Source organism: Rhizorhabdus sp. P4_G6 (assembly GCF_056401045.1).
Window position 1 is genome coordinate 111051 of record NZ_JBFUKC010000004.1, and the last position, 56383, is coordinate 167433.

Consider the following 56383-nt stretch of genomic DNA (forward strand, 5'->3'; position numbering starts at 1 on the left):
GCACGCGGTATGCCGGTAAGAATCTCGAGCCGATAGCTCGCCGACAGTTGGGCATCCTCGCCGCCCAGCACTGGCGCGCCGACGACGATCAGCAGGCCCGCCATCGCCACCAGCCCGGCCAACCAATAACGGCCCCGCAATATCTGGAAGGTCATGATGCCGATGCCGAGCGCGACCAGCCCCGAGCGCGACAGCGTCGCCGCCAGCCCCAGCAGGACCAGCCCGCCGAGCGCCAGCAGCGGAAGCGAGCGACCCCGCATCACCAGCAGCGCCCCGGCCCCGATCGCCGAGAGCCCCAGCATCGCGCCGCCGGTGAGCGGATGTGCGAACGGCCCATAGGCCCGTGGTACGCCGCCGCGCTCGAGCCAGACGCGCGGCGCGTCGATCGTCCACAGATCTCGCTTGATGGCCCAGGTGCCGGCATAAAGCGGCCAGTGGCGGGCCGATTCGAACAGGCATAGCAGCCCTGCCGCGGCTGCAGCGAACAGGAGCAACCGCAATACAAGTTCGGGCCGCTCGATGCGGATCCGCGACAGCAGATGATAGCTCAGCAGATAGGGCAGCACGTAGGTCGCGACGTTGCGGGCGATGCCGGTGGGCGTGTTCCGGAGCGAGACGCAGGTGCAATAGATCAGCAGGAAGGCGAGCATGGCGGCGTCGCTCATCATGAAACGGCGGCGCAGATGATGTTCGGGATGGAGCAGGTATCCGACGAGCAATGCGCCCGCGAAGGACATGAAGGGCGTGATCGGGGCGATATAGGCGCCGGCGACCGCCAGCAGCGAACCGGCTGCCGGTGTCCACAGCAGGAAGAACAGATAGGTCGCCGCCATCGGCACGCGCTTGTCGAAACAGCAGATCAGCAGCAGCCCGAAACCGATCTGGGTGGCGAGCATCGGTACGAAGCTGACCGCCAGGCAGACGACCAGCGCGCCGCAGATCATCAGCCGCGCGATATAGCGCTTCTCCCACCCGGCGCGGCTAAGCATCGTCGCGGGCAGCGTGGCAACGCCCAGCAGCCCGATCAGAACGATCGCGTTCTTCCAGAGAAACATCGGCCCCCGATCGCCTGACTAGCCCGCCTTTAATCAAGCTCTACACTGCCAAGGTAAAGAAGGAATGGCTTGATCCGCCTGCCATCTCCCCCCACATGGCGTTCATGCTGATAGAAACCGAACTCACGCCAAATCCGGCGACGCAGAAATTTCTCCCCGGCCGTACAGTCATGACGGCCGGGACGCGCGACTTTGCCGATCCGGAGGAGGCCGCGAGCTCGCCACTGGCGGAGGCGCTGTTCTCGCTCGGCGACGTCACCGGCGTTTTCTTCGGCCAGGACTTCGTATCGGTCACGGCCGCCGAAGGCACCGATTGGCGCGACCTCAAGCCGCAGGTGCTCGGCGTCCTGCTCGATCACTTCTCGTCCGAAGCGCCGCTGTTCCGCGCCGGCAGTGCCGCCGAAATCGCGATCGACGACAGCGACATCGCGGATGATCCCGCCGATGCGGACATCGTCGCGCAGATCAAGGATCTGATCGAGACGCGGGTGCGCCCGGCCGTCGCGAGGGACGGCGGCGACATCATCTACCGCGGCTTCCAGCGCGGCACCGTCTATCTTGCGATGCAGGGCGCCTGCTCGGGCTGCCCCTCGTCGAGCGCTACGCTGAAGCAGGGGATCGAAACCCTGCTCAAGCATTATGTGCCCGAGGTCACCGAAGTCCGCGCCGCCTGAATCCTGTAAGATCGCGCGGACGGATGCCCCGGACACTTGTGATCGACACCGCCACCGCGGCCTGTTCGGTCGCGCTGATGGAAGACGGGGCCGTCATCGCCCAGCAGCATGACGTGGTTGGCCGCGGCCATGCCGAACGGCTGATGCCAATGATCGCGGCGCTGCCGGGCGGCGGCCGCGCCGACGCGATCCTCGTCGATTGCGGGCCGGGCAGCTTCACCGGTGTCAGGGTAGGGCTGGCCGCCGGCCGCGCGCTTGCGCTCGGCTGGCGCATCGGCGTCCATGGCTATTCCTCGATGGCGATCATAGCGGCGGCGGCCGAGTGCGGCGAGACCGCGATCGGCGTGGCGCTGATCGGCGGCCATGGCGAGTTGTTCGTGCAGCGCTATCGCCTTCATCCGACGATAGCCCTGTCCCCGCTCGAGTCGCTAACGCCCCAGGCTGCTGCCGCCTGTTGCTCCGAGGCGCATGTCTTTGGATCCGGCGCGGCGCAGCTCGTAGCCGCGCGCGGGACCGGTACCGCGCACGATCGCCTGCCCTGCGCAGCCGATGCCCTGTTGCTGCCCGACGTCCTGACAGGGCTGGCGCCGACGCCGATCTACGGCCGCGCCGCGGATGCGAAACCTGCCGCATGACCGAGCTGAGCATAGAGGAAGTCGGGATCGACCAGCTCGACGTCGTCATGGAGGTCATGAACGAGGCGTTCGATCGGGACTATGGCGAGGCCTGGAACGAGCCGCAGACCGTGTCGATGATGGCTCTCCCAGGCGTCTGGCTGTCGCTTGCGCGTGTCGGAGACAGAGCAGCGGGTTTCGCGCTGAACCGGATCATCGCCGACGAGGCCGAGCTGTTGCTGCTGGCGGTTTCCCCGCATAGTCGCCGCCAGGGTGTGGGAATGGCGCTGATCGAACGCTCGCGCCAATTGGCCCGGTACCGTAATGGAATCCGGCTTCATCTCGAAGTGCGGCATAATAATCCTGCCATCACACTGTATAACAAGGCTGGCTTCGATCTCGTAGGCCGAAGGCCCAGCTATTATAAAGGAGTCGATGGCGCGCTTCACGACGCTTTGACACTGTCTTGTAGACTTTGACCGCATTGATCCTTCTGTTATTGGAAAATGATCGTTGCATTTCCATCCGGATTGGCGCAGAGCCCGCCGATCGCGGCCACGCCGACAGTTCTTCGACTTAATCTATTTAAATCAATCCATAAAGGCCAATAACATGACGGACAATTCCGACCTCACCGAGACTCTGATTGCTTTGACCGCGGACATCGTGTCGGCGCATGTCAGCAACAATAGTGTCGCCGTTTCGGACCTGCCGTTGCTGATCCAGAATGTACACAATGCTTTGTCGTCGCTCGGTGACGAGTTGGTCGAGCCAGAGGTAAAGCAGGAGCCCGCGGTATCGGTCCGCGCCTCGATCAAGCCCGACTACATCGTGTGCCTTGAGGATGGCAAGAAGCTGAAGATGCTCAAGCGTCACCTGATGACCCATTATCAGATGACCCCGGAGCAATATCGGACAAAGTGGAATCTTCCCGCCGATTACCCGATGGTCGCGCCGAACTATGCAGAGCAGCGCCGCTCGCTCGCCAAGAAGATCGGCCTCGGCACCAAGCGCCGCACCCGCTGATCCGAATATGGGGGCGGAGAAATTCGCCCCCAATATTTCTGCCCCTTGTGTTTTCAAGGGCACGTCCGATCTTGTGCTCGCGGATGCGATACGGCTAACGAGGTGGTTATGTCCGGCAAGATCGACATCGAACAACTCTGCGCCGAAAAAGGCCTCCGCATAACGGAGCAGCGCCGAGTCATAGCGCGCGTGCTGTCCGATGCCGAAGACCATCCCGACGTCGAGTTGCTCCATCACCGCGCGGCGGCGATAGACCCCGGCATCTCGATCGCAACGGTTTATCGGACGGTGCGACTGTTCGAAGAAGCCGGCATCCTGGAACGCCATGATTTCGGCGATGGCCGTGCCCGCTACGAAGCGGCGCCAGATACGCATCACGATCATCTGATCAATGTCGAAACCGGCGAAGTGATCGAGTTCGTCGATCGCGAGCTCGAAGAGTTGCAGCGCCGGATCGCCGAGAGACTGGGCTTCCGCCTCGTCGATCACCGGCTCGAACTCTACGGCGTCCTGGCCAGCCGCTCGAAATAGATTCTGTGGCGCGATATCGGAGCATAGCGCGCCTCACCCTGGCTATCTGCGTGCTGCTGTTCTGCCTGGCAGGCTACGCACTCACCTGGCCGCTGCGGCGGTCGATCGGGTGGCCACGCTTCTTTCTGCAATGGTTCGGCGAGGCGCTCGGCCTCGACGTCAGGATCGAAGGCGTGCCGTCGACCCGGGACGTGCTCTATGTCGCCAATCACGTCAGTTGGCTCGACATATTGGCGATAGGCGGCGCGACATCCACTTTCTTCATATCCAAGGATGATGTTGAAGGCTGGCCGCTCGTCGGGATGCTCGCCCGCATCGGCGGGACCATCTTCATCCAGCGCGAGAGCCGTCGGGCTGCGCGCGGGCAGGTCGATCAGCTCGGACAGGCCCTGCTCGGCCACGTCCCGATCACGCTTTTTCCCGAAGGGACGACGGGCGACGGCGCAACATTGTTTCCCTTCCGCCCCGCGCTGTTCGCCTCGGTCGCGCCGCCACCGCCCGGCATCACCGTTCAGCCGGTTGCGATCGATTATGGTAGCGCGGCTACCGACATCGCCTGGACCGGCGACGAGGATCTCGGCCCCAACGCGAAGAAGGTCCTCGCCCGCCCCGGCCCGCTTCGCTGCATCATCAAGTTCCTGCCGCCGCTCGCCGCATCCGACGATCGCAAGCTCCTGGCGGTCCAGGCGCAGGCAGCGATCGAGGCAGCCCTGGGCCTTTCACCGGATGTGAGGGCATAGGCGCGAACGCTTTTCGTTTGTCGCCGCTTCGCCTATAGGCGCGAACGCTTTTCGTTTGTCGCCGCTTCGCCTATAGGCGCGGCGATGTCGCGTCCCGCCCCCAAGAGCTTCCACGTCAAATCGTTCGGCTGCCAGATGAACGCCTATGACGGCACGCGCATGGCCGAGCTTCTCGAAGCCCAGGGCATGCAGGCCGCCGACAGCGCCGAACAGGCCGAGCTGATCGTGCTCAATACCTGCCACATCCGCGAAAAGGCGGCCGAGAAAGTCTATTCGGATATCGGCCGGATCATCAAGCGGTCCCGGGGGCGGCAACAGCCGATGATAGCGGTCGCCGGCTGCGTCGCCCAGGCCGAAGGCGCCGAGATCCCGCGCCGCGCGCCTGCGGTCGATATCGTCGTCGGCCCGCAGGCCTATCATAACCTGCCCCAGCTGGTAGCCGACGCCGCGCAGGGCAAGCGTGCGCTCGATACCGACATGCCGGCCGCCTCGAAGTTCGACGCGCTGCCCGGCCGCCGCCGCCCCGGGCCCAGCGCCTTCCTGACGGTCCAGGAAGGCTGCGATAAATTCTGCACCTATTGCGTGGTGCCCTATACGCGCGGTGCGGAAATCTCGCGGCCATGGGGGGCAATCGTCGACGAGGCCAAGGCGCTCGTCGATGCCGGCGCGCGCGAGATCACCCTGCTCGGCCAGAATGTGAACGCCTGGAGCGGCGAGGACGAGCGCGGACGAGCGCAGGGACTCGACGGCCTGATCCGCGAGCTTGACGCGCTGCCCGGCCTCGCCCGCATCCGCTACACCACCAGCCATCCCAACGACATGAGCGATCGCCTGATCGCCGCGCATGGCGATGTCGCCAAGCTCATGCCGTTCCTCCATTTGCCGGTGCAGGCCGGATCGGACCGCATCCTCAAGGCGATGAACCGCAGCCACGACGTCGCCAGCTATCTGAAGCTGATCGAACGGGTCCGCGCGGTACGCCCCGACATCGCCATATCCGGCGACTTCATCGTCGGGTTCCCCGGCGAGACCGAAGCCGATTTCGCCGCCACACTCGACATCGTCGGCGCGGTCAACCACGCTCTGGCCTTCAGCTTCAAATATAGCCCGCGGCCCGGCACGCCCGCCGCTACGATGGCCGACCAGGTCGACGCCGAGGTGATGGACGAGCGGCTGCAGCGCCTGCAGGCGCTGCTCAACGAGCAGCAGCATGGCTTCAACCTCGCCACCGTCGGCAAGCGCTGCGAGGTGCTGATCGAGCGCGACGGCAAGCGCCCCGGCCAGCGGATCGGCAAGTCGCCATGGCTCCAGTCGGTGATTGTCGAGGACGGCCCCGCGATCGGCGAACTGATGACGGTGGACATTGTCGCCGCGGGGCCGAACAGCATGACGGGCTTGGTGGTCACCTCGCCAACGCTCATGGCACCCGCACCATCGACGACGCCTCGATCATCAGCGATTTCCTCCATCAACGGTGGATAAGTGCAACGCGCTACCGCTTTTCCCCTTCGCACGGGTCGAAATGCGCGTAGGATCGTTGTGAGCCGGAAGACACCCGTCCTCGGGTTCCCAAGGAAAGGAAGCTGCCGCACCTTATGTCGCGCAAGCCAGTTCCCGCGCAGGCCGGAGATCGCGCCCGGCTAGAGATCATGTTCGACAAACCCCAGCTGCTCGGCCGCCTGTTCGGCGAATTCGACCAGATCCTGGTAGCGATAGAGAACCGGCTAGGGGTCTATATCGCGGCACGCGGCAACAAGCTGCAGATCGAAGGTGAGGCGGAGGCCGCAGGCCGTGCGCGCGAGGTGCTCACCGGCCTTTATAACCGCATCGTCCAGGGCCAGGATCTCGACAGCGGCGCCGTCGAAGCGGTGATCGCGATGTCGGCCGAACCGACACTCGACGGCATCATCCGCAGCGACGTTTCCGATCTTCCCAAGGTGATGATCCGCACCCGCAAGAAGACGATCGTGCCGCGCTCGGCCACCCAGATCAGATATATGGAGGCGCTCAACCGCTCCGACATCATCTTCGCGCTCGGGCCGGCGGGCACGGGCAAGACCTATCTCGCCGTCGCACAGGCCGTGCAGCAGCTGATCCAGGGCACGGTCGACCGGCTGATCCTGTCGCGGCCCGCTGTCGAGGCAGGCGAGCGGCTGGGCTTCCTGCCCGGCGACATGAAGGAGAAGGTCGATCCCTATCTCCGTCCGCTCTACGACGCGCTTTACGACATGCTGCCGACCGAGCAGGTCGAACGGCGAATCGCCTCGGGCGAGATCGAGATCGCACCGATCGCCTTCATGCGCGGCCGCACGCTGGGCGACGCTTTCGTCATCCTCGACGAGGCGCAGAACACCACGCCTGCGCAGATGAAGATGTTCCTCACCCGCTTCGGCCAGAACAGCCGGATGGTCGTCTGCGGCGATCCGCGGCAGATCGATCTTCCCGATATCGGCAAGTCGGGCCTGGCCGATGCGGTGGCCAAGTTGGAGGGTATCGAAGGCATCGCGACTGTCCGCTTCGGCGCCGCCGATGTCGTCCGTCATCCGATCGTCGGCCGTATCGTCGAAGCCTATGAAGGACCGGACGACGCGTGATCGAGGTTGCAGTTCAGGGTGAACCCGCCTGGGATGACGGCACGGATTGGGAAACCCTCGCCACCGAGGCGGTGATGGCCGCGCTCGGCACGACGCCCCATGCCGAGATCCTGACCGCGTCCTACACCGCCGAAGTCTCGATCCGGCTGACCGACGACGACGAGGTCCAGGCGCTCAACCGCCAGTATCGGCACAAGGACAAGCCGACCAATGTGCTCAGCTTCCCGATGGTGCAGGACGACCTGCTCGAGACGCTCGCCAATGGCGACGATGGCGAAGTGCTGCTCGGCGACATCATCCTGGCCCGCGGCGTCTGCGAGCGCGAGGCCGGAGAGAAAGGCGTCGCGACGGCCGAGCACGCCACCCACCTGATCGTCCACGGCACGCTCCATCTGCTCGGCTACGACCATATCGCCGACGACGAGGCGGAGGCGATGGAGGACCTGGAACGCGCCGCACTCGCAAGCCTGGGCATCGACGATCCCTATGTGGTGACAGAGGAGTGAAGCTGAGGGCCGCTCCTCTTTTCGCGCTGGTCGCGATAGCCTTATCAATGACAGCAGCCAGCGCTCGCTCCCTCGGTCAGCCCATCCTGTTCCTGGCTATCCCCGCAGGAACCTCATCGGTCGTGACCCTCGCGACAAAGGGCAAAAAGGGCTTCACTCTCAAGGCGACGGACACGGTGCCGATGCAGCCGCAGACCACGTTGGAGCGCGACGCGATGTTGTCGATGAGCGGGAAGGCGGACGTGGGGAATGGCGCCATTGTTTCTATCGTACCACATGAAGCGTCGGGCGAGTTGCCAACGCCGATGCCCCCGCGGGCATATCTGGTGAGGATCACGTTGAAGCGGATAGAAGGTCGGCCCGACATGATCCTGTTCGTGGAAAATGGCTATGGGCAGGCGATAAGCTATCATGCCGCTTTTTCGGACTCGCTGCTTGGCGCCAGCGTAGCGACGAGCATCTGCCCGGTGCCGCCTGGAAAAGTCGGGGTCGAGCACTGGCCGCACAGCTTCCGCTACCTGCGCATTTCCGATCTCACTATGGTGCGTGACGGTGATCCCGTAGATCCCTCATGCATTGCACCAGTGCAGGTTGAGCCGGTGCCCGGCCTGGCATAAAGCACCATTTCAGCGAGGCAGAATGCCATTGCCCCCCGCCCCTCATTTCGGATAGCGAATCACCGCATGAGAACGGCACACTAGAAAGACGATGCCCGACGACAGCAGTAGCAGCGCCGCGGATAGCGGCGGACGATGGTGGCGCGGGCTGCGCTCGCTGTTCGCGCGCGAGCATGAGCCCAGTCTGCGCGACCAGATCGAAGAGGTCATCGAGGAGCATGACAGCGAAGGCGATCAGGGAGACGACCTCTCCTCCGCCGAACGGGAAATGCTTCGCAACATCCTCCACTTCGGCGAACGTAATGTCGGCGACATAGGCGTACCGCGAGGCGACATCATCGCCGTGCCCGAGACGATCGGCTTCGACGAACTCGTCGCGCGCTTCGCCGAGGCCGAGCATAGCCGGCTGCCGGTCTACAACGAGGATCTCGATCATGTCACCGGCATGGTCCATGTGAAGGACGTATTCCGCATCATCGCCACCGGCGCGGCGCGGCCGGCGACGATCGAGGGGCTGATCCGCCAGCCGCGCTACGTGCCTTCGTCGATGCGGATCATCGACCTGCTGGCGGAGATGCGCGAGACGCGCACCCACCTCGCCATCGTGCTCAACGAATATAGCGGCACCGACGGGCTGGTGACGATCGAGGATCTGGTCGAGGAGATCGTCGGCGACATCGAGGACGAGCATGACGAGGAGGAGGAAGACCTGCTCGTGGCGCTCGGCGACTCGATCTGGTCCGCCGATGCCCGCGCCGAACTCGAGGACGTCGCCCGGCTGATCGATCCGCGGCTCGCCGATATCGAGGACGATGTCGAGACGCTGGGCGGACTCGCCTCGGCGCTGGCCGGCCAGGTTCCGCACATCGGCCAGATCGTCGAGCATCCGAGCGGCTGGCGGCTGGAAATCTCCGACGCCGACGAACGCCGGGTCAAGCGGCTGCTGCTTCACCCGCCAGTGTCGCGGGAGCAGACCGAGCAATGATATGCTGGTACAAGACAGGCTCAGCCCGATCCTACGCCCCTTCGCTGGCATGACGTGCTAAGGCGCTATCATTACCGAGCGCACGCCCCGGAGACGCCCCTGATGTCGACCAAGAAGAAGCTGCTCATCGCCATTCCGGTCTTGATCGTGCTGGCGGTGGTCGTCGCGATCTATGTGCTTGCCACGCGGGAACGTGCGACGGTCGATTTCGCGGAGACGGTTGGTCCCGGGCCCAAGATCATCGCTCCGAACGACACGCTGATTCCAACGCTGCACGTGGCCAAGGCAGTCGGCTGGAAGCCCGGTGAGACGCCGACCGCCGCGGCAGGGCTTGCGGTGAAGGCCTTCGCCGAGGGGCTCGACCATCCCCGCTGGCTTTATGTGCTGCCCAATGGCGACATTCTGGTCAGCGAGAGCAACTCGCCACCCCGCGACGAAAAAAATGGCGGCGACGGGATCGACGGCTTCGTCATGAAGAAGATGATGGAACGCGCCGGCGCAGCTGCGCCCTCGCCCAATCGCATCATCCTGCTGCGCGACGCCGATGGCGACGGCAGGGCCGAACTACAGACGGTGCTGATCTCGGGCCTCAATTCGCCCAGCGGCATGGCCTGGGCCAATGGCCAGCTCTATATCGGCAACACCGACGCGCTCGTCCGGGTGCCTTTCACACCGGGCCAGACCAGGATCGACGCGAAGCCGGTGGTGATCGCCAAGCTGCCCGGCGGCTTCAATCATTGGGCGCGCAACCTGCTGCTCGCCAAGGATGGCAAGTCGATCTTCGTTGCGGTCGGATCCGCGTCGAACATTGCCGAAAACGGCCTGGACCGTGAAGCGAAGCGGGCGGCGATCTGGCAGATCGAGCTGCCCTCCGGTCGTGAACGCATCTATGCCTATGGCCTGCGCAATCCGAACGGCCTCGCCTTCGAGCCCACCACCGGCGACCTCTGGACGACCGTCAACGAGCGCGACATGATCGGTTCGGACATCGTCCCCGACTATCTCACCGAAGTGCAGTTCGGCGGCTTCTACGGCTGGCCCTGGTATTATTGGGGCGGTGTCGTCGACAAGCGGGTGCCGGAGCCGGATGAGGATCTGCAATCCTATGTCATCCGCCCCGACTATTCGCTCGGTCCGCATGTCGCGGCGCTGGGCCTTACCTTCGCCGAGGGTGCGATCCTGGGGCCGAAATACGCCCACGGCGCATTCATTGCACAGCATGGATCGTGGAACCGGCGGCCCTTTTCGGGCTACGATGTGGTGTTCGTGCCCTTTGCCCAGGGCAAGCCGATGGGCAAGCCGGTCGAGATCCTGAGCGGCTTCCTGTCCAGGAACGAGCAGGCGCGCGGCCGGCCGGTGGCGGTCGCGATCGGCAAGCGCGGCGGCCTGCTGGTCAGCGACGATGTCGGCGGCAAGATCTGGCGCGTGACGGGGAACGGGCAGTAAGCTTGGCCGCCTCGACCTTGATCGGATAAGGCCGAATCAGCCTGATCCGTGAATCGAGGTCCAAACCATCGACAGAGCATGATTCACGTTTCCGGCGAGAGCGCCACGCGCTTCCACCTCAAACGATCATGGTCTAGCCGGTTGGTTCAGATCATCTGGCCGAGCTTGGACGGTGCGGGAAAGGGGCTGCCCTTGCCCTCGCTGCTCGTCGGCGCCGGCACCTCCAGGCGATGCCAGCCGCCAGCCGACAGCCGCTCGAGTGGCTGGAAGCGGGTCTTGTACTGCATGCGGGGCGACCCCTCGACCCAATAGCCGAGATAGACATAGGCCAGGCCGGCCTCGGCCGCACGGCGGATATGGTCGAGGATGATGAAGGTGCCGAGGCCGGGCCGTGCGACATCCTCAGTCTCGAAGAAACTGTAGACCATCGACACGCCATCCGACTGGCTGTCGGTCAGGCACGCGCCGATCAGCTTGCCTGGCCGGCCGTCCACCGAAGGCTCGCGATATTCGATGATGTGAGTCTTCACCGGGGTCTGCTCGACCATGTCGGCGAAATCGAGCTCGTCCATCTGCGCCATGCCGCCGCCCGGGTGGCGCGACTTGAGGTAGCGGCGCAGCAGCGCGAACTGCTCCTCGGTCGTCCACGGCTTGCAGACATTGACCTCGATATCCGCGTGGCGGCGCAGCAGCTTGCGCTGGCTGGCGTTCGGCTTGAACTCGGCTGATACGACCCGCACCGACACGCAGGCCTGGCAATCGGCGCATGTCGGGCGATAGGCCACGCCCTGGCTGCGGCGGAAACCGATCCGGCCGAGCGCGTCGTTGAGCTCTCCGGCGTTGGGGCCGGACAATTCGGTAAAGACCTTCCGCTCGGTACGGCCCGGAAGATACGGGCACGGACCGGGCGTCGTCACGAAGAAGCGCGGAAAGCGAAACTGCGCCGTCATCCGAAAGCCTGCCCCATAAACAAGAGGTCGCTCATCGACCTATATTAATTATGCCTACGCACGAACCTCATGAAAAGAGCATTAACCTTGATTCTTTTGTATGCCCTCAAACGCCGGGCGGCCACATTCGTGGCCTTGGCTTCGCGCCCATAAGGCGCGGCGGCCGTTCGGCCTTGCGGGACACTGGCGTGTCCCGATGCCGGGCTTCGCGCCGCGCAAAACGGGTCCGAAGAGACAAGCGCGTACAGCGCGTCCGACCCCGGACTTGATCCGGGGGGGAGGAAGCCCAGCGGCACGGATGTGCTGCGCCCGGCGTCTGAGGGCCAACAACTACGCCGCTTCGATGGTTTCGACCTCGTAGCCCTCGTGGCGAAGCGCCTTGAGTAGGCGCTCGAGATGCGCCGCGTCGCGGGTCTCGCATTCGATTTCGGCGATCAGGCCCTTGGCCGGCAGGGTCGTGAATACGCGCTGGTGATAGACCTCGACGATGTTCACCTGCTGCTCGTTGAACACGCGCGCGACATGGTACAGCGCGCCGGCGCGATCCCGGAGCCGGATGCTGAGTCGCGCGAGGCGGCCCGAGCGGGCCAGATCGCGCAACAGGACGTTGGCGAGCAGGCGGGTGTCGATATTGCCGCCGCACAGGATGATGCCGATATTCTTGCCGCGGAACGCCTTGCCATGTGCCAGCAGCGCGGCAAGCCCGGCCGCTCCCGCCCCCTCGACCACCGTCTTTTCGATCTGCAGCAGCATCGACACCGCGGTTTCGAGATCGCGCTCGGTCACCAGCACGATATCGTCCACCAGCGCTCGCACGATTTCGGAGGTTATCGCCCCGGGCTGCTTGACGGCGATGCCCTCGGCCAGGGTATCACCGTCGCAGGGCAGCATCAGCCCCTTCATCTTGGCGTACATCGACGGATAGAGTTCGGCCTGGACGCCGATCACCTGCATCGGTCGAGCCGCCGCGCGGGCCACGACCGCCGATCCGGAGATCAGTCCGCCACCACCGATCGGCACCACCAACATGTCCAGCTCGGGCGCGTCCTCGATCATTTCGAGCGCAACCGTGCCCTGCCCGGCGATCACGTCGACATCGTCGAACGGATGGACGAAGGTCAGCCCCTCCCGCGCTTCGAGTTCGCGCGCCGCGGCATAGGCATCGTCATACCCCTCGCCGGTCAGGATCACGCGCGCGCCATGGCCTTCGGTCTGCTGCACCTTCACGGTCGGCGTCGACTTGGGCATCACGATGGTGACCGGAATGCCCAGTCGCTTGCCATGATAGGCGAGGCCCTGCGCGTGATTGCCCGCCGAGGCGGCGATCACGCCGCGGGCGCGCTGCTCCTCCGACAGCTGGCACAGCTTGTTGAGCGCGCCGCGCTCCTTGTAGGCGGCCGTGAACTGGAGATTCTCGAACTTCAGCCAGACATTGGCGCCGATGATCTCGCTGAGCGTGCGGCTCTTCAGGATCGGGGTACGCACGATCGAGGGAGCGATCCGCGCATGCGCTGCGCGAACGTCGTCGATGGTCACGGGGACGCCCTCGGCGCCGGTCTGCTTGTGCACGCTTGCCATAGTGGCCGCGCCATAGCCGATTAGGCAGCAGAGTCCTAGCGCACCCGGAAAATCCATCTTATGCGGGGCCCATGGCAAAAGTGACATTCCTGGGACTGGGCGCGATGGGTGCGCCGATCGCTCGACATCTCGCCGCCGCCGGCCATGACGTCACCGTGTACAATCGCACCCGGCAGAAGGCCGAGGCGTGGGTGGAGAAACATGGCGGCCGCTGGGCGCCTACCCCCGCCTCCGCGGCCGAAGACGCCGATGCCGTGCTGTCCTGTGTCGGCGCCGACGGCGACCTGGAGGCCGTGACCCTGCGCAGCGATGGCTGCTTCCGCGCCATGAAGAAAGGCGCCCTCTTTATCGATCACACCACGGCCTCGGCCAAGATCGCCCGCCAGCTCGCGGTGGAAGGCCGCGATCGCGGGCTGCTCGTCGTCGATGCGCCAGTGTCGGGCGGTCAGTCGGGTGCCGAAGCGGGCGCCCTTGCAATCATGTGCGGCGGGTCGGACAAGGCGATGGCCGCGGCGGCTCCGCTGATGGAGGCCTATTCGTCGCGGATCGTACATGTCGGCGGGCCGGGCGCCGGCCAGACCACCAAGATGGTGAACCAGATCTGCATCGTCGGTGCGATGCAGAGCGCCGCCGAAGCGCTGCGCTTCGCCCAGAATGCCGATCTCGATCTCGACAAGGTGTTCGAGGCGGTGTCGGGCGGCGCCGGCGCGAGCTGGTACATGGTCAACCGCTGGAAGACGATGGCTGAGGACAGCTTCGACTTCGGTTTCGCGGTCGACTGGATGCGCAAGGATCTCAGCATCGCGATCGAGGAAGCCCGCGCCAATGGCGCCGCCCTCCCCTTCACCGCGCTCGCAGACCAGTTTTATGCCGATGCCCAGGCACTCGGCTGCGGGCGGCAGGATATCTCGTCGGTGGTCAAGCGATTGCCGAAGATATGAGCCTGTCGTTCCGTCGGCATGGCGGACCGGTCGGCTTTGCCCAATCCGTCGCCCCGGCGGAGGCCGGGGTCCCAGGAGCTGAGGGTGCGCGCAATTCTCCTGAGATCCCGGCCTCCGCCGGGATGACGAACTCCCGCAAACCCCTCCTCGCCGCCCTCCTCGCCCTCCTCGCCTCCCCCGCCCTCGCCGATGGCCTCATCGACAACGCCAACGGCTACAGCTTCGACAAGAAGGGCCAGCTCGTCCGCTTCACCGGGCTGCTCATCGACGATCAGGGCAAGGTTGCCCGACTACTCGACCGCAGCGACAAGCGCCCCGACAGGCTCGACTTCAGGCTCGACGCCGGGGGCCGGACGGTCATTCCCGGCATGATCGACGCCCATGGCCACGTCATGGGCCTCGGGCAGGTGGCGCTGTCGCTCGACCTATCCAGCACCAACAGCCTGCCCGAGGCGCAATCGGCGCTGCGCAGATATTCCGCCGATCGGCCGACCCCGCCCTGGATCCGGGGCGGCGGCTGGAACCAGGACCGTTGGGGCCTCGGTCGCTTCCCCGCCGCAGCCGACATCGATGCCATCACGCCCGGCCGTCCGGTGGTGCTCGATCGGGTCGATGGCCATGCCGTGCTCGCCAATTCGGCGGCAATGGCGGCAGCGGGCATCACCGCGAGAACCAAGGACCCGGCCGGCGGACGGATCGAGCGTGACGCGAAGGGCAACCCGACCGGCGTGTTCGTCGATGCAGCGCAGAAGCTGATCCTCGACGCGGTGCCGGCGATGCTGCCGCGCGATCGCGACGCGGCGCTCGCCAAGGCGCAGGATATATTGCTCGGCTATGGCATTACCGCCACCTGCGACATGGGCACCAGTGCAGAGGACTGGCAGGTGATGCGCCGCGCCGGCGATACCGGGCGGCTGCGGGTGCGCGTCATTTCCTACGCCCATGGCATCGAGCCGTTGCTGTCGGTCGCCGGCACCGGCCCGACACCGTGGCTCTATGACGGCAAGCTGCGCATGATCGGCGTCAAACTCTATGCCGACGGCGCGCTGGGATCGCGCGGTGCCTGGCTCAAGGCTCCCTATGCCGATGCGCCGGGACAGCGCGGACTGCAGTTCCTCGACGACGCAAAGCTGCGCAACCTGATGAGCCGCGCCGCGATGGATGGCTTCCAGGTCGCGGTCCATGCCATCGGCGACGCCGCCAATGCGCAGGTGCTCGGCGCGATCGAGGAGCTTGGCGAAACCTATAAGGGGGACCGCCGCTGGCGGATCGAGCATGCCCAGATCGTCGATCCTGCCGACCTGCCGCGCTTCGCGAAGAACGGCATCGTCGCTTCGATGCAGCCGTTCCACCAAATCTCCGACCGAACCATGGCCGAAGCCAGGCTGGGGCCCGCGCGGCTTGGCGGCGCCTATGCCTGGAAGACGATGCTGGACAACAAGGTGCCGCTCGCCTTCGGGTCGGATTACCCGGTGGAGAGCCCCAATCCTTTTCCGGCCCTGGCCGCGGCGATCAGCCGGCAAGGGCCCGACGGCCAGCCTGCGGGCGGCTGGCAGCCGCAGCAGATCATCAGCCTCACCGAGGCATTCCGCGCCTTCACCGCCACCGCCGCCTTCGCCGGTTTCGCCGAGGACCGCCTCGGCACCCTGGCGCCCGGTCACATGGCCGACTTCCTGATCCTCGACCGCGACATCTTCACCGCGACCGCGACGGACATCCGCGCGGCGCGGCCGCTGGAAACCTGGGTGGGTGGCAAACGCGTCTGGGTGGCGAAATAGTTCACCGAAGTGACATGCTCCAGACCTATATCCGTCAGCTCATCGGTACCCGCCAGTGGCTAAGGAGTGATCATGCGACGCAAGATGCTGGCCATCGCTCTCGCCGCCCTTCCCCTTGCCGCCCAGGCCGCACCTCCGCCCAAACCGAGGCTGATCCTCACCATCGCGGTCGATCAATTCTCGAGCGAAGTCTTCAAGCGCTATCGGGAAAGCTATGTCGACGGGTTGAAGACGTTGTCAGGCGGCGTCGCCTATCCGACTGGTTACCAAAGCCACGCCGCAACCGAGACCTGTCCCGGCCATTCAACGATCCTGACCGGGCGGCATCCATCGGGCACCGGCATCGTGTCGAACAGCTGGCTCGACCTGAAGACCGGCTCGAACATCTATTGCGCCGGACCACCGGGAGAGGCCGATCCCGATGCGCGAGGGCCGCAGAACATGCGGGTGACGACGCTGGGCGACTGGATCAAGGCAGCCGAGCCCGGCGCGCGCTCCTTTGCGGTTTCCGGCAAGGACCGCGCCGCGATCATGATGGCCGGCAAGCATGCCGACGGCGTCTACTGGTGGGTCGACGGCAAGGGCTTCCAGACCTCGCGCTTCGCCGGCGCGGCCGACCCGGAAGGAATCAGGCGCGCTGAAAAGTTCGACCGCAAGCTGATGCACCGATGGAAGGTTGCGCCGCCCGCGCTCTGGCAGAACCCTTCGAGCGCCTGTGCTGCGCTCCAGCGGCCGCGTCGCTTCGGGCAGATGGATATCTCCGGCCGCGTACCACCCGAAATGGCTCAGGGGGTCACCGGCGGCGACAGGTTCCTTGAGTCCAAGGCCTTCCACGATGCGCTCCGTGCGTCGCCGCTCCTTGACGAAGCCACTGTCGACTTCGCCATCCAGTTGATCCGACGCGAGAAACTGGGTCGCGGCCCGGCTACCGACATATTGTCGGTGAGCCTTTCCGCCACCGACTATGTCGGCCATCGTTTCGGGAATGGCGGCGCGGAAATGTGCGTCCAGCAGGCCGCATTGGATACCGCGATCGGCCGGCTGATCGCGAAAGCTAGGGCAGGCGGCGTACCGATCATGGTGGTGCTGACCGCCGATCATGGCGCAACCGACGCCGCCGAGCGCGAGCATGAGCACGACAACAGGGCAGCCCGGCTGGATTCCAGAGCTTTTATCGGGAGGCTCAACACGACGCTGAAGGAAGATTTCGCGCTCGCCTCCGCACCGATCATCGGCGACGATCCGCAACAGCTGGTGATCGATCCTCGCCTTGATCCGGCGCTTGCCGCGAAAGTGCAGCGGGCGGCGATCGACTGGTTGAAGCGGCAATCCGAAGTGAGGGCGGCCTATAGCCGCGCCGAGATCGAAGCCGCCACGGTGCCGGCTGGAACGCCGCCCGACAGGCTGACGATGCAGCAGCGGTTCAACGAAAGCTATGACCGGGATCGCTCCGGCGACATTGCGGTGGCTTATGTGGAACACACCAGCTTCGGCGTGCCGCGCCGCATGGGCGACGCCGTGGCTGGTCATGGCTCCCCATGGGATCATGATCGGCAGGTGCCGATATTATTCTGGTGGCCGCAGGTTACCGCGGAAACCCGTGATCAGCCGATCGAGACCGTCGATATCGCGCCAACCTTGGCGGCTGTGGCGGGGATAGAGCCACCAGTACCGGTCGATGGCCGCTGCCTTGATCTCGGCGGGGCGTGCCCACGCTAGACAGCGGTCATGCGCCCCCGGCGGCCTCCACGAGGGCGGCCGGTCCGGGAGATGTGCTTAGTGGACGAGAACGACCGCGACTGCGAGCGCTTGCACCGCAACAGCGAAGAAAGCCGTAGCTGCACCTTCAAAATACGTCATGTTCTTGCTCCTTCTAGGGATTATTCGTTGCCGAACATCCGTTGTGCGATGCAGCACAAATAAGAAGGGGCTCCTTCCAACGCAATTTCAAAACAGGTCGCCACGAATGCAATTTATGCAACTGCATGCATCTTTTGCATTCGTGATCAGCCGATCAGGCGATCACGAACCCGCCCGGCATAATAGCGCAGCCGCGCCCGCACCTTGTCCGCGAAGGTGGGGTTGTCCGGCAGGACGCGCATCAGCACCTGCAGTTGCGGGCTTGTTCCATTTCGTTCGACCCGCTTGGCCGATCCGCTCCAGTCGGCAATCAGCGCACTCGGCCATGCGGCCCCGCGCACCTGATTCGCCACATTGTCGGCGATCAGCAGATTCGCCGAGCTGTTGCGCTGCGCCTCTGCCGCGATTGCGATGAAGGCCGCATGGTTTTCCTTGTCGGCGCCCTGGACGAAGAAATTGCGCTCGATGCGCCCGGTCGCTCCCTCGGGCAGGTCGATCATGTAATTGGTGGCACGGCCAGCGCTGTCGTCAAAGCTGCAGTCGCTAACCAGGATGCGGCCGGCGCGACTCTTCACATAATGGCCCCCCCGGCCCTTTTCGAATCGGCTCCGCCGTACCGTCACCGAGCGAAAGGCGCTGGCGTAGATCGAATGCGCACAGGCGAGCCCCCGGTCGCAGCGGCCGAGGCCGGAAAAGGTCGACCGATCGACGCTGATGTCCGACGAGGGATCGTCGCCGCCGCCCAATATGCCTTCTTCCGAATTGCGGAAGATGCTGCGGGTGACGGCAAGCGGCCCTTTCTCGATGCGGATGCCCGCGCCATTGCCGTCGGGCACGCGCAGATTTTCGAAGATGAGCCCGTCGACGCTCGCCCCGCGCCCGCGTAACACCAGTACGGCCTTGCCCTCGCAAATGCCGCCGTCGAAGATCGCCGCCAGCGGGCGCGCGGCACGATAGGCGATGCGGCCGGCGGTTTGCACCGCGCAGTCCTTGTAGCGGCCGGGCGCGATCAGGATCGAGCCGTTGCCGTCACCGATGGCGAGGACGGCTTCGCCGAGCGTCGCGTAGGATGCACCGGTCTGCTCGACGGTGAAGGGGGCCGCTGAAAGCGGCGCAGCCGAAAGAAGGAGCACTGAGAGCCGACGCCACATACCGATACCCTCTCCCCTGGGAAGCCGGGGGTCCATGCCTATCGCACCAAGCCGCGACGATATGCCACGGCCGATGAGGATCGGGTTAATCCAGGTTCGGCCGCAGCCACCGCTCCGCCGTCTCCAGGTCCACGCCGCGTCGGCCGACATAGTCCTCGAGCTGGTCCCGTCCGATCCGCGCAACGCCGAAATAGGCCGCCTCGGGATGGCCGAAATAGAAGCCCGACACCGCCGCTGTCGGCAACATCGCGAAGCTCTCGGTCAGGGTGGCGCCGGTAGCTTCGGAAGCGTCGAGCATATCGAACAGGATCGGCTTGTGGCTGTGATCGGGACAGGCCGGGTATCCCGGCGCCGGCCGGATGCCGCGATACTGCTCGCGGATCAGCGCTTCGTTGGTGAGTTGCTCGCCCTCGGCATAGCCCCACAGATCGGTGCGGACATGCAGATGGAGGCGCTCGGCGAACGCCTCGGCGAGGCGATCGGCGAGCGCTTTCAGCAGGATGTCGCGATAATCGTCATAGTCGGCCTTGAATCGGGCGCTGTGCGAATCGATACCGTGGATGCTGACCGCGAAACCGCCCAGCCAGTCATTCTCGCGATCGACAAAATCGGCGAGGCACATGTTCGCACGGCCTTCGCGCTTCTTTATCTGCTGGCGCAGGAAGGGCAGGCGCACCCACGCCTCGCCCGGCTGGACGAGGACATCGTCGCCTTCGCTCCGCGCCGGCCACAGCGCGGCGACGCCCTTCGCCGTAAGCCATTTCTCGGCGATGATCGTGTCGAGCATCGTCTGCGCATCGGCGAACAGGCTTCGCGCACTATCACCGACGAGAGCGTCGTCGAGGATCGCGGGATAGTTGCCAGCCAGCTCCCAGGCGCGGAAGAACGGCGTCCAGTCGATATAGTCGCGCAGATCCTCGATCGGCCAATCGGCGAAGACATGCGTGCCGGGGTGCTTCGGCGCTTCGGGCTTCAGCGCGAAATCGGCGACGAAGGCGTTGGCCCGCGCCTCGGCCAGGGTCGCAAGCTCATTCTGCCCCTTGCCCTCGCGCGCCCTGCGCACCGCGTCATAATCCGCCGCGGTCTTCGCAACGAAATCGTCGCGCTGGGTATCGGACAGCAGCGTGGACGCAACGCCGACCGCTCGGCTGGCGTCGAGGACATGCACCACCGGCCCGGCATAAGCCGGCGCGATCCGCAACGCCGTGTGGACCTTCGATGTGGTAGCGCCGCCGATCAGCAGGGGCATCGTCATGTTGGTGCGCTGCATCTCGGCCGCCACCGTCACCATCTCGTCGAGCGACGGCGTAATCAGGCCCGACAGCCCGATCATGTCGGCATCATTCTCGTTGGCGGCGGCCAGGATCGTCATCCACGGCACCATCACGCCGAGGTCGATCACCTCATAGCCATTGCACTGGAGCACGACGCCGACGATGTTCTTGCCGATATCGTGGACGTCGCCCTTGACGGTTGCCATGATGATCCGGCCCTTCGGCCGCGCGCCCGCGACCTTCTGCGCCTCGATGAACGGCAGCAGGTGCGCGACCGCCTTCTTCATCACCCGCGCCGATTTGACGACCTGGGGCAGGAACATCTTGCCCGACCCGAACAGGTCGCCGACGACGTTCATCCCGTCCATCAGCGGCCCCTCGATCACCTCGATCGGCCGGTCGAACAATTGGCGAGCTTCCTCGGTGTCGTCGACGACATAGGCGTCGATGCCCTTGACCAGCGCATGTTCGAGCCGCTTGACGACGCCCCAGCCGCGCCATTCCTCGGCCGCCTTCTCCGCGACCGCATCGGTGCCGCGATAGCGCTCTGCGAGCGTGATCAGGCGATCGGTCGCATCCTCGCGCCGGTCCCAGATCACGTCCTCGCAGGCTTCGCGCAGCTCCGGATCGATCGCATCGTAAACGTCGAGCTGGCCGGCGTTGACGATCCCCATGTCCATCCCCGCCTGGATCGCGTGGTAGAGGAACACGCTGTGCATCGCCCGGCGCACCGGCTCATTGCCGCGGAACGAGAAGCTCAGGTTCGAGACACCGCCCGAAATGTGGCAATGCGGGCAGCGCTTCTTGATCTCCGCGGTCGCCTCGATGAAGTCGATCGCATAGCGGCGATGCTCGTCGATGCCGGTCGCCACCGCGAAGATGTTGGGATCGAAGATGATGTCCTCGGGCGCGAAGCCGTCGGCCACCAGCAGCTTGTAGGCGCGCTCGCAGATCTCGACCTTGCGCTCCTTCGTATCGGCCTGGCCGACCTCATCGAACGCCATTACCACCACGGCGGCGCCATAGGCGCGGCATTTGCGGGCGTGATGCAGGAAGGCCTCCTCGCCCTCCTTCATGCTGATCGAATTCACGATCGGCTTGCCCGACACGCATTTCAGCCCCGCCTCGATCACCGACCATTTCGAGCTGTCGACCATTACCGGGATACGCGCGATGTCGGGCTCGGCCGCCATCAGCTTGAGGAAGGTCGTCATCGCGAACTCGGCGTCGAGCAGGCCCTCGTCCATGTTGACGTCGATGACCTGCGCGCCGTTCTCGACCTGCTGCCGCGCGACTTCGACAGCCTTCGTATAGTCGCCGCCCATGATGAGCTTCTTGAACGCCGCCGATCCGGTGACGTTGGTGCGCTCGCCGATATTCACGAACTGGGCGGTGGAGGGGGTCGAACTGGTCATGATTGGTGTAGCCTGGCCATGCTGAACTTGTTTCAGCATCCACTCTGCCGCTTGGAGAAGGCTTGGGTGGATGGGTGGTGGATCCTGAAACGAGTTCAGGATGACGGAGAAAATGTCTAGGCCGCGATGATCATCGGATCGAGGCCGGCCAGCCGGGTTCGATGGTCATGCGCGTGCGGAACGCGGGGCGGCTTGCCCGCCACCGCGTCGGCCATCGCGGCGATATGCGCCGGCGTCGATCCGCAGCAGCCGCCGACGACGTTGACCAGCGCCTGGTCCGCCCAGTCCCTGATGAAGTTGCCGGTGGTGTGCGGCCGCTCGTCATATTGGCCGAGGTCGTTGGGCAGGCCGGCATTGGGGTAGATCATCACCAGCACGTCGGCGATGCCCGACAAAACCTGGACATGCGGGCGCAGCAGATCGGCACCGAAGGCGCAGTTGAGCCCCACCGTCAACGGATGGGCATGACGGATCGCGTGCCAGAACGCCTCGACCGAATGGCCCGACAAATTGCGGCCCGACATGTCGGTGATCGTCATCGAGATCATCATCGGGATCTCGACGCCCCGCTTCGCCTGCTCCTCGAGCACCGCCATGATCGCCGCCTTGGCGTTGAGGGTGTCGAAGATCGTCTCGATCAGGATGAAGTCGCAACCGCCGTCGAGCAGCGCCGCCGTCTGGTCCTGATAGACGTCGCGCATCGTGTCGAAATCGACCGCGCGAAAACCCGGGTCATTGACGTCGGGCGAAAGCGACAGCGTCTTGTTGGTCGGCCCGATCGCACCCGCGACGAAACGCGGACGGCCATCCCTGGCTGCGTAATCATCGGCCGCCTTGCGCGCGATCCGGGCGGCCGCGAGGTTCATGTCGCGGACGAGATGGACCGCCGAATAATCGGCCTGGCTGATGATGTTGGCATTGAAGGTGTTGGTCGAGACGATATCCGATCCCGCGTCGAGATATTGCCGGGTGATCTCATCGATCACGTCCGGGCGGGTCAGCACCAGCAGGTCGTTGTTGCCCTTCTGATCATCGGCCAGATCATAGCTGCCGCGATAATCGGCTTCCTGGAGCTTGTAGCTCTGGATCATGGTGCCGAACGCGCCATCGGTGATCAGGACGCGCTGCTTCGCCTGCTCGCGGAAACGGATGGCGGCTTCAGACTTCTGCATGGGGAAACCTTCCGGATGTCACGCCGCCACCTCGAGCTGCTTGGCATCTGCCCGCAGGCCGAGAAGGTGGCAGATCGCGAAGGACAGTTCGGCACGATTGAGCGTGTAGAAATGGAACTGGCGCACGCCGCCGGCATAGAGGCGGCGGCACATCTCCGCCGCGATCGTCGCGGCGACGAGCTGGCGCGACGCGGGGTGATCGTCGAGACCCTCGAACAGCCGGTCCATCCACGCCGGGATGGCGGCACCGCAGAGCCCGGCGAACTTGCGCGTCTGCGCGACGTTCGACACGGGCAGGATGCCGGGCACGATCTCGCCAACGATGCCGGCCGCGCGGGCTCGGTCGCAGAAGCGGAAATAGGCTTCGGGAGAGAAGAAGAACTGGCTGATCGCGCGCGTGGCGCCCGCGTCGAACTTGGCCTTCAGATTGGCGATGTCGCTCTCGACGCTCGCCGCCTCGGGGTGGCATTCGGGATAGGCCGCCACCGAAATCTCGAACGGATGGATCGCCTTCAGCCCTGCAACCAGCTCGGCAGCGTTGCGATAGCCCTGCGGATGGGGCGTGAACTTCGTCCCTTCGACGGGCGGATCGCCGCGCAGCGCAACGATATGCCGCACCCCGGCAGCCCAATATCCGCGGGCGATCTCCTCGATCTCGGCCTTGCTCGCCTCGACGCAGGTCAGGTGCGCCGCCGCGGGGATATCCGTCTCGCTCGCGATCCGCGCCACGGTGTGGTGGGTCCGCTCACGCGTCGAGCCGCCGGCGCCATAGGTGACGGAGACGAAACGCGGCTTGAGCGGCGCGAGCGTCTGGATCGCATTCCACAGCGTTTCTTCCATCTTCTCGGTCTTGGGCGGGAAGAATTCGAACGAGACGGCGGCGTCCCCCGCCAGGTCGGCGAACAGCGGAGCATCGAGCGCGCGGCGCGCTTCTTCGAGCTGGGTCAACGGTAGCGATGTCATGATACTGCCTTCAACTGGCTGCGCTGGCCGCGCAAGCCCAACCATAATTTGACGGTCAGCGCATCGCCGACCAGCGCCTCGACCCGGTCCAACCCCAGCCCGGCCGCGTGAAACCAGCCCCCGATCTGATCATCGTCGAAGCCGAGGCGGACATGCGCGTCGCGGCTGCGCAGATCCTCGCGCTCGTGACTGGCGAAATCGACGATCAGCAGGCGGCCGCCGGGCGACAGCAGCCGTGCGCTCTCGGTTATCGCCGCCGCCGGATGCTGGGCGAAATGGAGCACCTGGTGGAGGATGACGAGATCGGCCGAGCCATCGCCGAGCGGCAGCGCATACATGTCGCCCTGCCGCAGCTCGGCCTGGGCGAGCCCGGCTTCGGACAGCTTGACCCGGGCAAGGCGAAGCATCTCGGGGCTGCGATCTATTCCGAGCGCCGCCGAAGCCTGGCCGCCGACCAGTTCGATCATGCGGCCGGTGCCGGTGCCGATGTCCACCATCCTGCCGATCGGCGCATCGGCCAGCATATCGACGATGCGCTGCTCGACGGCGCTCTCGGGCACATGGAGCGAGCGGATCGCATCCCATTCCTCGGCATGTTCGGCAAAATATCGCGCTGCCGCGGCAGCGCGATCGGCGCGCACCGCGGCCAGTCGCGCACGATCCGCGACCGCCCAGACATCGTCGGCAGCGCGGTTCCAGTCGTCGATCGCCGCGAACAGCGGCGTGACGCACGCCTCGGCACCGAGGCCGAGGAACACCCAGCTGCCTTCCTTGCGGCGCACGCACAGCCCGGCATCCGCGAGTATCTTGACGTGGCGGGAAACACGCGGCTGGCTCTGCGTCAACACCTGCGCAAGCTCCCCGATCGACAACTCCATCGCGCGCAACAGATGGAAGATGCGCAGGCGGGTGGGGTCGGCAAGCGCCCGGAAGATGGAGAGGGCATCGCACGGCATATATTCACACATAAAGAAATCTTTATATGTGGTCAAGACGCTTGCCCAGCCCGGCAGTGGCGGGCATGCCGTTCACCGGGCGGAACGCCGCCATGTTTCAAATGTATGACCGGCGGCGGAACGATCCGCCCGAAAAGGGGATCTCTACAATGCGAGCTTCGGTGAGGATGATCGGCGCTGTTGCCGTTGGCCTGACGCTTTCGGCCTGCGCCACGACGGGGACCGACCGGCTCGCCGAGAAGGACCCGCTGGAGGGGTTCAACCGCGGCGTCTGGGCGGTCAACCGCGGCGCCGACAAGATCATCGTCAAGCCGGTGACCCAGGTCTACCGTGCTGTCGCTCCGAAGCCTGCGCGCGACGGCGTGCGCAACTTCTTCGCCAATGTGGGGGAGCCCTTCTCGTTCATCAACAATGTCCTGCAGGGCAAGGTTGACCGGGCGGTGCGCAATCTCGGCCGCTTCCTCGTCAACAGCACGGCCGGAATCGGCGGCCTCTTCGATCAGGCATCGCGCGCCGGCATCAAGCCCGCACCGGAGGATTTCGGCCAGACGCTCGCCATCTGGGGTGCCAATGGCGGTCCCTACCTAATGCTTCCGCTGCTCGGCCCCTCGACGCTGCGCGACGGCGTCGGGACCGGCATAGCGCAGTTCACCGACCCCTATCGCGTCTGCCTGAGCGAGTGTGGCCTGCCGCATGGCGTTCCGCTGGCGATGACCGCAACCCAGATCATCAGCGTGCGCGACGGGCTGATCGAGACGGGCGCGGACAACTTCCTTGAATCCAGCCTCGACCCTTATGCCGCAGCGCGGTCGGCCTATCTGCAGCGTCGGCGGGCCGAGATCCTCAACCAGGAAGGCGACGATGCAGCCGCCGAGGCAGCGGCCGCAGCCGATGCCGAGGCGAATCCCATCGGCGCCGAGGCCGGCTCTGCAGCGGACGCAGACGCCGGAATCCCTGATCCCGGCGCGGCTGCCCCGGCCGATCCGGCCGGCCCTGCAACTCAATCCGAACCGGCAGCGAAACCAAGTGATCCGGCCACTTCCGGGCCTTCGGGACAGCCGAATTAACTACCGGAACAAGAGACATTGCATCGCACTGCGCAAAACTGTAAGAAGTCCGAGCCTGTTTCGGGGGGAAACAAGCCTGAACGTGATTGGATCGTTCGAGCCACTCTCTTTTTTTAATTCACTTCCGGAGAATTCGATCATGAAGAAGATCGTTGCCCTTTCGCTTATCGCCGCCGCCTCGCTGTCGCTGGCTTCGTGCAAGAAGACCGAAACGACCGTCGAGAACAACACGACCGTCGTCGACAACACGGCCGACGCGGTGGTCGACACCAACGCTGCGATGGCTGATTCGAATGCGGTTGCTCCGGCGGACAACGCTTCGAACGCGATGTAATCGCGCTGGTAGCGGCTGTCTGACAGCCGCTACCTGAGCAGCAAGAAGGCCGTGCGCTCGCGCACGGCCTTTTTTGTGCCCGCAAGAGCCTGGACGTCAGCGGAAAATCGGCTGGCTCACCAACATCTCTTCGGCCGAGCAACTCTGCGCCGAGGGAGCCGTACCGGTCTTGCGAAGCGCCGCCAGCTCGGCCCGGGCCGCGACCATTGCGGTGGTATAGCCGGGTTCGGTGCGGACCACCGCCAGCGTTGCGCTTGCGACCATATGGCCAGCCTCGACCGCGCTCATGCTCGCCATCCCGCAGACGATCCTGCTCTCCCCATAGGCCCGCGCGCGCGCCATGATCGGTGCCGCGCGGTCATCGACCGCCTCGCCGAGGACCAATCCCCAGGTCCAGCCGCGGGTCGCATAATCCGACGGATAGCCATATTCCACGCCTTGGGGCGGAGACGCACAGGTCTCTCCCGAATCGAGCAGGAAGGGAGGCTTCTTCTTGTAATAGCCTTTCAGCTCGTTCGCCTCGCGCGCCGCGTCGCGCGATGCCTTCTCCAGCAGCGCCGCAGTTCTGGGCGCAGTTTGCGGAGTCATCACGACCCGTACCGCACAGGCAAAGCCGCGCATCATCGATGCGGTATCGACCGCGGCATCCGCGATCGCCATGTCCCAGCGCGCACTGCCCTTCAGCGCCCGCGTCAGCTTGAATATTTCCTGGTCGGCGACCCCTCGGGACTCCTGCGCGATGGGCGCCGGCGGCACCACGTCGATGAGGCTGAGAAAACCCGGCGGAAGGAACGCAACGCCGTCGGGAACAGCGGCGATCGTGACGCCCGCCGTTGCAAGCAAAGCCGCGGCCAACCCCTTGTAAAAGCCCTTCATCACCGCCCCCCTCGCTCAGGAGGCAGCTTTGCCCGCACCGTGCCTGCGGTCAATCGTCGTAATATCCGCCGTAGCGCTTGTTCTGGCCATAGCCGTAGCCATAGTCGCCGCCGATCAGCCCGGCGTCATAGCGGTTGAGCACGGTGCCTATGCAGGGTGCCGGAGACAACAGGCGGAAGCTGTCGCGCACTTCCTTCCGGGTGGTGACACCGTCCTCGACGATCATCAGATAAGCGTCGATCTTCTGGCTGATCACGACCGCGTCGTCATTGGCGAACACCGGCGGCAAGTCGCACAGGCACAGGGTATTCTCCGGCAGCTGGCGCATCGCCGCGATCAGCGAATCCATCCGCGCCGAGGAGACCAGCTCGTCCGATGCCGCGGCGTTCGGGAAGCTCGGAAAGATAGTCAGTTGCTCGTTGGCGATGGTCTTCGCCACTTCGCGGAGGTCGGTGATGGTGCCATCGAGGAAATGCGACAGCCCAACCTCTCCGCTCAGCTTGAAGTTGCGCGCGATCGTCGAGCGCCGCAGGTCGAAATCGAACAGGTAGGTGTGGAGCTCCGGCGTCCGCGCCAGGGCGGCTGCGAGGTTCGACGCGACGAAGCTCTTTCCGACCTTGGGCGTCGGCGACGTCACACCGATGATCTTCCAGCCGCGAGCGCGTGCGATTCGAAGCACCTGCGCGCGCAGCAGGGTGAAGGGTCGCGATCGGATATCCTTGCTGTCGAAGCCGTAGATGCCGGTCTCGCGCAGCGTCTCGAAGCCGGTGGCGCGATCGGCGGCGCCGGGCACGGAAGCGCCCGGTTCGACGCGTTGGGGCGGATCGAAGCTCATGCGCGGATCGCCCTGCGTCGGCTGAACAGGCGCGTTTTCTTGCGCTTGGCCGATCCGCGTCGCTTCGGCTTGAGCGTAGGGATCACCACCAGCGGACCGACACCGAGTATCGACTGAAGCGCGGCGCCGCCCCGGATCGGGCGGCGGATCAATTCGATCAGCAGCGCCAGGCCGAGGCCGAGCGCGGCCCCCACGGCAAGGCCGCCGACGATCAGCAACCCCCGGTTGGGCGAATTGGGCTCGTCCGGCATCGTCGGCGGGTCGACCAGCACCAGCCGCTCGCCGCGCTGCTCGGCATCCATCTTCTGCGCGGCTTCGGCGGCGAGCAGGTTGCCCGAGATTCGGTCGTAATTCGCGCGCAGGCCATCCGCCTTCGCTTCCAACTGGCGAATGCTCTCCTCGATCAGGGGAGCCCCGCTCTGCGCGGCCACGGTGGCATTGGCGCGCGACATATCGACCGACTTGGCACCCGACAGCGTAGCGATGGTGCGATTGTTCGCGGCGATCTGCGCGCTGATCGCGGGATTGTTGCGCGGGCTGCCATTGGCCTTCGCCGCAGCGCGGGCCTCCGTCAGCTTCTGCTGGGCGGCGATCACGTCGGGATGATTGTCCGAATAGAGCGCCTTGGCCGATGCGAGCCCAGCCTCGGCCTGGATGACGCGATCATCGGCATTGGTGCTGTTGCTGTTCAGCTTGCCCTGCAGCTCTGTATTCTCGCGCTGCAGCTGGGCGATCTGCACATCATAGTTGGACGTCGAGGGCAGGAAACCGCCGATCCGTGACAGGGCGAGCCCGTTGCGGCTCTTGATGTCGGCGAGCTTGCCTTCGAGTTCGGCGATCTGTCCCTGGATCTGGGCGGCCTGGTCGCGCAGGAAACCGACGGTCGCATCGGCCTGCGCCGACAGTTGCGAGCTGTCGAGCTTCAGCAGCTTCTCTGTGAACTGCTGCGTCACCGCCTGCGCCTTGGCCGGATCCGAATAGGTGAAGGACACGGAAAAGGCGATCGTGCTCGAATCGCCGCGGCGGGCCGCAAGCTTGTCGATATCGGCGGTGACAGGCGTGATCGCCGTGGCCTTGCGCATCATATCGATGATCGACGACAGCGACTTCTTGCGCCGCTCGGACGTATAGAGATCATTGTTCTGGATCAGCTCGATCAGGCCCGGACGGCTTAATATCTGCTGCTGGATCTTGGCGATGCGCTGGTCGATCAGGTCGTTCACCGACGCGGCCGCGATCTGCTCCGGCAGTTCCTTCGACTCGACCACGACCGTGGCGGAGGACTGGTAATGCGCGGGCAGGCCGTAAGCGAGGCCGAGCCCGGTCAGCGCACTCACCCCGAACGGAATCAGGACGAACCAGCGCCGCTGGTACAATATCCGCGGCAGATAACGGAGCAGGCCATCGGCCAAATCGCCATCGGCCGACGGATCGACATGCTCGGTCATTGCGACCGCGGCAGCGTCAGGATGGCGTAGAGATCGCCGCCATAGTCCGCCCTGATCTGGCGGCCGCCAAACACGTCGCGGTAGCGGCCCTCGCTGCCCAGCTTGAGCCGTGGCGTCATCTGCCAGTCGAAGCCGCTGCGTATGCTGACATATTCGCGGGTCGGGATAGTCCCTGCCTGCGACTTGCTGCGCGCGTAACTACCGTTCGCGGAGAAGCCGAGTTTCTCGGTCAGCCGGCGGTTATAGCTGATGCCGAGCTGCGTGCGTTCCACCGTGCTGCCGGCGCCCGATCCACTCACCGAGCGGTCGGCATAGAGGCAGAAATTATCCTTCACGCCCTTGTGGCAGAGGTTCACCGTGCCGGAGAGCCCCTTGCTGCTCTCGTCGCGGGCTTTTGGGAGCGTGAGATCGCTGAACGACATGCCCAGCGAGGCATCGAAATGCCAGGTGGGACTGAGTTCGGTCGAGAAGGTGACCGACGGCTGCATGACCATCGTGCTCAGGCCCGGCGTGTCATAATCGATGCGGTAGACCGAGCCGCTGAGGCCGATCTTCGATCGCGAGCTGATCGCATGCTGCCAGGCGACGCTCCCGCCGATATTGTCGGAATCACCGCCGGCTGGGCCGCTGCCATAGCGAGTCGCCGTGGCGCCGCCGTTGGCGGAAAGCGTGTCCTTGGGGCCGACCTGATATTCCCAGCCGCCGCTGACGCTATAGGTGTCGGCGCGCCGCCGCAGGCCGATCAGGTTGACATCGGTATCGTCGATCGGGGCGCCCGTCACTATGTCGTCGCTCTGGCCGATCACCTCGCTGTCATAGCGCAGCGCGCCATATATGCTCAGCTTCGGCGTAACGCGCTGCTGGACCGCCAGCTCGCCACCATATTGATTCGAATTTCCGTAACGGCGCAGATATTCCGTGCGCTCATAGTGACCGGAGAGCTCGACCACGCCCTTTTCGGTCCGCTTCGTGAGCTTCGGCGCGACGGTAGCCTCGACATAGCCGCTCGCCAGGTCGCTGCCCGGCGACAGGAAGGGATTGATGTCATAACCGAGCCGGACAGTCGTATCGACCGACAGCTTCGCAGGACCGGCGCAGGCCGGAGCGCCCATGGCCAGCGCCACGAACGCGGCAGCGCACGAACCGGCGGACAGCCTGGAACCCGCGTTCATGGCACCACCACCGTATCGCCGCTTTGCAGTTCCACGATCGCCCCCTGGAGATCCGCGCTCGAAGGCGAACCCTTCATCGCGCTGTCCAATCGAACCTCGATCACCTGGATCTGACCGCCATTCTTGCGATATATCTTGACCTTGCTGAGATCGGCGAACTCGGTCGGTCCGCCGGCGACGCTGATCGCCTCGAGCACGTTGACATAATGACCCGGGGTGAAGGCGCCCGGCGTCCGCACCTTGCCGGCTACCGAGAAGCTCAGGCCACTGGGATTCTTCACCGACACCGTCACGCGCGGCACCGAGTTTCGATATTGATCGGACAGTCCTGCGACGATCACGCCTTCGAGGTCCGTAGGAAGCTTGTTGAGCGCATCGATACGGCCGACCAGCGGAAAAGACACGCTGCCGTCGGGCAGCACCTTCAAGACGCGCTGGAGCCGCTCGTCGCCCCACACATATATCTCGATCTCGTCGCCCGGATTGATGCGATAGGGCTTGAGCGGGGGCGCGCCGGGTGCCGGCGGTCCCACCATGGCGAGAGCCGGCGACGGGAGCAGCATTGCACCTGTCACGGCCAGCAGCGCCGCCCCGATCGTCCCCCGTTTACGCATTACAACCCCATCGCCCTCCGCATCAGACCGACTCCCGCCGGGTCGCCCGACGCATGTCGGAACACGGCTCCTGTCGATCAATTGCGGTTCCGCTGCACAATTGCCCCAAAAACGCGGCGCTTGAAACAGAAAAAACCCACACAATCGGGGACTTTGCAGAAGCTAACAATTGCCGCGACGCATCCACGCAACCCTCGCCCCGACATAGGCTCCAATGCTTAACAGGCGATTGATGATCCGGGCGAGCCCGAGTCCAGGGGGCCGATCGGACGAAAGCTGGTGCGGGCGGGGGGACTCGAACCCCCACAGGTCTCGCGACCTTACGGATTTTCATACCACTTCGGCTTTCGCCGCCGGGCCGCGAGACCCGTTCGTGGTCTGGACTATCCCTTCGCCCTATCCGCTTTGCGTGGACGTAGGCGCTGCCCGTCTAGTCTCTACACCTTCCGCCGGAGGAAATACTCCGGCGGCTTGGCTCGGGATCACCAGGAATCAGGCTTCCCCGAATTTGAGCAGTTCTGCATCGCCGGTTTCCCGGCGAGCACTCGATCGATGGTTCAAGTCCGTTGCGTCTACCAATTTCGCCACGCCCGCAGCGTCGCATGCGGGTGAATAGCTACCGCCGCACGGACCGCCAAGCACGAATCGGTGTCGGCCGAATCGGGCCTCGCCTCAGACGTTGAGGCGGAGCCGCATTTCCTTGCCCGGCTTGAAATAAGGAACGCGCTTGGCCGAAACCGGCACCGTATCGCCAGTACGGGGATTGCGCCCCACCCTCGCTTCACGGCTGCGCGTAGAAAAGGCTCCGAAGCCGCGCAGTTCGACGCGTCCGCCTTCCGCCAGTCTCTTGCTAATCGCGTCGAAGAGAGTTGAAACGATTTTTTCAACTTCTTTCGGCGAAAGATCGGGATTGTCCTGCGATAGCAGCTGAACCAACTCGGATCTTATCACTAAGCCATCCCCCCTTGACGTGATAGCCGATCCGGCAGGTGCTTTTCCGGCACAATCGGCTCTGCCATCGACAGACTTACCCCGTTAAGCCCCGTCACATTTCCTATGTAACGATAAAAGCCTCGTTAAATCAATCATAGTTCAGCGTGGCTTCGTCCCGCAGTAATGGCCGCTGTTCAGCCTTGCGACAGAACCTCCACCGCAATAGACGAATTCTTCGTCGCCCGGGCCAAAGCTTGGCCGGCCTGAAAGGATCGCTGATGCAGCACCGCCTTGTTCTCTGCTCGATCGTCACGTTTTCGGTCGCCGCGCCGGCGCTCGCGGCACCGCTGCCCAAGCCAGCAGCTTTCGGGATCTGTTCGGCTTGCCACAAGGTTGAGAAGGGCGCGCCCAATTCGATCGGCCCGAACCTGTACGGTATCGGCAACACCAAAGCAGGCGAGGTGCCCGGCTTCGCCTTTTCGCCGGCGATGAAGAACTCGAAGGTCAAATGGACGCGAATCAACCTGATCGCGTTCATACAGGAGCCGCAAAAGACCGTGCCCGGCACCCGCATGCCATTTGGCGGCCTCAAGAACCCCGCCTCGGCAGCGGCAATTGCCGATTATATCCTTTCGCTCAAATAAGTTCGACCGGGCCGGCAAGCATGCCGGCCGGAACGCGCACTGGGATCGACGATCCCACGCCACCGGACGCGCGTTATGCTGTCGCGACCTCGATGATCGCGTACCAAAGACCGGCCGAGCTGACGAAGGCAAAAGCGATCCCGAGGACGTTGAAGTCGCTGAACTTCACCACATGACTGCGCCGGGTGCTCCAAAGGGGATGAGGCCCCTGTGCGGGCCGCGAAACGGCGTTCATGCATCTTCTCCCAACTCTTGTGACCGGCGTAATGCTCTCTCGGCGAAAGTCTATATAAATCGATATTGCGCTGCAGTATAAACGCAATTTCCGCATGCTGCGGCGCATATAACGACAATTAACAACGGACTTATTTACTGCGTAAATAAAAACAACGAAGAACTTTACTCAAGAAAACTTCATATTAACCCTTTTATACGAAACCATCCACTTTACGATATCGATCTATTGGTAACGTTTTATGTAATAAACCTTCAATTGCTTATCCATAGCGTCTTGTTTTTATACTTGGGCAGCAAGAGGGCGATGCTGGACCTCGACTCAGCGATGAAGGCTGCGGACCGACCGAGCAGGCAAAATATCGCATCACACCAGACGGACGACTGCGCCGTTACCGGGATGGACGCTCCCGCGGCCCCGGCGGCGGCCCGTGGCGCACCTCGACTGACCGCACGAACTGGGGCAGGGACTCGCAGCGCAACTTCCCGGACCCTGGGCACGTAAAGACCAGGGACGAGGGGGGAGCAGCTTATGTCATTTCTATGCGCCTGGGGTTTCCATCGATGGGCAAGGCGGCCAGCAACGCTCAATCCGGCGCGGCTCGTTCATCGCTGCAAACGCTGTTGTGGCGTCCGTATCACAAAGAACGGGTAGATCACGCCAGATGGCGATGCCTGCGTCCGAAGCCGGGAGCGACCGGAAGAAGGTATCAGGGTCGATCGACCGAAGGGCCGGATGGTGGAGGGGACTGGATTCGAACCAGTGTACGCTTGCACGGGCAGATTTACAGTCTGCTGCCTTTAACCACTCGGCCACCCCTCCGAGGCGCCAAAAGCGAGGCGGCTCAATGGCCAATCGGAACCGGCCTGTCAACGCCAACCCACCCGAAAAAGATCAGTGCTCGCGATGCTTGCCTAGCCGGGCGCCGGATCGCTAAGGCGGGTGTATGCGCAGAGGCCATCGTCCATCCCAGTCCGTACAGGGCCGCCCCCGTTTCTGGGGCCGCCACGCCGTCATTGCCGCGCTGGCAAATCCCGCGCGCACCGTCCGCCGCATGTGGGGCACGCGCGAGGCGCTATCCGCGCTCGACCTGCCGCCGGTGATACCGGTGACCTATGCCGACGTCGCCGATCTCGGCCGCCTGGTGCCTCATGATGCACCGCATCAAGGGCTGGTGATCGAGGTCGACCCCCTGCCCGACATCTGGCTCGGCGACCTGCTCGATGCCGCGCAAGGCAACAGGCGGCCGCTCGTAATTCTCGACCAGGTCACCGATCCCCATAATGTCGGCGCGGTCCTGCGATCGGCCGCGGCGTTCGATGCTGTCGGCATCATCACCCAGGACCGCAACGCTCCACCAGAATCGGGTGCGCTGGCGCGCTCGGCCTCGGGCGCGCTCGAACTCGTGCCCTGGGTGCGGGTCGTGAACCTGGCTCGCGCCCTCGACGAGGTCGGTGAAGCCGGCTTCTGGCGGATCGGCCTTACCGGCCATGCCAAGGGCACGCTGGCCGAAGTGATGGGCGAGGCGCGAATCGCGATCGTGCTGGGCGCCGAAGGCGAGGGCATGCGCCAGAACACCGAAGCGCATTGCGACGAGCTGGCGAAACTCCCGATCAGCCCGCGCGTCGAGAGCCTGAACATCTCGAACGCCGCCGCTATCGCGCTCTACGCGATCACCACGCGCAGCTAGCGCTCCGCTGGTTGTTTGTTTGGCCCTCAAACGCCGGGCGGTCAGCATCCGCTGACCTTGGCTTCCTCGCAATAAGCTCGGGCGGCCGTTCGGCCTTGCGAAGGCCTACGGCCTCCGACACCAAAGTTCAGCGTCGAAAGCAAGTGGTTCGAAGAGACAAGCGCGAACAGCGCGTCCGAGCGCTAGCGAGGAAGCCAAGCAGGGCGGATGCCCTGCGCCCGGCGTCTGAGGGCCTATCAAAAAACCGAAGGCTGAGCCCCGGCTCAGTCTTCCGGCGCGATCGTGACGATCATGCCGTCCAGCTCGTCGGTCATCGCGAGCTGGCACGACAGCCGCGAGCGCTCGTCGCGATGATCGCTGCTGTCGAGCAGGTCATTCTCGTCGTCGCTCATCTCTGGCAGAAGCCCGCTGAACGCTGGATCGACGAAGACATGGCAGGTCGCGCAGGAGCAGCAGCCGCCGCACAGCGCCAGCAGCTCGTCGACACCATTGTCACGGATGACTTCCATCACGGACAGGCCAGCCTCGACTTCGAAGACCGATTCATCGCCCTCACGCGTGACGACAACCAACTTGGGCATTAGCACTCCCCGGCAAATGGATGCGGATTTGGCGCGGCTATGTCGTGCGTCCGCCATGAAATCAAGTGCAGGAGATGAAATGAGTCTATCCGCGGAGCAATTACGGCGCAGCCTGGATGCTTTGGCCAAGGTCGAACATGCCTTTGCCACCCGGATCGAGGCGATCGGCTATCCCGAGCCGCGGATTCGCGCACGCGGATATCAGACGCTGCTGCGCACCATCGTCGGCCAGCAGGTAAGCGTTGCCGCGGCGAACTCGATCTGGGCGAAGCTCGAGAAGCTGGTCGGTGCGGGGCTCGCACCCGAAGCGGTGGCGGTGGCGCCGGACGACCTGCTGCGGCAATGCGGACTGTCGCGCCAGAAGGTCAGCTATGCGAAAAGCCTCGCCGAGCATGTCGCCAGCGGTCATATCGATTTCGACGCCCTCCCCGCCGATGACGAGGAAGCCATCGCGACGATGACCGCGATCAAGGGCATCGGCCGCTGGTCGGCGGAAATCTACCTGCTCTTCGCCGAAGGGCGCGGCGACATGTGGCCGGCGGGCGACCTCGTCGTCCGCATCGAGGTCGGCAACCTGCTCAGCCTCCCCGAGCGGCCCACCGAAGGCGAGACGCGCCGTCTGTCCCAACCCTGGAGCCCTCACAGAGGCGCTGCCACGCTGTTTGCCTGGCACAGCTATTCGACCCGCGCGAAGGCGGCCAAGGCGGCAATGTAGCCGCCTCTGCCGCTCGGGAAGCAGCTCAGCCCCTCAGCCGCGCGCCCAGCTTCGTCGCGGCGGCGACGATCTTCTCGGAAATCGCCTGCAATTCCGCATCTGTGAAGCTTTTTTCCGAAGGCTGCAGCACGACCTCGATCGCAACCGACTTCTCGCCGTCGGCCACGCCCGCGCCCATGAAGATGTCGAACAGCCGGGCATCGGCGATTGTCGCCTTGTCGGCGCCGCGCACCGCCCGGAGCAGTTCGTCGCCCGGTCTGTCGGCGGCGATCAGAAAGGCGAAATCGCGGCGCACGGCCTGCAACGCCGGTGGTGCATAAGCCTCGCGCATGTGATCGGCCGATGCGCGCTTCGTCGGGATCGCGTCGAGGAAGATCTCCGCCGCAACCGCCGCCCCTTCCATGTCGAAGGCGCGCGCGATTGCCGGGTGGAGTTCGCCGAACTCGGCCAGGACGGTCTTGGGCCCCAGCCGCAGCGTTCCCGAGCGACCGGGATGATAGACTCCGGCCGACACCGTCTCGAACAGCTGGAGCCGGTCGACCGGCGCCCCCGCAGCGGCCAGCAGTGCGACCGCCTCGGCCTTGGCGTCATAAGCATCGAATGCCTGCGCGCGGCCGGTTCGCCAGTCGCGCGGCACGCGATCGCCCGACAATAGCAGGCCCAGGGTGACGCTTTCACGGTCGGCGAGATAACGGCGGCCTATTTCGAACAGGCGAATGCTGTCGGCGCCGCGATCGGCGTTGCGCCGTGCCGCGGCGATCAGCCCCGGCAGCAGCGACGCCCGCATGACCTTGAGATCCTCGCTGATCGGATTGGCCAGCGTCCAGCCGCCGCCGCCGAACGGCGCGGCCTCGGCCTCGCTGATGAAGCTCCACGTCACGGCCTCGTTCAGGCCCCGCGCCGCGGCGGCACGGCGGGCGCGGCGTTCGATCATCTGCGCCTGGGTGGCGGTGGGGCGCGCGACGCCATCGCCACGGGGCAAGGGCGTCGACGGGATATTGTCGATGCCGATGATGCGGACGACTTCTTCGACAAGGTCAGCCGGCCCATCGATGTCACGGCGCCAGCTCGGCACGGAGACGGTCCACACCGCGTCGATGCCAAAGCCGAGCGAGGTGAGGATCGCCCGCTGTCGATCGGCTTCCACGGACAGGCCGGCGAGCTTGCCGGTGAGCGCCGGATCGTAGCGCAGCGCCTTGGTGCCCGAAGGCGGCTTGCCTGCCTCCACCACCGCCGTAGGGGCGCCGCCGCAGATGTCCAGGATCAGCCTGGTCGCGATGGCAAGGCCAGCGCCGAGGAACTGCGGATCGACGCCGCGCTCGAAGCGGCTGCGCGCATCCGAGGTGAGGCCCAGCTTCTGGCCCGTTCGTGCGATCGACTCCGGGACGAAATAGGCACATTCGATCAGCACGTCGGTGGTGGCGGCAGTCACGCCCGACCGCTCGCCGCCCATGATGCCGCCGATATCCTCGGCGCCTTGGGAATCGGCGATCACCGTCATCGTCTCGTCGAGCACGTAGCTCTTGCCGTTGAGCGCAAGCACTTCCTCGCCCGGCTTCGCCTTGCGGGCCACCAGCGGGCCGTCGAGCTTGGCGAGATCATAGACGTGCAAAGGCCGGCCATGATCGAGCATCACGTAATTGGTGATGTCGACCAGCGCTGAAATGGGCCGCTGTCCCACCGCGACCAGCCGCTTGCGCATCCATTCGGGGCTGTCGCCGTTGACCACGCCCTTCACCGCCCGGCCAAAGAAGGCGGGGCAGCCCTCCGCGTCGTCGGTGCGAATCTCGATCGGACACTCGCCCTGGCCTGATATGGTCGGCACGTTGAGCGACTTCAGCGTACCGAGCCCCGCCGCCGCGAGATCGCGGGCGATGCCCCGCACGCCCATGCAATCCTGCCGGTTCGGTGTGACCGCGACGTCGATCACCGGATCGGCAAAGCCTGCCCAGTCGACATAGACCGCGCCGAGCGGCGCATCCGCGGGAAGCTCGATGATGCCATCATGCGACTCGCCCAGCTCGAGTTCGCGCATCGAGCACATCATGCCACGCGATTCGACTCCGCGAATGGCTGCAACCTTCAACGTGACGTCCAGCCCGGGCACATAGTCGCCCGGCCGACCCAGCACGCCGACCAGCCCGGCGCGCGCATTGGGCGCACCGCAGACGATCTGCAGAGGCTCGCCCTCGCCTGCATCGACAGACAGGACCTGGAGCTTGTCGGCCTGCGGATGCGGCGCAGCGCTCAGGACCCGCGCGATACGGAACGCGCCAAGCTTCTCGGTCGGATCCTCGACGCCCTCGACCTCCAGGCCGACCTTGGTCAGACCCTCGAGGATCGCCGCCAGGCTCGCTTCGGTTTCAAGATGCTCCTTGAGCCAGGACAGGGTGAACTTCATGCGCCCACTCCCCCGCTCAGCGTGGGTACGTCGAGTGCTGCGAAGCCGTAATGGCGCAACCAGCGCAGGTCGCCGTCGAAGAAGGCGCGCAGATCGTCCATGCCATATTTGAGCATGGCCAACCGATCTATGCCGCATCCGAAGGCGAAGCCCTGCCACTCGTCGGGATCGAGCCCGCAGCTGGCGATGACCCGCGGATGCACCATCCCCGATCCCAATATCTCCATCCAGCCGCCATTGCCGGCGGCCGGATCGCCGCCAATTACGCGCCGGCCCTTCTCCCAGGTGAAGCCGACATCGACTTCGGCCGACGGTTCGGTGAACGGGAAGAAGCTGGGGCGCAGCCGCAGCACGATGTCCTCGCGCTCGAAGAAGGCCTTCACGAAGGTCTCGAGCGTCCATTTGAGATGGCCCATATGGATGCCGCGATCGATGACGAGTCCCTCGACCTGGTGAAACATCGGCGTGTGGGTGGCATCCGAATCGGAACGATAGGTGCGGCCGGGCGCAATGATGCGAATCGGGGGCTTCTGGCTCATCATCGTGCGGATCTGAACCGGCGAGGTGTGGGTGCGCAGCAGCATCTTCTTCCCGTCGGCCTGATCGGGGAAATAAAAGGTGTCGTGCATCGCCCGTGCCGGATGGGTCTCCGGGATGTTAAGCGCGGTGAAGTTATGCCAGTCGTCCTCGATCTCGGGACCGGTGGCGACCGCGAAACCCAGGTCGGCGAAGATCTCGGCGAGTTCGTCCATCACCTGCGCGACCGGGTGCACCGATCCCGGCGCGCCCGGTGAGACCGGCAGGCTCATGTCCAGCGTCTCGGTCGCCAGCCGCGCATCGAGCACCGCCGCTTCCAGCGCCGCCTTGCGATCGGCAATCGCGGCGGTGACGGCCTCGCGCAGCGCGTGGATCCTGGGGCCCTCGGCCTGGCGCTGTTCGGGCGTCATCCCGCCCAGCGTCTTCAGCAGAGCGGTGATGTTGCCCGACTTGCCGAGCATCCGCACCCGGATTGCCTCGAGGTCGGCGAGTGACGCCGCCGATGCGATCTCCGAAAGCGCTTCCTGATCGTCTGCCACTAACCCACCCTTGTCATTCATGCGCCCGCCCGTAGCGGGCAGCGTCGGCCCATAGCAAGCCCCTCCCCTGAAGGAGAGAGGCCTTTGTCATCTCACCATGCCCAAAACAAAAAGGGCGCGGTGACCTTGGCCACCGCGCCCTCCCTGATCTTGTTTCCGAAGGCTCAGGCCGCGATGCGGGCGCCTTCGGGCAGGGCAGCCTTGGCTTGCGCGATGATGAGCGAGAAGGTCTCGCCCTCGTGCATCGCGATGTCGGCCAGGACCTTCCGGTCGAGTTCGACGCCGGCCAGCTTCAGGCCGTGCATGAACACGCCGTAGGTCAGGCCTTCGGCGCGGACCGCGGCATTGATGCGCTGGATCCACAAGGCGCGGAACGAGCGCTTCTTAACCTTGCGGTCGCGATACGCATATTGCCCGGCCTTCTCGACCGCCTGCTTGGCGATACGGATGGTGTTCTTGCGGCGGCCATAATAGCCCTTCGCCTGCTCAAGTACGCGCTTGTGCTTGGCGTGGGTGGTCGTACCGCGTTTGACGCGTGCCATTTACCGGCCCTCCTCAGTTCAGGCCGTACGGCGCCCACAGCTTCACACGGGCCGTATCGGCCTCGGCGAGAACAGTGGTGCCGCGATTCTGGCGGATATATTTTGCGTTGTGGCTGATCAGCCGGTGGCGCTTGCCGGCGACGCCATGCTTCACCTTGCCGGTGGCCGTGAGCTTGAAGCGCTTCTTGACGCCGCTCTTGGTCTTGAGTTTGGGCATTTTCGTCTCCTGCTATGCGACGGTTGCAGACAGCCACGGCAGCCCATACAGCCGGGCGGTCCATCAAATCGCGGAAGCGCGGGCCTATAAGGGCCTCGGCCACGCATTGCAACACCCGCGGAACCTGTGCCGCCGGTAAGTTGTTTCAACAGGTCATGGTCGTCGAACCCCATCCCCCGATCGAGGTTCCCGCAAACGGCTCGGGGCCTCCAGTGCCGGCAGCGAAACGCCGGCACGATCCGGCGAATCTCACGCTCGCGATCGGGTTCGGCGTCGTGGCGACGATCGTCGGCCTGATCGTCCTGGCCTGGTTCATCCTGTTCGTCACGAAGGGCCGCTTCCTCAAGCCGACCTTCGAGTCGATCGCGAGCCGGATGACCGAGCGGCAGGTCAAGGTCGCCGGCGACTTCCAGTTCTACTTCGACATCATCGACGCACGCTTCGTGGCCGACGGCCTCACCGTCTCCAATCCGCGCTGGGCCAGCCTCCCCAACGTCTTCGAAGCGAAACATATCGCAGCGCGGATCGACACCATCCCGACTCTGTTCGGCAAGCGCCAGGCCGAGTGGCTGGTACTCGATGGCGGCAAAGTGGACGCCGAGTGGGACAAGCAGCGGCGCAACACATGGACCTTCGGCGATCCCGATGCGAAGGGCGCGCCCTTCCAGTGGCCGGTGATCGGTCGAGCCGACGTGACCGATACCCAAATACGGTACATCGATCCGCAGCTGTTCCTGCGTACCGACATCGACGTGGGCGACATCGCCGCGGGCGGTCGTCGCATCGAGGGCCGGGTACCCTTCACCGGCACGGGCACGCTGCGCGACAAGCCCTTCACCATGTATGGCGCGCTGCTGTCACCGAACTCCACCGTGCGGTTCGGCCGCACCAATTTCGAGATGCACGCGAAGTCGGGCCGCACCTATCTCGACCTCGACGGCATGCTGCCGGCTGCTACGCAGATCGAGGGGTCCGATCTCGACCTCAAGGTGCGTGGTCCAAACGTCCGCCAGCTGTTCGATTTTCTCGGCGTCGCCGCGCCGGATACGCGCTCTTACTGGTTCACTTCCAAGCTGACGAAAGCTGGCGGCGAGTGGCGCTTCACGCGCATCAACGGACGCTATGGCGTGAGCGACCTGCACGGGCGGATGACGATAAGCTTCCCCAGGGAGCGGCTGTTCATCGACGCTGCGCTGAACTCGAACCTCGTCGACATCATCGATGTCGGCCCGTTCATCGGCTACGCACCCCAGGCGCTGGCGGCGCAGGGCGCGCAGGCCGCGGTCGCGCAGACCGGCGGCACGCCCCGCATCCTGCCCGACGCGCCGCTGCGCATCGAGTCGATCAAGACCTATGACGCGCGGATACGCTACAAGGTGAGGGATTTCCGGACTCCGAAATTCCCGGTATCGAACGTGGATCTCACCTTCGGTCTCGATCACAGCCTGATGACGCTGTCGCCGCTGACGCTGGATGTCGCTGGGGGCCACCTTGCTTCCGATATCAGCATCGACGCACGGGTTCCCGCGGTGGTGACCGATTACGACATTCGCCTGTCGCCCACACCGATGGGAAGGCTGTTCGCCGGTTTCGGGGTCAATCAGGCCGGCACGACGGGCACGGTCAAGGCCCGAATCCAGATGAAGGGCACCGGCGATACGCTGCACGATTCGCTCGCCACGTCGAACGGCCGGATCGCGATCATTCTGCCCAAGGGGACCTTCTGGACGCAATATATCCAACTGTCGGAGTTCGACCTGGGCGTGTTCCTGCAAAAACTCATGCAGGACAAACTGAAGAAGCCGGTGGAAATCAATTGCGGCCTGATCGGCTTCACGGTCCGTGATGGCGTCGCTGCCGCCGATCCGATCCTGATCGATACCGACAAGAATGTGATGACGGCCAAAGGCGGGTTCAGCTTCAAGGACGAATCGCTGGACCTCGCCTTCCGAGCCGACGGCAAGAAGTTCAGCCTGTTCTCCGGCCAGTCGCCGGTCGGCATCAAGGGCTATTTCGCTCGGCCGGGCATCAACATCCTGAGCCCGCAGCTACTGGCACGCGGCGGGGCCGGGTTGGCATTGGGGATCGTCGGCACCCCGCTTGCCTCGGTGCTTGCCTTCATCGACATCGGCGACGCCAAGTCGGCAGCATGCGGGCCAGTCCTCGCCGGTGCCCAGGCGAGCGCAATGCGCACCAAGGGCGGCAAGCCTCGCAAGGATGTCGGCACTGTGCGCGAGAGCCGCCAGAAGGCGGCAGATCGCAAGCAGCCTTCGGAGAACGGGCTGTAAGGCGCAGTCGCTCGACCAAGGGCGGCGAGACATGGGTCGGCACTGAACACCAGCTGGTGATCAGTCCGCCGTCCCGGCGTAGGTCGGGGTGATGAGATTGGGGTTGGTGGCAAAAGGGCGGCCGAACGAGATCGCATCGGCCTTGCCGCTTTGCAGATAAGCAGCGGCGCTGCCTCCCGTAACCGCCGTTCTGGTCAGCTCCGCATCCGGGCTGAGCACGAACCCCGCGTACCTTTGGTGGGGAGATCATCTTAAATTTRTGATCAACTACATAGAACGCAGGCGTATGATCTGCCTAGCTATCGTCGCATGGAGCATTGTCCGCAGGGCTATGATCGAATACAGCTTCGCGTTTTCAGGGGGGTATCTGGATGACAGCGACTACGCCGCTCGCCAAGGCGTCCCGAAAACCGAAGGCAAAGCCGCACGAGACCGATGCTGACGGCAACAAGCGACCGTCCGCCAAGCAGTTCCGCTTCGGGTATCTCGTGCATGACGTATCGCGCATCCGCCGTTCGGTGATGGATGACGTCATGCGCCCCTATGGGATCACCCGCGCCCAGTGGTCGATGTTGAGCACATTGTCCCGCGGCGGCAATAACGGGATGATGCAGGTCGACATCGCCCGCCTGCTCGAAGTCGGAAAGGTCACAGTCGGCGGACTGGTCGACCGGCTTGAGGCAAGCGGCCACGTCGAACGCCGTGCCGATGCCGAAGATCGCCGGGCCAAGCGCGTCTTCATCACCGAAAAGGGTTATGACGTAATTCGGCTGATGGTAACGGTCGCATCCAAGATCAACCGCCGGGTCCTGAAGGGCCTGACGCCGATCGAGGTTGAAACGGTCGAGCGCGCCCTGCTTCAGGTGAAGCGCAACCTCAAGGAGATCGCCGAAGAAGTAGCGCCCGAGGGAGGCAATTGGGCGAAACGCATAGCCGTGGCGGAGCCTGATACAGGCTTCGGTGAATGATGTTCCTGGTCCTCGCGCGCGACCGGCCAAGCGCGCTGGGGCTGAAGAACATGTGCATCCTCCACACAAGCCGAACCGATGATCAGCCGAGCCTGATGCTCATGCTCGCCCGAAAAAATGCCCCGGGCAGTGTCGCTGCCCTTGCGGATCTCAGCGACGGCGCGCCTCGTATATGGCGAGCGTCTTCTGCGCCTGCTTGAGATGGGGGATGTCGAGCATCTTGCCGTCGAGGCCGAGCGTCCCCGAGTCCGGGTTGGCCGCGAACAGATCGACCACCCGGCGTGCGAAATCGACCTCCTCGGAGGATGGCGAGAAGGCGTGATTGATGCCATCGACCTGCGCCGGGTGGATTGCGATCCGTCCTGAAAATCCCTCCGCACGCGCGGCGCGCGAGCTGGCAATCAGGCCGTCATTATCGCGGTAGTCGACGAACAGTGTATCGACTGCCTCCACTTTCGCCGCATGCGCGCCGAGCAGGCAGAGCGACCGCACCATCCGATAGGTCAGCGCCCAGCCGCCGCTGGCGTCGGTATTGCCGCTCGCGCCTATCGCGGAGGACAGATCCTCGGCCCCCCAGGTGAGGCCGTAGAGTCGCTCCAGCCCGGCTCCGGCGTAATCGCCGAGCCGGAAAGGCGAGATCGCCGTCTCGGTCGCGACCGGCAGGATCTGTATGGATCCTCTTTCCACGCCCGACGCAGTCTCGAGAGCGTCGAGATAATGGCTGACCTTCGCCACGTCCTCCGGACCATCGACCTTGGGCAGCATGATGCCATCGGGCGCGGCCGGGACGATCGCGGCGAGATCATCGAGGGTCCAGGGGGTATCGAGCGGATTGACCCGCACCCAGAGCTGCGACGTGCGCCTCGCCTTCGGCCGATCGGCGATGAAGGCTGGCACCATCTCGCGCGCGACCGGCTTGCGGGCAACCGCCACCGCGTCCTCGAGATCGAAGATGAACGCATCGGCCGCGACGCCATCGACCTTGCCCAGCTTCTTCTCGCTGTCGCCCGGAATGAACAGAAAGGAGCGAAGCGGCAGGGTCATGCGACGTCCTTCGGCTTCTTGAGCTGCAGGCCCGAGCGTTTGCACGACGCGACGAGTTCGTCCTTCTGGTTGAACGCCTTGTGGAGAAAGGTGACGATTCCCTGGTCGGGGCGCGACCTGGATTCGCGCAGTTCGATCACCTCGGTCACGACATGGATGGTATCGCCATGGAACAGCGGCGTCGGGAAGCGCACCTCGTCCCAGCCCAGGTTCGCAACCGCGGTGCCCAGCGTCGTATCGCCGACCGAAATCCCGACCATCAGCCCGAGCGTGAACGCCGAGTTGACCAGGCGCTGCCCGAAAGGCGTGCCCTTCATATATTCCTCGTCGAGGTGAAGGAGCGCCGGATTGTGCGTCATCGCCGTGAACAGGACGTTGTCGGTCTCGGTCACCGTCCGGCGGATCGGGTGGTGAAACACCTGCCCGACCGTCAGCTCGTCAAACCATACTCCAGCCATCAGCTCATCAACCCCAAGATCGCTGCGTTTCCCTTCCCCGCTCGCAAATCAAATCGCATGCTTACCATTTTGCCAGCTTGCGGATGCCGCGCAAGCCGGTCAACCATTGCCAACACTGCGCTCCACCCCAAACGTAAATCGGGCTCTCGTCGATAATCTAAAGATCGACTTCGAGATCGCCGGCCTGCTCCCGGCACGTCAGCACCGTAAGCGGCTTGGGCGTAATCGGCGACATCGAATGGCCGTCCTCCAGGCTGAAGCGTGCACCATGATGTGGACAGATGATGCTGTTGCCGCGCACCCGGCCGCCATCCATCGTCAGGTTCTGATGCGGGCAACCATCGCGTAGGACGTGGAGACCCGCCGCCGAGCGGCAGACCACAACACGCTGCCCTTCGATCGTCACCGCCACCGCACGTCCGGTAGCCACCTCGGGAACGGCAATCCGGCTCCTGCCCACGCAATTTTTCTCCACGCGCGTTCGCTGCTGCCCTTCTCACAGCTTGGACGGCAGGATTAGTCAACTAGCCTATCATATTATTCGAGGCGACACGCAGTCCGTGAACCCCACGCGCGCATCCGCTCGTCCACGATCGACCATCGGCCGCCCCATCCGGCAGCTTCGCACCGCATGCGCGCCGCACAGCGCGTTGCTGCGGACCGCATCGCGCGCCTGGCCGGCCGGCCGTCCGATCAAAGACCCTCGCCCTCCACCCAATGGGCGTGTGACAACCGCCGGGCTACCGACCATGTCTGGGCGCGGATATCGGGAACCGCCACGATCTCCCAGAAGGTTCCGCGGGTCATCGGGCCGACTACCATCAGGCGGCGATCGGCCCGGCCGTCGGCGGCGAGCGCCTCGCACTGCGGGTTGACGTCGATACCGAGATGCTCGGCATCGGGCCGGATCAGCCCTCGCTCCAGCAACCGGCGCAGCAGCGCTTCGCTCGTGCGAACGAGGTCGCCTTGCGGACCTGTACAATTGACGATCCGGCGAACGCGCAGCGTTCGCAGTTCGTCGGTCCCGCGCGGACGCCACTCGACATCGACCGCGCCCCGCGAAGGCGTAGCGCCGACCAGCTGCCCCGCCAGGATGTCGAGCTGTCCGTGCTCACGCAAGCCGGCGATGCGCGCCGCTACCGGCGGCGCAAGCCGATGGCGGTGAACATCCCACCATGCCCTCAGATGACGCAGAAAGCGCCGCCGGGCGGCGGGCTCGGCCGCCAGCCACATATCCTGGGTGAACGGCCTCAGCGCATCGACCGCCGCCCGCCAGCCGTTGTCCGCCGCCCGCCGTCGCACGGATCGCAGCAGCCTGGACGGCCGGAGCGACGGCCGCTCGGATAGCGGCGCGGCCATGACCCCGTCGGCATGCGCCTGGGGAAGCAGTCCGCGACGCGACATCGCGACGATCCTGCCGCGGAAACCGCGGGCCTCGAGCGCCAGCGCGACATCGATCATCGTCAGGCCGGTCCCGACGATCAAAACCGCATCGTCGTCGCCGAGGCCCTCGGCGACATCCGTGGCCCAGGGATCGGCCACATAGCGATCGTCATCGATAGTGGCGCCGGCCAGTGCGGGCGGCTGATGCGGCGGCAGGTTGCCGGGTGCGAGGATCACGCCGTCGGCGCGCAGCCGCCGGCCGTCGTGCAGGATGATCGTGGCGCCATTGTCGTCCAGCACGACATCCTCCGCCGCGCCCTCGACAAGCGCCAGCCGGCCGCCACTCCGCGCCATCGTCTCGTCGAGCAGGTCGGCGAGATAGTCGCCATAGACCATCCGCGGCACGAAGCCGCCGAGGTCCGGCCGGTTCGCCGCCAGCCAGCGAATGAAATGATCGGGATCGTCGCGCAACGCGCTCATATTGGCGGCGCGCACGTTCAGCAGATGGTCGGGATGCGCCGTCGAATAGGCGATGCCACGCCCGGCTGCCGGCCGACGCTCGATCAGCGTGGCCCGCGGACCGTCGTGGCGCAGCAGGTTGATCGCCTGCAGGGTTCCCGAAAAGCCCGCGCCGATGATCGCGAGATGATGGTCCCGGGCCCGCCACATCCTGTCTGCCATGTCCCTGACTAAGCGCCGCCCGCTGCGGCTGGCAAGGGCGCATAGGGGTGGGGTGGGTGGGGGGATCTCCGCGAGGCAATGTAGCCAATAGGCCTTGATCTCCGCCAGTCAGCCCGCCGCCAATATCTCACCGACCTTCTGGCCGAGGTCGTCGAGTGAGAAGGGCTTGGTGATCATGCTCATATTGGCGCCGAGGAAGCCCGAGCGGATCGTCGCGCTCTCGGCATAGCCGGTGACGAACAGGATCGGCAGCTCAGGGCGATAGTCGCGCGCGGTCTCCGCCAGCTGGCGGCCGTTCATGCCCGGCAGGCCGACGTCCGATATCATAAGGTCGATCGGCACGGCCGAGGCCAGGACGGGTATCGCCGATGCGCCGTCGCAGGCTTCGATCGCGGTATAGCCGACTTCCTCGAGCACGTCGCGGATCAGCAGCCGCACCGACGCGTCGTCTTCCACCACCAGCACCCGCTGGCCATCGCCCTGCGGCGCAGCGGGGCCAGGCGCCTCCGCCACAATGCCGGGCCGATCGGCTGCCGGGAGGTAGATACTCACGGTCGTTCCAGCATTCTCGATGCTGTCGATCGCGACGAAGCCGCCATTCTGGCGCGCGAAGCCATAGACCATCGACAGGCCCAGGCCGGTGCCTTGGCCCAGCGGCTTGGTGGTGAAGAAGGGCTCGAACACCTTGTCGAGCAGGTCGACCGGCATGCCCACGCCGGTGTCGGAGACGCTCAGCACGACGAACCGCCCCGCCTCGGCATCGACGATGTCGGCCGCCTGTGCCGCGTTCAGCTCGGCATAGCGGGTGGCGACGGTGAGCATGCCCCCCTCCGGCATCGCGTCTCGCGCGTTGATCGTCAGGTTCAGGATCGCGCTTTCGAGCTGGTTGGCGTCGGCGATTCCAGCCGGCACCGCGGGATCGAGCCGCAGGTCGAGCGCAATCTGCTCCCCGATCGTGCGTTCGAGCAGATCGCCCAGCGATCCGACCAGCGCATTGACGTCGAGCGGTTTGGAATCGAGCGACTGGCGCCGCGAAAAGGCCAGCAGGCGCTGGGTAAGGCCCGCCGCGCGCAACGCCGAGGTCGTCGCCGCGTCCATGAAGCGGTCGAGGTCGTCGAGGCGACCCGAGGCGATCCGGCGCCGCATGATGTCCATCGCGCCGATGATGCCGGTCAGCATATTGTTGAAATCATGCGCGATGCCGCCGGTCAGCTGGCCGACCGCCTCCATCTTCTGGCTCTGGTGGAGATGTTCGTTGGCCCGCGCCAGTTCCTCGGTGCGCTCGTGCACCATCGCCTCGAGGTCCTCGCGGCTCTTGGCGAGCACGTCGCGCGCCTCGACGATCTCCTGGATATCGGTGCAGGTGCCGAACCAGCGGACGATCGCTCCCGCGGCATCGCGCATCGGCTGCGCGCGCCCGAGCACCCAGCGATAGACACCGGAGTGGTGCTTCAGCCGATATTCGATGTGATAGGGCTCGCCCGTGGTCAGCGACTGGCGCCAGCGCGACCAGGCGCGTTCCTGGTCCTCGGGGTGGAACATCTCGTTCCAGCCCTCGCCGTCGGTGGAGCCGTGCGGCACGCCGGTAAAATCGTACCAGCGCTGGTTATAATAGTCGTGATAACCATCGGGCAACGTCGACCAGACCATATGGTCGATGGAGTCGGCGATCGCCTGGAACTTGGCCTCGCTCTCGAGCAGTTCGTCCTGGCTGCGCGCCAGCGCGGCATTGCGCAGCTCGATCTGCGCAAGGTGGTCGCGCATCTCGAACTGCTTCTGGCGCGAGCGCAGCGCCGAAGACACCGCGCTGAGCAGCGACACCGAGCTCAGCGGGCGTTCGAGCACCGTGAAATTGTCGACGACTTCGGAGATGCGCAGCACGGCTGCCTGGCCTGGCGGTAGCGGCCCCATGCGGCGTGCCGCCAGCACCACGAAGGGCAGGTCCGACCAGGTCGGCTGGGCCTCAAGCGCGGCCCGCAACGGCCGCTGGTCGACGCCGAGCGCCTCCTCCGTCAGCACTACCGCCCCGACATGATCGTCGAGCAAGGCGGCGATCTCGCTCAGGCTTCCGCACGCCGTGGCATCGTAGCCCTCGCGCTTCAGGAGCCGGCAGACGCTCTCCGCATCCCTGCCATAGGGCGCCAGAACCAGAACCTTGTGGCCTAGCGCGGCCGTCCTATGCGGCACTTCGATCTTCCATCAACGGCGCCGCGACCCCCATATATTCGGGCGTCCCGGTCAGTACGCCGCGGAAATTGGTAAGCGGCGCGCCGATCCGGATGCCGCCCCCGTCGATCCGCAGCTCACGGATCGCATCCTCATGCTGGCCGCCGCGATTCTTGAGGATCGAGATTGCTTTCCGGATGCGGCCGCCTGCCTCGAAGAAGCGGATAAGCGCCACGCTATCGGCGACATAGGAGATGTTGAGGCTGGTCGACATGGACCCGACTAGCCCGTGCTGCGGATTGATCAGGAAGGTGACCACGCCATAATGGTTCAGATAGGACAGCAGCTCGTGCATCTGCAGGATCAGCTGCTGCTCCTGCGGCATCGCCGCAAGATAGCCGTTGAGGCTGTCGATCACGATCATCCGGGATCCGCGGCGCTCCACCTCGTCCCGCACCATGGCCGCGAACTGGCCCGGCGAAAGCTCGGCCGGATCGACCTGCGTGATCACGAGGCAGCCGCTGTCGATATAATGTTGGAGCTGCGTCTCGAGCTTGCCGGTCCGCGCCAGCAACGTGCTGATCCGTTCGTCGAACTGATACATCGTCGTGGGTTCGCCCCGCGCGCAAGCGGCGACGATGAACTGCATGGCGATCGACGTCTTGCCCGCGCCCGCCGGGCCGGTCACCAACGTGCTGGTGCCGCGCATCGGTCCACCGCCCCACAGCGCGTCGAGTTCGGGAATGCCGCTCGATACCATGGAATTCTGGAAAGGCTCGGCATGGTCGGACGCGATCAGGCGCGGGAAGACCTCGATTCCTCCCTTGCGGATGACGAGATCGTGATAGCCCGCGACGAATTCGACACCGCGCAGCTTCTGGACCTGCAGCCGCCGCCGCGCCGCGCCGAAATCGAGCGTCAGCCGGTCCAGCGTGATGACCCCATGGCACAGGCTGTGCAGATGCGTGTCACGCTCCCCACCCGAAGACGTCAGGTCGTCGACCAGGATCACGGTCGTATCCCGCCCTGCGAAGAACTGCTTGAGCGCCAGCACCTGCCGCCGGTAGCGCAGCGCATCCTGCGCGAGCAGCCGCATCTCGGACAGGCTGTCGAACACCACCCGGCGCGGGTTGGTGCGCTCGACCTGCTCCTCGATCAGCCGCACGGTCTCACCAAGCTCGACCTCCCAGCTGTAGAGCACCGACTGGTCGCGGTCGCCGCCGAGCACCTCTTCCGCCTGGGCGAACTCGAACAGATCGATCCCCGCCAGATCCCAGCCATGGGACGCGGCTACGGCATGCAGCTCCTCGCTGGTTTCGGACAGGGTGATGTACAGGCAGCTTTCGCCCTGCCTTATTCCCTCCAGCAGATATTGCAGCGCGAGGGTGGTCTTGCCCGATCCCGGTGAACCTTCCAGCAGGTAAAGCCGGCTCGGAGGCAGGCCGCCGTTCAGGATCGTGTCGAGCCCCGGGTTGCCCGAGGATATTCTGTTGGACATCAAACTGCATCCAGTCTTTTCGAAAGCGTAATGGTCTTCAACCCCGATATTGTCGCGAGGTTCCCGCCGTTACGCCGCCCAAAAAACGAATCAATAAGCGATCCACCGCGCGAGAAGCGCCCTGGCCGCTCCGCTATCGATCGCTTCTTCCGCAATGGAAATGGCGTCTTGCCAATTAGTTGACTTACCCCCGACGATCAATGCGGCAGCCGCATTCAGCAGCACCGCATCGCGATAGGCGCCGGCTTCGCCCGCCAGCAGCCGGCCCAGCGCCGCGGCGTTGAAGGCTGCGTCGCCACCCCGGATCGCGGTGAGCGGATGACGGCTCAGCCCGGCAGTCTCCGGCTCAAACCGTTCCGGTCCCCAACCGATGCTACCCAGCCGGAACAGGCTGCTCGGGCCACCGATAGACAGTTCGTCGAGTGGCTCGTCGCCCGACACGAGCATGGCCGCGTCGCAGCCGATCCGCTCGATCGCGGCGGCATAGACGGGGATGAAATCGGGCCGCGCGACACCGATCAGCTGGCGGGTCACGCCGGCCGGATTGGCGATCGGACCGAGCAGGTTGAAGATCGTCCGCCTGCCGATACGCTTGCGGATCGGGCCGAGCGGCTTCAGTGCCGGATGATGCTTCTGGGCGAACAGGAAACACAGGCCGATCTCGGCAAGCGACCCCTCCGCCCGCTCGGAGGCGCGGTCGAGGTCCAGTCCCAGCGCCTCGAGCGTATCGGCAGCGCCGGCCTTCGACGATGCCGCCCGGTTGCCGTGCTTCGCGACCGGCACGCCGGCCGCTGCTACAATGATCGCCACTGCGGTCGAGACGTTGAGGCTGTGCGCGCCGTCGCCGCCGGTACCGCAGACGTCGATGGCGCCAACGGGCGCGCCCACGCGGATCATCCGCTCGCGCATCGCCAGTGCCGCGCCGGCGATTTCGGCATCCGTCTCGTCGCGCTCGGCCATGGCGGTCAGGAAGGCAACGAGGCGCTCCTCGTCGAACGCGCCGTCCAATATCGCCGCAAAGGTCTCATAGGCGGTTTGCTGGTCGAGCGGCCTGTGCGGGTCCGGCAGAAGCGGCAAGGTCAGGCGCGCTCTTTGACCCGCATCCCGGCCGCGCGCATGAAATTGGCGAGCATCGCATGGCCATGCTCGGTGGCGATGCTCTCGGGATGGAACTGCACGCCGTGGATCGGCAGGGACGCGTGGCGGACGCCCATCACCTGCCCGTCGGGCGTGCGCGCGTTGATCAGCAGTTCGGCGGGCAGCCCCTCCTCCGGCACGATCAGCGAGTGATAGCGCGTGGCCGTGAAGGGCGACGGCAGGCCCTCATAGAGGCCGGTGCCGTCATGCAGGATCGGGCTCGTCTTGCCGTGCATCAGCTGCGGCGCGCGAACGACCTTGCCGCCGAAATGCTGGCCGATCGACTGGTGCCCCAGGCATACGCCGAGCAGGGGTCGCCGGTGCGCGGCGCAGGCGGCGACGAGATCGAGCGAGATGCCCGCCTCGTTCGGCGTGCACGGGCCGGGGGAGATCAGGAAAGCCTCCGCACCGCTCGACATCGCCTGGCCGACGCCAATCGCGTCGTTGCGCACGACATCGACCTCGGCGCCCAGCTCCATCAGATAGTGGACGAGGTTCCAGGTGAAGCTGTCATAATTGTCGATGACGAGGATCATGGGCGGCTCTTTAGCGCCTACGTCATCCCAGCGAAAGCTGGGATCTCCTTTTCCTTGGCGCAAATTTGAACCGAGATCCCAGCTTTCGCTGGGATGGCGAACATTATAGCGTCGTGCAGGATCTCGGAGTGACTAAATGATCAAGCGCAAAATTCTCAGCGCAGTGGCGCTCCTCATGCTCGCCTCGGCGGGCACCCCCCAGACGCCGCCGATGACCCCCGACATTCCCGACGGCTTCGAGACGGTCACGCCGGCTGCCGATTACATCCGGCGCGAGGTGATGATCCCGATGCGCGACGGCAAGAAGATGTTCGCGGTGATCGTGATGCGCAAGGGCACCGCCAATGCACCGATCCTGCTGACCCGCACCCCTTATAATGCGGGCGACACGACCAGCCGCAATCAGAGCCAGAAGATCGAGGAGATCCTGCCGGTCTCCGATGCCGAGTTCGTCGATGACGGCTATATCCGCGTCTATGAGGACGTGCGCGGTCGCAACAAATCCGAAGGCGACTATGTGATGAACCGCCCGTTGCGCGGTCCGCTCAACGGCACGCCGATCGATCATGCCACCGACGCCTATGACACGATCGACTGGCTGGTGAAGAATGTGCCCGAGACCAATGGCCGGGTCGGCATGACCGGATCGTCCTATCCGGGCTTTACGACGCTGATGGCGACGATCGATCCACATCCGGCACTGAAGGCGGTGGTGCCGATGAGCCCGATGGTCGACGGCTGGATGGGCGACGATTGGTTTCACAACGGCGCATTCCGTCAGAATAGCTATGATTATCTCACCGAGCAGACCGCCACCAAGGACGATGGCGACGATGTCGCCTCGGGCACTGGCGACCAATATGCGCTGTGGCTCGGCAGCGGGTCGGCCGGCGACTATATGAAAGCCTATGGGCTCGACACGCTGCCCGCGGCGCGCAAGATGGCCGAACACCCCGCCTATGACGCCTATTGGCGGGAGCAGGCGGTCGACAAGCTGCTGGCCGCGCGGCCGTTCACCGTTCCGATGATGCTGGTCGTCGGTCAGTGGGACCAGGAGGACAGCTATGGCGCCGCCGCGGTCTACCGCGCGCTCAAGCCCAAGGACAGCGACGGCAGGCTCCATCTGGTAGTCGGACCGTGGCGGCACAGCGGCGTCAATTATGACGGCTCGTCGCTCGGGCCGCTGCGCTTCGCGGGCGATACCGCGCTTCAGTTCCGCCGCGACGTGATGAAGCCGTTCCTCGATCAATATCTCAAGAGCGGCAGTCCCCGCGTCTCCACGCCTCCGGTGCTGACCTATGACAGCGGCCGCAACCGCTGGCAGCCGACCGCCGGCATCTTCGACACCAGGCTCACCCCGCTCTACCTGCAGCCCGGTGCGGCGCTCGGCTGGAACAAGGGCGCGAAGCCCGGCCGCGACGACTATGTCTCCGATCCCGCCAAGCCGGTGCCGTTCGTCGCGCGCCCAGTCCACTGGGGGAATGCCGATGTCTGGAAGCCGTGGCTGGTGTCCGATCAGCGCTTCGTCGATGGCCGGCCCGACGTGCTGACCTATGTCACCGAACCGTTGACCAGGGCCGTCCACATATTGGGGCGGCCGATGGTCGACCTGTTCGCCGCGACCAGCGGAACCGACAGCGACTGGGTCGTGAAGCTGATCGACGTCTATCCCGAGGAGATGACGTCGGATGCCAGGCTGGCCGGCTATCAGCTCGGCATCGGCATGGAGATCTTCCGCGGCCGCTATGTCGACGGCTTCGACAAGCCGCGCGCGCTGAAATCCGGCAAGGCGGAGCATTACCGCTTCGAGCTGCCGACGGTCAACCACAGCTTCCTGCCAGGCCACCGCATCATGGTGCAGGTCCAGTCGAGCTGGTTCCCGCTCTACGACCGCAACCCGCAAAGCTATGTGCCGAACATCTTTCACGCCCGGCCGGGCGACTATCGAAAGGCGACGCAGAGCGTGTTCACGGGTGGCGCTGCCGCGAGCGCGGTGCTGTTGCCGGTGGTAGACTGAGACAATTCGGTTTTTCGTCAGTGATCGGCCTGGCGGCGATCATCACCAGCCTCTCCGCGCTGATCCGGTCGCTCAGGCGGCGGGTATCGCCGCCGCTTCGCGGTGGCTGCGCAGCGCCTGGCGCTCCTGCGCGAGGATCTCGTCGCAGATCGCCTCTGCCGAACAGGGGGCCGCTTTCGCGGTATCGACGAGCAGGACGAACTCGGCGTTCATCGGCTTGCGCGAGAAGCGCTGAGCGCTGACCCGGTAGCGCTTGTAGGGCTGGATGAAGGCCGATGTCGCGCCGCGCGCGCAGCAGGCGCGGGCAAGATCGAGCAGTGGGATATTGCCGTCGGTGCTGTAGCTGACCGCGATCCAGCGCGCCGCCAGGCCATCCACCAGCGCGGCAAAGGCCGCCGCCGCGTCACGCGCATGGTTATAGGGGCTGCGGCGTTCGGTCCGCCAGTCGCGACGGATCGCGGACTTGTCGCCATGGCTGGTGATCTTGCGTTCCAGCGGCGGGCTGTCCCACAGCGCGATCGTGTTCAGGACATGATAGTTCGAGCCATAAGGGTGCTGGTTGTAGGGCGGATCGACATAGACGAAGTCATAGCTGCGCCCATGCTCCCGGCTGAAGCGTTGCGCGTCGAGCCGCGTTACCTCATTGGCCTGACCATTGTCGCAGAACGCCGCCGGCTCCAGCCGCAGGTCGCCGCAGATGCGATAGAGCGCCGTGCCGTTGCTGCCGCCCCAGCCGGCATGAAAGCCCTTGAACAGGCCGGACGTGTTGCTGGCGTAGCATGCCTGGTAGAGCAAGGGCGCCATCAGGCAGGCAAGCTGCGCATCGGCGAAGCCGGCGGCATCCTTCAGCCGCTCGATCTCCTGCCGGATCGCGTCGATGCGCATGCCGTTCTTGCGCATGAAGAACAGCCGGTCGCGCCCGATCACATAATGCTCATCATCGTCGGGGCAGAGGTGATCGGTTATCCAGCCTGCAACCGACGGCAGGGCGTTGAGCTGCCCGATCATCGCGGCATAGCCGTCGGCGCCGAACGATGGCGGGCTGTTGCAGCCGATATAGCAGCGGTTGATCTGCTCCGAATAGGGCTCCCAGTCGTTGGCGATGACCCGCAGGCCCTGCGCCTTGGCGAAGCGCGCTACCACGCCGCTGCCCGAGAACAGATCGACGAAGCTGTCACCGGGCGCGATGCCGCTCGCCGCGATCGCCCGCTGGATCAGCGGCAGAAGCTTACGCTTGTTGCCGATATAGGGAATGAGCTGGTTGAAGATGAAGCTGTCGGTGCTGCGGGCGGCGTGCTTGCGGCGTTCATATTTCACGACCTGTTCGCCTCCCCCACCGCCGGCCTTCGATACCGCGCATGCGGTATCGCTGTCGATGGGGCAGGGACTTGTTACAAAACAGCGAAAATCTCGATTGCAGGGTGGCGAGGCGCGATCTCGCGCGTTAAGCAATAAGCAAGAGCATCCTGTGCGGATACAGAATGGACCGAGCGCGAGCCCGGGCCGTCCCGTCCTCAGACATGGGAGCTGGTGAGAGGAGTTCGTCGCGTTGGAGCCTACCAACATCGAGGCGCCGGAATATTTCCATAAGGTCGTCGATTGCCAATGGGCCTGTCCGGCCCACACGCCCGTTCCCGAGTATATTCGGCTGATCGCCCAGGGGCGCCACGCCGACGCTTATATGGTGAACTGGAAATCCAACGTCTTCCCGGGGATATTGGGCAGGACCTGCGATCGTCCGTGCGAACCCGCCTGCCGCCGCGGCCGGGTCGACGAGGAGCCGGTAGCGATCTGCCGCCTGAAGCGCGTCGCCGCCGACAACAAGGGCGACGTCGCCGCGCGGATGCCGGTGCCGCCCAAGAAGAAGATCGGCAAGAAGGTCGCCTGCATCGGCGCCGGCCCCGCAGCGATGACCGTGGCGCGCGATCTCGCGCCGCTCGGCTACGACATCACCGTCTACGACGCCGACGCAAGGGCGGGCGGCATGATCCGCAGCCAGAT

Annotated in this window: 53 protein-coding genes, 1 tRNA gene and 1 pseudogene (2 of these 55 only partly in view); 24 read left to right on the forward strand and 31 right to left on the reverse strand. The window is 65.0% G+C overall.

Translation table 11 applies throughout. The annotated features are described in order from the left end of the window. Window positions 1–1055, reverse strand: partial view of a hypothetical protein gene (locus AC1DPF_RS06270; RefSeq protein ID WP_477868564.1) — the 5' portion only. It extends 457 nt beyond the left edge of the window; the window shows 1055 of its 1512 coding nt (coding positions 1–1055); it begins with the start codon at window positions 1053–1055; the stop codon falls past the left edge of the window. 104 nt (window positions 1056–1159) lie between these two features. On the opposite strand from AC1DPF_RS06270, the gene AC1DPF_RS06275 reads away from it, so the two are divergent. The 12 genes and pseudogenes from AC1DPF_RS06275 to AC1DPF_RS06330 all read left to right on the forward strand — a co-directional run bounded on the left by AC1DPF_RS06275 (window position 1160) and on the right by AC1DPF_RS06330 (window position 10788). Beyond that, a complete protein-coding gene (locus AC1DPF_RS06275) occupies window positions 1160–1729 on the forward strand; it encodes a NifU family protein (RefSeq protein ID WP_477868562.1) in 570 nt (189 codons plus the stop codon). Between the two features lie 23 nt (window positions 1730–1752). Continuing rightward, the gene (gene tsaB, locus AC1DPF_RS06280) at window positions 1753–2364 is read left to right on the forward strand and encodes a tRNA (adenosine(37)-N6)-threonylcarbamoyltransferase complex dimerization subunit type 1 TsaB (protein ID WP_477868560.1); all 612 of its coding nucleotides are present in this window, start codon (window positions 1753–1755) and stop codon (window positions 2362–2364) included. Further along, window positions 2361–2822, forward strand: a complete 462-nt coding sequence (locus AC1DPF_RS06285; protein WP_477868558.1) for a GNAT family N-acetyltransferase — start codon at window positions 2361–2363, stop codon at window positions 2820–2822. The genes tsaB and AC1DPF_RS06285 overlap by 4 nt, the downstream gene beginning before the upstream one ends. Window positions 2823–2955: 133 nt before the next feature. Beyond that, window positions 2956–3369 (forward strand): Ros/MucR family transcriptional regulator, encoded by a 414-nt coding sequence (locus tag AC1DPF_RS06290; RefSeq protein WP_477868556.1) that lies wholly within the window; start codon window positions 2956–2958, stop codon window positions 3367–3369. Window positions 3370–3477: 108 nt separating this feature from the next. Further along, complete coding sequence (locus AC1DPF_RS06295) at window positions 3478–3900, forward strand: Fur family transcriptional regulator (RefSeq protein WP_477868554.1); 423 nt, start codon at window positions 3478–3480, stop codon at window positions 3898–3900. 5 nt (window positions 3901–3905) lie between these two features. Continuing rightward, on the forward strand, window positions 3906–4640 hold the full coding sequence (locus tag AC1DPF_RS06300) for a lysophospholipid acyltransferase family protein (protein WP_477960267.1): 735 nt from the start codon (window positions 3906–3908) through the stop codon (window positions 4638–4640). A 72-nt stretch (window positions 4641–4712) separates the two neighbouring features. Continuing rightward, a pseudogene (gene miaB, locus AC1DPF_RS06305) lies at window positions 4713–6044 on the forward strand (tRNA (N6-isopentenyl adenosine(37)-C2)-methylthiotransferase MiaB); the annotation flags it as partial. A gap of 191 nt (window positions 6045–6235) precedes the next feature. Beyond that, window positions 6236–7234: a PhoH family protein gene (locus tag AC1DPF_RS06310; RefSeq protein WP_477960269.1), complete on the forward strand. Its 999-nt coding sequence runs from the start codon at window positions 6236–6238 to the stop codon at window positions 7232–7234. Next, window positions 7231–7740, forward strand: a complete 510-nt coding sequence (gene ybeY, locus AC1DPF_RS06315; protein WP_477868548.1) for an rRNA maturation RNase YbeY — start codon at window positions 7231–7233, stop codon at window positions 7738–7740. Before AC1DPF_RS06310 ends, ybeY begins: the two co-directional genes overlap by 4 nt. Before the next feature lie 122 nt (window positions 7741–7862). Next, complete coding sequence (locus AC1DPF_RS06320; RefSeq protein ID WP_477960271.1) at window positions 7863–8357, forward strand: hypothetical protein; 495 nt, start codon at window positions 7863–7865, stop codon at window positions 8355–8357. Between the two features lie 91 nt (window positions 8358–8448). Next, a complete protein-coding gene (locus AC1DPF_RS06325) occupies window positions 8449–9342 on the forward strand; it encodes a hemolysin family protein (protein WP_477868546.1) in 894 nt (297 codons plus the stop codon). 102 nt (window positions 9343–9444) lie between these two features. Further along, window positions 9445–10788, forward strand: a complete 1344-nt coding sequence (locus AC1DPF_RS06330) for a PQQ-dependent sugar dehydrogenase (protein ID WP_477960273.1) — start codon at window positions 9445–9447, stop codon at window positions 10786–10788. Window positions 10789–10934: 146 nt separating this feature from the next. Here the strand turns inward: AC1DPF_RS06330 and AC1DPF_RS06335 are convergent, their stop codons facing one another. After that, window positions 10935–11738: an arginyltransferase gene (locus AC1DPF_RS06335; RefSeq protein WP_477868542.1), complete on the reverse strand. Its 804-nt coding sequence runs from the start codon at window positions 11736–11738 to the stop codon at window positions 10935–10937. A gap of 330 nt (window positions 11739–12068) precedes the next feature. Beyond that, window positions 12069–13316: a threonine ammonia-lyase gene (locus AC1DPF_RS06340; RefSeq protein WP_477868540.1), complete on the reverse strand. Its 1248-nt coding sequence runs from the start codon at window positions 13314–13316 to the stop codon at window positions 12069–12071. 71 nt (window positions 13317–13387) lie between these two features. Here AC1DPF_RS06340 and AC1DPF_RS06345 point away from each other — a divergent pair, with 71 nt between their 5' ends. The 3 genes from AC1DPF_RS06345 to AC1DPF_RS06355 all read left to right on the forward strand — a co-directional run bounded on the left by AC1DPF_RS06345 (window position 13388) and on the right by AC1DPF_RS06355 (window position 17754). Beyond that, complete coding sequence (locus AC1DPF_RS06345; protein ID WP_477868538.1) at window positions 13388–14257, forward strand: NAD(P)-dependent oxidoreductase; 870 nt, start codon at window positions 13388–13390, stop codon at window positions 14255–14257. A 122-nt stretch (window positions 14258–14379) separates the two neighbouring features. After that, on the forward strand, window positions 14380–16035 hold the full coding sequence (locus AC1DPF_RS06350) for an amidohydrolase (RefSeq protein WP_477869256.1): 1656 nt from the start codon (window positions 14380–14382) through the stop codon (window positions 16033–16035). 72 nt (window positions 16036–16107) lie between these two features. Further along, window positions 16108–17754 carry an alkaline phosphatase family protein gene (locus AC1DPF_RS06355; RefSeq protein WP_477960275.1) on the forward strand — a complete coding sequence of 549 codons (1647 nt, stop codon included), beginning with the start codon at window positions 16108–16110 and terminating at the stop codon, window positions 17752–17754. Window positions 17755–18041: 287 nt separating this feature from the next. Here the strand turns inward: AC1DPF_RS06355 and AC1DPF_RS06360 are convergent, their stop codons facing one another. The 5 genes from AC1DPF_RS06360 to AC1DPF_RS06380 all read right to left on the reverse strand — a co-directional run bounded on the left by AC1DPF_RS06360 (window position 18042) and on the right by AC1DPF_RS06380 (window position 24838). Then, window positions 18042–19046: a right-handed parallel beta-helix repeat-containing protein gene (locus AC1DPF_RS06360; RefSeq protein WP_477960277.1), complete on the reverse strand. Its 1005-nt coding sequence runs from the start codon at window positions 19044–19046 to the stop codon at window positions 18042–18044. Window positions 19047–19131: 85 nt separating this feature from the next. Beyond that, window positions 19132–21735 carry a methionine synthase gene (gene metH / locus AC1DPF_RS06365; RefSeq protein ID WP_477868530.1) on the reverse strand — a complete coding sequence of 868 codons (2604 nt, stop codon included), beginning with the start codon at window positions 21733–21735 and terminating at the stop codon, window positions 19132–19134. A 116-nt stretch (window positions 21736–21851) separates the two neighbouring features. After that, window positions 21852–22907: a homocysteine S-methyltransferase family protein gene (locus AC1DPF_RS06370; protein ID WP_477960280.1), complete on the reverse strand. Its 1056-nt coding sequence runs from the start codon at window positions 22905–22907 to the stop codon at window positions 21852–21854. An 18-nt stretch (window positions 22908–22925) separates the two neighbouring features. Next, window positions 22926–23870: a methylenetetrahydrofolate reductase [NAD(P)H] gene (metF, locus tag AC1DPF_RS06375; RefSeq protein ID WP_477868526.1), complete on the reverse strand. Its 945-nt coding sequence runs from the start codon at window positions 23868–23870 to the stop codon at window positions 22926–22928. After that, window positions 23867–24838, reverse strand: a complete 972-nt coding sequence (locus tag AC1DPF_RS06380) for an ArsR/SmtB family transcription factor (protein WP_477960282.1) — start codon at window positions 24836–24838, stop codon at window positions 23867–23869. Before AC1DPF_RS06380 ends, metF begins: the two co-directional genes overlap by 4 nt. Before the next feature lie 137 nt (window positions 24839–24975). Between AC1DPF_RS06380 and AC1DPF_RS06385 the strand changes: the two genes are divergently transcribed. After that, on the forward strand, window positions 24976–25893 hold the full coding sequence (locus AC1DPF_RS06385; protein ID WP_477960283.1) for an MlaA family lipoprotein: 918 nt from the start codon (window positions 24976–24978) through the stop codon (window positions 25891–25893). Between the two features lie 139 nt (window positions 25894–26032). Continuing rightward, window positions 26033–26227 (forward strand): hypothetical protein, encoded by a 195-nt coding sequence (locus AC1DPF_RS06390; protein WP_340316887.1) that lies wholly within the window; start codon window positions 26033–26035, stop codon window positions 26225–26227. Window positions 26228–26323: 96 nt separating this feature from the next. Here the strand turns inward: AC1DPF_RS06390 and AC1DPF_RS06395 are convergent, their stop codons facing one another. From AC1DPF_RS06395 to AC1DPF_RS06420, 6 genes are all read right to left on the reverse strand, one after another. Continuing rightward, window positions 26324–27103, reverse strand: a complete 780-nt coding sequence (locus AC1DPF_RS06395; protein WP_477960285.1) for a phosphatase PAP2 family protein — start codon at window positions 27101–27103, stop codon at window positions 26324–26326. Between the two features lie 49 nt (window positions 27104–27152). Next, window positions 27153–27938 carry a CpsD/CapB family tyrosine-protein kinase gene (locus tag AC1DPF_RS06400; protein ID WP_477868518.1) on the reverse strand — a complete coding sequence of 262 codons (786 nt, stop codon included), beginning with the start codon at window positions 27936–27938 and terminating at the stop codon, window positions 27153–27155. Next, window positions 27935–29386, reverse strand: coding sequence for a GumC family protein (locus AC1DPF_RS06405; RefSeq protein WP_477960287.1), 1452 nt, complete (start codon window positions 29384–29386; stop codon window positions 27935–27937). The genes AC1DPF_RS06400 and AC1DPF_RS06405 overlap by 4 nt, the downstream gene beginning before the upstream one ends. Then, window positions 29383–30558: a hypothetical protein gene (locus tag AC1DPF_RS06410; protein WP_477960289.1), complete on the reverse strand. Its 1176-nt coding sequence runs from the start codon at window positions 30556–30558 to the stop codon at window positions 29383–29385. The genes AC1DPF_RS06405 and AC1DPF_RS06410 overlap by 4 nt, the downstream gene beginning before the upstream one ends. Next, window positions 30555–31172, reverse strand: coding sequence for a polysaccharide biosynthesis/export family protein (locus tag AC1DPF_RS06415; protein ID WP_477868513.1), 618 nt, complete (start codon window positions 31170–31172; stop codon window positions 30555–30557). The genes AC1DPF_RS06410 and AC1DPF_RS06415 overlap by 4 nt, the downstream gene beginning before the upstream one ends. A 672-nt stretch (window positions 31173–31844) precedes the next feature. Then, window positions 31845–32123 (reverse strand): integration host factor subunit beta, encoded by a 279-nt coding sequence (locus AC1DPF_RS06420; RefSeq protein WP_477868511.1) that lies wholly within the window; start codon window positions 32121–32123, stop codon window positions 31845–31847. A 260-nt stretch (window positions 32124–32383) separates the two neighbouring features. Here AC1DPF_RS06420 and AC1DPF_RS06425 point away from each other — a divergent pair, with 260 nt between their 5' ends. Further along, window positions 32384–32749, forward strand: coding sequence for a c-type cytochrome (locus AC1DPF_RS06425; RefSeq protein WP_477868509.1), 366 nt, complete (start codon window positions 32384–32386; stop codon window positions 32747–32749). 73 nt (window positions 32750–32822) lie between these two features. Here AC1DPF_RS06425 and AC1DPF_RS06430 read toward each other — a convergent pair whose 3' ends face one another. Continuing rightward, window positions 32823–32984 (reverse strand): hypothetical protein, encoded by a 162-nt coding sequence (locus AC1DPF_RS06430; protein ID WP_477868507.1) that lies wholly within the window; start codon window positions 32982–32984, stop codon window positions 32823–32825. A gap of 736 nt (window positions 32985–33720) precedes the next feature. Next, a tRNA-Tyr gene (locus tag AC1DPF_RS06435) sits at window positions 33721–33806 on the reverse strand. 124 nt (window positions 33807–33930) lie between these two features. On the opposite strand from AC1DPF_RS06435, the gene rlmB reads away from it, so the two are divergent. After that, window positions 33931–34674 carry a 23S rRNA (guanosine(2251)-2'-O)-methyltransferase RlmB gene (rlmB, locus tag AC1DPF_RS06440; protein WP_477868505.1) on the forward strand — a complete coding sequence of 248 codons (744 nt, stop codon included), beginning with the start codon at window positions 33931–33933 and terminating at the stop codon, window positions 34672–34674. A 263-nt stretch (window positions 34675–34937) separates the two neighbouring features. Here the strand turns inward: rlmB and AC1DPF_RS06445 are convergent, their stop codons facing one another. Beyond that, window positions 34938–35255, reverse strand: coding sequence for a 2Fe-2S iron-sulfur cluster-binding protein (locus tag AC1DPF_RS06445; protein WP_477868503.1), 318 nt, complete (start codon window positions 35253–35255; stop codon window positions 34938–34940). A 79-nt stretch (window positions 35256–35334) separates the two neighbouring features. On the opposite strand from AC1DPF_RS06445, the gene AC1DPF_RS06450 reads away from it, so the two are divergent. Next, entirely contained in the window at window positions 35335–35970 is a 636-nt protein-coding gene (locus AC1DPF_RS06450) for a DNA-3-methyladenine glycosylase family protein (RefSeq protein ID WP_477960292.1), read from the forward strand. 25 nt (window positions 35971–35995) lie between these two features. Here the strand turns inward: AC1DPF_RS06450 and pheT are convergent, their stop codons facing one another. The 4 genes from pheT to rpmI all read right to left on the reverse strand — a co-directional run bounded on the left by pheT (window position 35996) and on the right by rpmI (window position 40206). Continuing rightward, entirely contained in the window at window positions 35996–38371 is a 2376-nt protein-coding gene (pheT, locus tag AC1DPF_RS06455) for a phenylalanine--tRNA ligase subunit beta (RefSeq protein WP_477960294.1), read from the reverse strand. Then, window positions 38368–39468 carry a phenylalanine--tRNA ligase subunit alpha gene (pheS, locus tag AC1DPF_RS06460; protein ID WP_477960297.1) on the reverse strand — a complete coding sequence of 367 codons (1101 nt, stop codon included), beginning with the start codon at window positions 39466–39468 and terminating at the stop codon, window positions 38368–38370. Before pheS ends, pheT begins: the two co-directional genes overlap by 4 nt. A 143-nt stretch (window positions 39469–39611) precedes the next feature. After that, complete coding sequence (gene rplT, locus AC1DPF_RS06465) at window positions 39612–39989, reverse strand: 50S ribosomal protein L20 (RefSeq protein ID WP_477960299.1); 378 nt, start codon at window positions 39987–39989, stop codon at window positions 39612–39614. Between the two features lie 13 nt (window positions 39990–40002). Then, entirely contained in the window at window positions 40003–40206 is a 204-nt protein-coding gene (rpmI, locus tag AC1DPF_RS06470) for a 50S ribosomal protein L35 (protein ID WP_477868493.1), read from the reverse strand. A 155-nt stretch (window positions 40207–40361) separates the two neighbouring features. On the opposite strand from rpmI, the gene AC1DPF_RS06475 reads away from it, so the two are divergent. Continuing rightward, window positions 40362–42494: an AsmA family protein gene (locus tag AC1DPF_RS06475; protein WP_477960400.1), complete on the forward strand. Its 2133-nt coding sequence runs from the start codon at window positions 40362–40364 to the stop codon at window positions 42492–42494. A 60-nt stretch (window positions 42495–42554) separates the two neighbouring features. Here the strand turns inward: AC1DPF_RS06475 and AC1DPF_RS06480 are convergent, their stop codons facing one another. Then, entirely contained in the window at window positions 42555–42713 is a 159-nt protein-coding gene (locus AC1DPF_RS06480) for a hypothetical protein (protein ID WP_477960301.1), read from the reverse strand. A gap of 152 nt (window positions 42714–42865) precedes the next feature. On the opposite strand from AC1DPF_RS06480, the gene AC1DPF_RS06485 reads away from it, so the two are divergent. Next, window positions 42866–43462, forward strand: a complete 597-nt coding sequence (locus tag AC1DPF_RS06485; protein WP_477868490.1) for a MarR family winged helix-turn-helix transcriptional regulator — start codon at window positions 42866–42868, stop codon at window positions 43460–43462. 150 nt (window positions 43463–43612) lie between these two features. On the opposite strand, the gene AC1DPF_RS06490 is transcribed toward AC1DPF_RS06485, so the two are convergent. From AC1DPF_RS06490 to AC1DPF_RS06525, 8 genes are all read right to left on the reverse strand, one after another. Continuing rightward, window positions 43613–44506, reverse strand: a complete 894-nt coding sequence (locus AC1DPF_RS06490; RefSeq protein ID WP_477960303.1) for an HpcH/HpaI aldolase/citrate lyase family protein — start codon at window positions 44504–44506, stop codon at window positions 43613–43615. Further along, on the reverse strand, window positions 44503–44964 hold the full coding sequence (locus AC1DPF_RS06495; RefSeq protein WP_477868486.1) for a MaoC family dehydratase: 462 nt from the start codon (window positions 44962–44964) through the stop codon (window positions 44503–44505). The genes AC1DPF_RS06490 and AC1DPF_RS06495 overlap by 4 nt, the downstream gene beginning before the upstream one ends. A 157-nt stretch (window positions 44965–45121) precedes the next feature. Then, window positions 45122–45394 (reverse strand): Rieske (2Fe-2S) protein, encoded by a 273-nt coding sequence (locus tag AC1DPF_RS06500; protein WP_477868484.1) that lies wholly within the window; start codon window positions 45392–45394, stop codon window positions 45122–45124. A gap of 263 nt (window positions 45395–45657) precedes the next feature. Continuing rightward, window positions 45658–47028 carry an FAD/NAD(P)-binding protein gene (locus AC1DPF_RS06505; protein ID WP_477960305.1) on the reverse strand — a complete coding sequence of 457 codons (1371 nt, stop codon included), beginning with the start codon at window positions 47026–47028 and terminating at the stop codon, window positions 45658–45660. Between the two features lie 108 nt (window positions 47029–47136). Further along, entirely contained in the window at window positions 47137–49215 is a 2079-nt protein-coding gene (locus AC1DPF_RS06510; protein WP_477960307.1) for a PAS domain-containing protein, read from the reverse strand. Continuing rightward, complete coding sequence (locus AC1DPF_RS06515) at window positions 49205–50692, reverse strand: ATPase domain-containing protein (RefSeq protein WP_477960309.1); 1488 nt, start codon at window positions 50690–50692, stop codon at window positions 49205–49207. The genes AC1DPF_RS06510 and AC1DPF_RS06515 overlap by 11 nt, the downstream gene beginning before the upstream one ends. A 90-nt stretch (window positions 50693–50782) precedes the next feature. Then, complete coding sequence (gene trpD, locus AC1DPF_RS06520) at window positions 50783–51769, reverse strand: anthranilate phosphoribosyltransferase (RefSeq protein ID WP_477960310.1); 987 nt, start codon at window positions 51767–51769, stop codon at window positions 50783–50785. Between the two features lie 2 nt (window positions 51770–51771). Continuing rightward, window positions 51772–52365: an anthranilate synthase component II gene (locus tag AC1DPF_RS06525; RefSeq protein ID WP_477868474.1), complete on the reverse strand. Its 594-nt coding sequence runs from the start codon at window positions 52363–52365 to the stop codon at window positions 51772–51774. 136 nt (window positions 52366–52501) lie between these two features. On the opposite strand from AC1DPF_RS06525, the gene AC1DPF_RS06530 reads away from it, so the two are divergent. Further along, a complete protein-coding gene (locus AC1DPF_RS06530; protein ID WP_477960313.1) occupies window positions 52502–54382 on the forward strand; it encodes a CocE/NonD family hydrolase in 1881 nt (626 codons plus the stop codon). Window positions 54383–54454: 72 nt separating this feature from the next. Here AC1DPF_RS06530 and AC1DPF_RS06535 read toward each other — a convergent pair whose 3' ends face one another. Further along, window positions 54455–55699: a DNA adenine methylase gene (locus AC1DPF_RS06535; RefSeq protein ID WP_477868470.1), complete on the reverse strand. Its 1245-nt coding sequence runs from the start codon at window positions 55697–55699 to the stop codon at window positions 54455–54457. A gap of 232 nt (window positions 55700–55931) precedes the next feature. On the opposite strand from AC1DPF_RS06535, the gene AC1DPF_RS06540 reads away from it, so the two are divergent. After that, window positions 55932–56383 carry the beginning of an FAD-dependent oxidoreductase gene (locus tag AC1DPF_RS06540; RefSeq protein ID WP_477960314.1) on the forward strand. Its footprint extends 1330 nt past the window's final position, so only the first 452 of its 1782 coding nucleotides appear in the window; its start codon is at window positions 55932–55934; the stop codon falls past the right edge of the window.

What these genes read in the sequence shown, in the direction of transcription:
- AC1DPF_RS06275 (WP_477868562.1), top strand. Translation starts at nt 1,160, where the DNA reads ATGCTGATAGAAACCGAACTCACGCCAAATCCGGCGACGCAGAAATTT.
- tsaB (WP_477868560.1), top strand. Translation starts at nt 1,753, where the DNA reads ATGCCCCGGACACTTGTGATCGACACCGCCACCGCGGCCTGTTCGGTC.
- AC1DPF_RS06285 (WP_477868558.1), top strand. Translation starts at nt 2,361, where the DNA reads ATGACCGAGCTGAGCATAGAGGAAGTCGGGATCGACCAGCTCGACGTC.
- AC1DPF_RS06290 (WP_477868556.1), top strand. Translation starts at nt 2,956, where the DNA reads ATGACGGACAATTCCGACCTCACCGAGACTCTGATTGCTTTGACCGCG.
- AC1DPF_RS06295 (WP_477868554.1), top strand. Translation starts at nt 3,478, where the DNA reads ATGTCCGGCAAGATCGACATCGAACAACTCTGCGCCGAAAAAGGCCTC.
- AC1DPF_RS06310 (WP_477960269.1), top strand. Translation starts at nt 6,236, where the DNA reads ATGTCGCGCAAGCCAGTTCCCGCGCAGGCCGGAGATCGCGCCCGGCTA.
- AC1DPF_RS06325 (WP_477868546.1), top strand. Translation starts at nt 8,449, where the DNA reads ATGCCCGACGACAGCAGTAGCAGCGCCGCGGATAGCGGCGGACGATGG.
- AC1DPF_RS06330 (WP_477960273.1), top strand. Translation starts at nt 9,445, where the DNA reads ATGTCGACCAAGAAGAAGCTGCTCATCGCCATTCCGGTCTTGATCGTG.
- AC1DPF_RS06335 (WP_477868542.1), bottom strand. Translation starts at nt 11,738, where the DNA reads ATGACGGCGCAGTTTCGCTTTCCGCGCTTCTTCGTGACGACGCCCGGT.
- AC1DPF_RS06340 (WP_477868540.1), bottom strand. Translation starts at nt 13,316, where the DNA reads ATGGCAAGCGTGCACAAGCAGACCGGCGCCGAGGGCGTCCCCGTGACC.
- AC1DPF_RS06345 (WP_477868538.1), top strand. Translation starts at nt 13,388, where the DNA reads ATGGCAAAAGTGACATTCCTGGGACTGGGCGCGATGGGTGCGCCGATC.
- AC1DPF_RS06350 (WP_477869256.1), top strand. Translation starts at nt 14,380, where the DNA reads ATGACGAACTCCCGCAAACCCCTCCTCGCCGCCCTCCTCGCCCTCCTC.
- AC1DPF_RS06355 (WP_477960275.1), top strand. Translation starts at nt 16,108, where the DNA reads ATGCGACGCAAGATGCTGGCCATCGCTCTCGCCGCCCTTCCCCTTGCC.
- AC1DPF_RS06360 (WP_477960277.1), bottom strand. Translation starts at nt 19,046, where the DNA reads ATGTGGCGTCGGCTCTCAGTGCTCCTTCTTTCGGCTGCGCCGCTTTCA.
- metH (WP_477868530.1), bottom strand. Translation starts at nt 21,735, where the DNA reads ATGACCAGTTCGACCCCCTCCACCGCCCAGTTCGTGAATATCGGCGAG.
- AC1DPF_RS06370 (WP_477960280.1), bottom strand. Translation starts at nt 22,907, where the DNA reads ATGCAGAAGTCTGAAGCCGCCATCCGTTTCCGCGAGCAGGCGAAGCAG.
- metF (WP_477868526.1), bottom strand. Translation starts at nt 23,870, where the DNA reads ATGACATCGCTACCGTTGACCCAGCTCGAAGAAGCGCGCCGCGCGCTC.
- AC1DPF_RS06380 (WP_477960282.1), bottom strand. Translation starts at nt 24,838, where the DNA reads ATGTGTGAATATATGCCGTGCGATGCCCTCTCCATCTTCCGGGCGCTT.
- AC1DPF_RS06385 (WP_477960283.1), top strand. Translation starts at nt 24,976, where the DNA reads ATGCGAGCTTCGGTGAGGATGATCGGCGCTGTTGCCGTTGGCCTGACG.
- AC1DPF_RS06390 (WP_340316887.1), top strand. Translation starts at nt 26,033, where the DNA reads ATGAAGAAGATCGTTGCCCTTTCGCTTATCGCCGCCGCCTCGCTGTCG.
- AC1DPF_RS06395 (WP_477960285.1), bottom strand. Translation starts at nt 27,103, where the DNA reads ATGAAGGGCTTTTACAAGGGGTTGGCCGCGGCTTTGCTTGCAACGGCG.
- AC1DPF_RS06400 (WP_477868518.1), bottom strand. Translation starts at nt 27,938, where the DNA reads ATGAGCTTCGATCCGCCCCAACGCGTCGAACCGGGCGCTTCCGTGCCC.
- AC1DPF_RS06405 (WP_477960287.1), bottom strand. Translation starts at nt 29,386, where the DNA reads ATGACCGAGCATGTCGATCCGTCGGCCGATGGCGATTTGGCCGATGGC.
- AC1DPF_RS06410 (WP_477960289.1), bottom strand. Translation starts at nt 30,558, where the DNA reads ATGAACGCGGGTTCCAGGCTGTCCGCCGGTTCGTGCGCTGCCGCGTTC.
- AC1DPF_RS06415 (WP_477868513.1), bottom strand. Translation starts at nt 31,172, where the DNA reads ATGCGTAAACGGGGGACGATCGGGGCGGCGCTGCTGGCCGTGACAGGT.
- AC1DPF_RS06425 (WP_477868509.1), top strand. Translation starts at nt 32,384, where the DNA reads ATGCAGCACCGCCTTGTTCTCTGCTCGATCGTCACGTTTTCGGTCGCC.
- AC1DPF_RS06430 (WP_477868507.1), bottom strand. Translation starts at nt 32,984, where the DNA reads ATGAACGCCGTTTCGCGGCCCGCACAGGGGCCTCATCCCCTTTGGAGC.
- rlmB (WP_477868505.1), top strand. Translation starts at nt 33,931, where the DNA reads ATGCGCAGAGGCCATCGTCCATCCCAGTCCGTACAGGGCCGCCCCCGT.
- AC1DPF_RS06445 (WP_477868503.1), bottom strand. Translation starts at nt 35,255, where the DNA reads ATGCCCAAGTTGGTTGTCGTCACGCGTGAGGGCGATGAATCGGTCTTC.
- AC1DPF_RS06450 (WP_477960292.1), top strand. Translation starts at nt 35,335, where the DNA reads ATGAGTCTATCCGCGGAGCAATTACGGCGCAGCCTGGATGCTTTGGCC.
- pheT (WP_477960294.1), bottom strand. Translation starts at nt 38,371, where the DNA reads ATGAAGTTCACCCTGTCCTGGCTCAAGGAGCATCTTGAAACCGAAGCG.
- pheS (WP_477960297.1), bottom strand. Translation starts at nt 39,468, where the DNA reads ATGAATGACAAGGGTGGGTTAGTGGCAGACGATCAGGAAGCGCTTTCG.
- rplT (WP_477960299.1), bottom strand. Translation starts at nt 39,989, where the DNA reads ATGGCACGCGTCAAACGCGGTACGACCACCCACGCCAAGCACAAGCGC.
- rpmI (WP_477868493.1), bottom strand. Translation starts at nt 40,206, where the DNA reads ATGCCCAAACTCAAGACCAAGAGCGGCGTCAAGAAGCGCTTCAAGCTC.
- AC1DPF_RS06475 (WP_477960400.1), top strand. Translation starts at nt 40,362, where the DNA reads ATGGTCGTCGAACCCCATCCCCCGATCGAGGTTCCCGCAAACGGCTCG.
- AC1DPF_RS06485 (WP_477868490.1), top strand. Translation starts at nt 42,866, where the DNA reads ATGACAGCGACTACGCCGCTCGCCAAGGCGTCCCGAAAACCGAAGGCA.
- AC1DPF_RS06490 (WP_477960303.1), bottom strand. Translation starts at nt 44,506, where the DNA reads ATGACCCTGCCGCTTCGCTCCTTTCTGTTCATTCCGGGCGACAGCGAG.
- AC1DPF_RS06495 (WP_477868486.1), bottom strand. Translation starts at nt 44,964, where the DNA reads ATGGCTGGAGTATGGTTTGACGAGCTGACGGTCGGGCAGGTGTTTCAC.
- AC1DPF_RS06505 (WP_477960305.1), bottom strand. Translation starts at nt 47,028, where the DNA reads ATGGCAGACAGGATGTGGCGGGCCCGGGACCATCATCTCGCGATCATC.
- AC1DPF_RS06515 (WP_477960309.1), bottom strand. Translation starts at nt 50,692, where the DNA reads ATGTCCAACAGAATATCCTCGGGCAACCCGGGGCTCGACACGATCCTG.
- AC1DPF_RS06525 (WP_477868474.1), bottom strand. Translation starts at nt 52,365, where the DNA reads ATGATCCTCGTCATCGACAATTATGACAGCTTCACCTGGAACCTCGTC.
- AC1DPF_RS06530 (WP_477960313.1), top strand. Translation starts at nt 52,502, where the DNA reads ATGATCAAGCGCAAAATTCTCAGCGCAGTGGCGCTCCTCATGCTCGCC.